Source organism: Nonomuraea sp. B19D2 (genome assembly GCF_040137845.1).
In the GTDB taxonomy this organism is placed as follows: Bacteria; Actinomycetota; Actinomycetes; order Streptosporangiales; family Streptosporangiaceae; genus Nonomuraea.
The window spans coordinates 1-54,103 of sequence record NZ_JBEFAK010000060.1 but is presented as its reverse complement, the minus strand read 5'-3'; the positions used below and the strand labels follow the sequence as shown (position 1 = coordinate 54,103).

General features: G+C 70.8%; 53 protein-coding genes. 31 read left to right on the top strand and 22 right to left on the bottom strand.

Annotation, left to right across the window (positions count from 1 at the left end; all coding sequences use genetic code 11):
- Positions 1 to 164 precede the first annotated feature (164 nt).
- From ABN273_RS52415 to recO, 4 genes are all read right to left on the bottom strand, one after another.
- A complete protein-coding gene (locus ABN273_RS52415; RefSeq protein ID WP_349457230.1) occupies positions 165 to 935 on the bottom strand; it encodes a phosphotransferase in 771 nt (256 codons plus the stop codon).
- 42 nt (positions 936 to 977) lie between these two features.
- On the bottom strand, positions 978 to 2,606 hold the full coding sequence (locus ABN273_RS52410) for an ABC transporter permease (protein ID WP_349457229.1): 1,629 nt from the start codon (positions 2,604 to 2,606) through the stop codon (positions 978 to 980).
- Positions 2,607 to 2,748: 142 nt separating this feature from the next.
- Positions 2,749 to 3,522 carry an isoprenyl transferase gene (locus tag ABN273_RS52405; RefSeq protein ID WP_502911297.1) on the bottom strand — a complete coding sequence of 258 codons (774 nt, stop codon included), beginning with the start codon at positions 3,520 to 3,522 and terminating at the stop codon, positions 2,749 to 2,751.
- Positions 3,519 to 4,253 (bottom strand): DNA repair protein RecO, encoded by a 735-nt coding sequence (gene recO / locus ABN273_RS52400; RefSeq protein ID WP_349457227.1) that lies wholly within the window; start codon positions 4,251 to 4,253, stop codon positions 3,519 to 3,521. Before recO ends, ABN273_RS52405 begins: the two co-directional genes overlap by 4 nt.
- A gap of 140 nt (positions 4,254 to 4,393) precedes the next feature.
- Here recO and ABN273_RS52395 point away from each other — a divergent pair, with 140 nt between their 5' ends.
- The 3 genes from ABN273_RS52395 to ABN273_RS52385 all read left to right on the top strand — a co-directional run bounded on the left by ABN273_RS52395 (position 4,394) and on the right by ABN273_RS52385 (position 8,235).
- Positions 4,394 to 5,917: a CDP-alcohol phosphatidyltransferase family protein gene (locus tag ABN273_RS52395; protein ID WP_349457226.1), complete on the top strand. Its 1,524-nt coding sequence runs from the start codon at positions 4,394 to 4,396 to the stop codon at positions 5,915 to 5,917.
- Positions 5,914 to 6,633, top strand: a complete 720-nt coding sequence (locus ABN273_RS52390) for a DUF5941 domain-containing protein (protein WP_349457225.1) — start codon at positions 5,914 to 5,916, stop codon at positions 6,631 to 6,633. The genes ABN273_RS52395 and ABN273_RS52390 overlap by 4 nt, the downstream gene beginning before the upstream one ends.
- 222 nt (positions 6,634 to 6,855) lie before the next feature.
- Positions 6,856 to 8,235, top strand: a complete 1,380-nt coding sequence (locus ABN273_RS52385; RefSeq protein WP_349457224.1) for a glycoside hydrolase family 16 protein — start codon at positions 6,856 to 6,858, stop codon at positions 8,233 to 8,235.
- 5 nt (positions 8,236 to 8,240) lie between these two features.
- On the opposite strand, the gene ABN273_RS52380 is transcribed toward ABN273_RS52385, so the two are convergent.
- Positions 8,241 to 10,586, bottom strand: coding sequence for a GH1 family beta-glucosidase (locus tag ABN273_RS52380; RefSeq protein ID WP_349457223.1), 2,346 nt, complete (start codon positions 10,584 to 10,586; stop codon positions 8,241 to 8,243).
- Positions 10,587 to 10,678: 92 nt separating this feature from the next.
- Between ABN273_RS52380 and ABN273_RS52375 the strand changes: the two genes are divergently transcribed.
- The 3 genes from ABN273_RS52375 (at position 10,679) to rocD (ending at position 13,302) form a co-directional block, all read left to right on the top strand.
- Entirely contained in the window at positions 10,679 to 11,164 is a 486-nt protein-coding gene (locus ABN273_RS52375; protein ID WP_349457222.1) for an Lrp/AsnC family transcriptional regulator, read from the top strand.
- A 123-nt stretch (positions 11,165 to 11,287) separates the two neighbouring features.
- The gene (gene ddaH, locus ABN273_RS52370) at positions 11,288 to 12,085 is read left to right on the top strand and encodes a dimethylargininase (RefSeq protein WP_349457221.1); all 798 of its coding nucleotides are present in this window, start codon (positions 11,288 to 11,290) and stop codon (positions 12,083 to 12,085) included.
- Between the two features lie 2 nt (positions 12,086 to 12,087).
- Positions 12,088 to 13,302: an ornithine--oxo-acid transaminase gene (gene rocD / locus ABN273_RS52365; RefSeq protein WP_349457220.1), complete on the top strand. Its 1,215-nt coding sequence runs from the start codon at positions 12,088 to 12,090 to the stop codon at positions 13,300 to 13,302.
- A 66-nt stretch (positions 13,303 to 13,368) separates the two neighbouring features.
- On the opposite strand, the gene ABN273_RS52360 is transcribed toward rocD, so the two are convergent.
- The 4 genes from ABN273_RS52360 to ABN273_RS52345 all read right to left on the bottom strand — a co-directional run bounded on the left by ABN273_RS52360 (position 13,369) and on the right by ABN273_RS52345 (position 17,574).
- A complete protein-coding gene (locus tag ABN273_RS52360; RefSeq protein ID WP_349457219.1) occupies positions 13,369 to 14,622 on the bottom strand; it encodes a CU044_5270 family protein in 1,254 nt (417 codons plus the stop codon).
- Positions 14,615 to 15,208, bottom strand: coding sequence for an RNA polymerase sigma factor (locus tag ABN273_RS52355; protein ID WP_349457218.1), 594 nt, complete (start codon positions 15,206 to 15,208; stop codon positions 14,615 to 14,617). Before ABN273_RS52355 ends, ABN273_RS52360 begins: the two co-directional genes overlap by 8 nt.
- An 83-nt stretch (positions 15,209 to 15,291) precedes the next feature.
- Entirely contained in the window at positions 15,292 to 16,002 is a 711-nt protein-coding gene (locus tag ABN273_RS52350; RefSeq protein WP_349457217.1) for a class I SAM-dependent methyltransferase, read from the bottom strand.
- Between the two features lie 21 nt (positions 16,003 to 16,023).
- Positions 16,024 to 17,574 carry an alkaline phosphatase D family protein gene (locus ABN273_RS52345; protein WP_349457216.1) on the bottom strand — a complete coding sequence of 517 codons (1,551 nt, stop codon included), beginning with the start codon at positions 17,572 to 17,574 and terminating at the stop codon, positions 16,024 to 16,026.
- A gap of 218 nt (positions 17,575 to 17,792) precedes the next feature.
- Here ABN273_RS52345 and ABN273_RS52340 point away from each other — a divergent pair, with 218 nt between their 5' ends.
- Positions 17,793 to 19,022, top strand: coding sequence for a Glu/Leu/Phe/Val family dehydrogenase (locus tag ABN273_RS52340; protein WP_349457215.1), 1,230 nt, complete (start codon positions 17,793 to 17,795; stop codon positions 19,020 to 19,022).
- Between the two features lie 105 nt (positions 19,023 to 19,127).
- On the opposite strand, the gene ABN273_RS52335 is transcribed toward ABN273_RS52340, so the two are convergent.
- The gene (locus tag ABN273_RS52335) at positions 19,128 to 20,123 is read right to left on the bottom strand and encodes an MBL fold metallo-hydrolase (RefSeq protein ID WP_349457214.1); all 996 of its coding nucleotides are present in this window, start codon (positions 20,121 to 20,123) and stop codon (positions 19,128 to 19,130) included.
- A 78-nt stretch (positions 20,124 to 20,201) separates the two neighbouring features.
- Between ABN273_RS52335 and ABN273_RS52330 the strand changes: the two genes are divergently transcribed.
- The gene (locus tag ABN273_RS52330) at positions 20,202 to 20,828 is read left to right on the top strand and encodes a TetR/AcrR family transcriptional regulator (RefSeq protein WP_349457213.1); all 627 of its coding nucleotides are present in this window, start codon (positions 20,202 to 20,204) and stop codon (positions 20,826 to 20,828) included.
- Positions 20,829 to 20,862: 34 nt separating this feature from the next.
- Positions 20,863 to 21,345 (top strand): cupin domain-containing protein, encoded by a 483-nt coding sequence (locus tag ABN273_RS52325; RefSeq protein ID WP_349457212.1) that lies wholly within the window; start codon positions 20,863 to 20,865, stop codon positions 21,343 to 21,345.
- A 35-nt stretch (positions 21,346 to 21,380) separates the two neighbouring features.
- On the opposite strand, the gene ABN273_RS52320 is transcribed toward ABN273_RS52325, so the two are convergent.
- Positions 21,381 to 21,827: a MarR family winged helix-turn-helix transcriptional regulator gene (locus ABN273_RS52320; protein ID WP_349457211.1), complete on the bottom strand. Its 447-nt coding sequence runs from the start codon at positions 21,825 to 21,827 to the stop codon at positions 21,381 to 21,383.
- On the opposite strand from ABN273_RS52320, the gene ABN273_RS52315 reads away from it, so the two are divergent.
- Genes ABN273_RS52315 through ABN273_RS52300 form a run of 4 tightly spaced genes read left to right on the top strand, consistent with a single transcriptional unit; the run spans position 21,826 to position 26,256 of the window.
- On the top strand, positions 21,826 to 22,956 hold the full coding sequence (locus ABN273_RS52315; protein WP_349457210.1) for a substrate-binding domain-containing protein: 1,131 nt from the start codon (positions 21,826 to 21,828) through the stop codon (positions 22,954 to 22,956). The genes ABN273_RS52320 and ABN273_RS52315 overlap by 2 nt on opposite strands.
- Before the next feature lie 52 nt (positions 22,957 to 23,008).
- Complete coding sequence (locus ABN273_RS52310; protein WP_349457209.1) at positions 23,009 to 24,376, top strand: APC family permease; 1,368 nt, start codon at positions 23,009 to 23,011, stop codon at positions 24,374 to 24,376.
- A complete protein-coding gene (locus ABN273_RS52305) occupies positions 24,373 to 25,377 on the top strand; it encodes an acetamidase/formamidase family protein (RefSeq protein ID WP_349457208.1) in 1,005 nt (334 codons plus the stop codon). Before ABN273_RS52310 ends, ABN273_RS52305 begins: the two co-directional genes overlap by 4 nt.
- Positions 25,378 to 25,434: 57 nt before the next feature.
- Positions 25,435 to 26,256: a trypsin-like serine peptidase gene (locus tag ABN273_RS52300; RefSeq protein ID WP_349457207.1), complete on the top strand. Its 822-nt coding sequence runs from the start codon at positions 25,435 to 25,437 to the stop codon at positions 26,254 to 26,256.
- Here the strand turns inward: ABN273_RS52300 and ABN273_RS52295 are convergent.
- The 3 genes from ABN273_RS52295 to ABN273_RS52285 are packed head-to-tail and all read right to left on the bottom strand — an operon-like array spanning position 26,240 to position 28,385.
- Positions 26,240 to 27,127: a Gfo/Idh/MocA family protein gene (locus ABN273_RS52295; RefSeq protein ID WP_349457206.1), complete on the bottom strand. Its 888-nt coding sequence runs from the start codon at positions 27,125 to 27,127 to the stop codon at positions 26,240 to 26,242. The two genes, ABN273_RS52300 and ABN273_RS52295, sit on opposite strands and share 17 nt — an antisense overlap.
- Positions 27,124 to 28,035: an NAD-dependent epimerase/dehydratase family protein gene (locus tag ABN273_RS52290; RefSeq protein ID WP_349457205.1), complete on the bottom strand. Its 912-nt coding sequence runs from the start codon at positions 28,033 to 28,035 to the stop codon at positions 27,124 to 27,126. Before ABN273_RS52290 ends, ABN273_RS52295 begins: the two co-directional genes overlap by 4 nt.
- Before the next feature lie 2 nt (positions 28,036 to 28,037).
- Positions 28,038 to 28,385, bottom strand: a complete 348-nt coding sequence (locus ABN273_RS52285) for a YrdB family protein (protein ID WP_349457204.1) — start codon at positions 28,383 to 28,385, stop codon at positions 28,038 to 28,040.
- Between the two features lie 113 nt (positions 28,386 to 28,498).
- Between ABN273_RS52285 and ABN273_RS52280 the strand changes: the two genes are divergently transcribed.
- From ABN273_RS52280 to ABN273_RS52270, 3 genes are read left to right on the top strand one after another with little or no spacing between them, the layout of a single operon-like run.
- A complete protein-coding gene (locus ABN273_RS52280) occupies positions 28,499 to 29,191 on the top strand; it encodes a TetR/AcrR family transcriptional regulator (RefSeq protein ID WP_349457203.1) in 693 nt (230 codons plus the stop codon).
- A 24-nt stretch (positions 29,192 to 29,215) separates the two neighbouring features.
- Positions 29,216 to 29,545, top strand: coding sequence for a PadR family transcriptional regulator (locus ABN273_RS52275; RefSeq protein WP_349457202.1), 330 nt, complete (start codon positions 29,216 to 29,218; stop codon positions 29,543 to 29,545).
- An 8-nt stretch (positions 29,546 to 29,553) separates the two neighbouring features.
- On the top strand, positions 29,554 to 30,423 hold the full coding sequence (locus tag ABN273_RS52270; protein WP_349457201.1) for a hypothetical protein: 870 nt from the start codon (positions 29,554 to 29,556) through the stop codon (positions 30,421 to 30,423).
- Here ABN273_RS52270 and ABN273_RS52265 read toward each other — a convergent pair.
- From ABN273_RS52265 to ABN273_RS52250, 4 genes are all read right to left on the bottom strand, one after another.
- Positions 30,410 to 31,000, bottom strand: a complete 591-nt coding sequence (locus ABN273_RS52265) for a TetR/AcrR family transcriptional regulator (RefSeq protein WP_349457199.1) — start codon at positions 30,998 to 31,000, stop codon at positions 30,410 to 30,412. The two genes, ABN273_RS52270 and ABN273_RS52265, sit on opposite strands and share 14 nt — an antisense overlap.
- A 6-nt stretch (positions 31,001 to 31,006) precedes the next feature.
- A complete protein-coding gene (locus ABN273_RS52260; protein WP_349457198.1) occupies positions 31,007 to 33,349 on the bottom strand; it encodes a PEP/pyruvate-binding domain-containing protein in 2,343 nt (780 codons plus the stop codon).
- A complete protein-coding gene (locus ABN273_RS52255) occupies positions 33,346 to 34,737 on the bottom strand; it encodes an MDR family MFS transporter (protein ID WP_349457197.1) in 1,392 nt (463 codons plus the stop codon). Before ABN273_RS52255 ends, ABN273_RS52260 begins: the two co-directional genes overlap by 4 nt.
- A 133-nt stretch (positions 34,738 to 34,870) precedes the next feature.
- A complete protein-coding gene (locus ABN273_RS52250) occupies positions 34,871 to 36,277 on the bottom strand; it encodes a M20 family metallopeptidase (RefSeq protein WP_349457195.1) in 1,407 nt (468 codons plus the stop codon).
- A 142-nt stretch (positions 36,278 to 36,419) separates the two neighbouring features.
- On the opposite strand from ABN273_RS52250, the gene ABN273_RS52245 reads away from it, so the two are divergent.
- Complete coding sequence (locus ABN273_RS52245; RefSeq protein ID WP_349457194.1) at positions 36,420 to 37,343, top strand: LysR family transcriptional regulator; 924 nt, start codon at positions 36,420 to 36,422, stop codon at positions 37,341 to 37,343.
- Between the two features lie 200 nt (positions 37,344 to 37,543).
- Positions 37,544 to 39,550, top strand: a complete 2,007-nt coding sequence (locus ABN273_RS52240) for a hypothetical protein (RefSeq protein ID WP_349457193.1) — start codon at positions 37,544 to 37,546, stop codon at positions 39,548 to 39,550.
- 31 nt (positions 39,551 to 39,581) lie between these two features.
- On the opposite strand, the gene ABN273_RS52235 is transcribed toward ABN273_RS52240, so the two are convergent.
- Positions 39,582 to 40,142: a TOPRIM nucleotidyl transferase/hydrolase domain-containing protein gene (locus tag ABN273_RS52235; protein ID WP_349457192.1), complete on the bottom strand. Its 561-nt coding sequence runs from the start codon at positions 40,140 to 40,142 to the stop codon at positions 39,582 to 39,584.
- On the opposite strand from ABN273_RS52235, the gene ABN273_RS52230 reads away from it, so the two are divergent.
- Positions 40,128 to 40,445: a hypothetical protein gene (locus ABN273_RS52230; RefSeq protein ID WP_349457191.1), complete on the top strand. Its 318-nt coding sequence runs from the start codon at positions 40,128 to 40,130 to the stop codon at positions 40,443 to 40,445. The two genes, ABN273_RS52235 and ABN273_RS52230, sit on opposite strands and share 15 nt — an antisense overlap.
- Before the next feature lie 212 nt (positions 40,446 to 40,657).
- Here the strand turns inward: ABN273_RS52230 and ABN273_RS52225 are convergent, their stop codons facing one another.
- On the bottom strand, positions 40,658 to 41,131 hold the full coding sequence (locus ABN273_RS52225) for a hypothetical protein (protein ID WP_349457190.1): 474 nt from the start codon (positions 41,129 to 41,131) through the stop codon (positions 40,658 to 40,660).
- A 430-nt stretch (positions 41,132 to 41,561) separates the two neighbouring features.
- Complete coding sequence (gene leuA / locus ABN273_RS52220; protein ID WP_349457189.1) at positions 41,562 to 43,271, bottom strand: 2-isopropylmalate synthase; 1,710 nt, start codon at positions 43,269 to 43,271, stop codon at positions 41,562 to 41,564.
- Positions 43,272 to 43,538: 267 nt separating this feature from the next.
- Here leuA and ABN273_RS52215 point away from each other — a divergent pair, with 267 nt between their 5' ends.
- The 5 genes from ABN273_RS52215 to ABN273_RS52195 all read left to right on the top strand — a co-directional run bounded on the left by ABN273_RS52215 (position 43,539) and on the right by ABN273_RS52195 (position 48,283).
- Positions 43,539 to 43,784: a DUF2630 family protein gene (locus ABN273_RS52215; RefSeq protein WP_349457188.1), complete on the top strand. Its 246-nt coding sequence runs from the start codon at positions 43,539 to 43,541 to the stop codon at positions 43,782 to 43,784.
- 42 nt (positions 43,785 to 43,826) lie between these two features.
- The gene (locus tag ABN273_RS52210) at positions 43,827 to 44,801 is read left to right on the top strand and encodes a GNAT family N-acetyltransferase (RefSeq protein WP_349457187.1); all 975 of its coding nucleotides are present in this window, start codon (positions 43,827 to 43,829) and stop codon (positions 44,799 to 44,801) included.
- A 168-nt stretch (positions 44,802 to 44,969) separates the two neighbouring features.
- Positions 44,970 to 46,283: an MFS transporter gene (locus ABN273_RS52205; protein ID WP_349457186.1), complete on the top strand. Its 1,314-nt coding sequence runs from the start codon at positions 44,970 to 44,972 to the stop codon at positions 46,281 to 46,283.
- A 9-nt stretch (positions 46,284 to 46,292) separates the two neighbouring features.
- Positions 46,293 to 46,958, top strand: a complete 666-nt coding sequence (locus ABN273_RS52200) for a response regulator transcription factor (RefSeq protein ID WP_349457185.1) — start codon at positions 46,293 to 46,295, stop codon at positions 46,956 to 46,958.
- On the top strand, positions 46,955 to 48,283 hold the full coding sequence (locus ABN273_RS52195; RefSeq protein ID WP_349457184.1) for a sensor histidine kinase: 1,329 nt from the start codon (positions 46,955 to 46,957) through the stop codon (positions 48,281 to 48,283). The genes ABN273_RS52200 and ABN273_RS52195 overlap by 4 nt, the downstream gene beginning before the upstream one ends.
- Here ABN273_RS52195 and ABN273_RS52190 read toward each other — a convergent pair.
- Entirely contained in the window at positions 48,274 to 49,179 is a 906-nt protein-coding gene (locus tag ABN273_RS52190; protein WP_349457183.1) for a TAXI family TRAP transporter solute-binding subunit, read from the bottom strand. The two genes, ABN273_RS52195 and ABN273_RS52190, sit on opposite strands and share 10 nt — an antisense overlap.
- Positions 49,180 to 49,205: 26 nt before the next feature.
- On the opposite strand from ABN273_RS52190, the gene ABN273_RS52185 reads away from it, so the two are divergent.
- From ABN273_RS52185 to ABN273_RS52155, 7 genes are all read left to right on the top strand, one after another.
- Positions 49,206 to 49,931: a Mut7-C RNAse domain-containing protein gene (locus tag ABN273_RS52185; RefSeq protein WP_349457181.1), complete on the top strand. Its 726-nt coding sequence runs from the start codon at positions 49,206 to 49,208 to the stop codon at positions 49,929 to 49,931.
- 122 nt (positions 49,932 to 50,053) lie between these two features.
- Positions 50,054 to 50,356 carry an urease subunit gamma gene (locus tag ABN273_RS52180; protein WP_127930875.1) on the top strand — a complete coding sequence of 101 codons (303 nt, stop codon included), beginning with the start codon at positions 50,054 to 50,056 and terminating at the stop codon, positions 50,354 to 50,356.
- On the top strand, positions 50,353 to 50,664 hold the full coding sequence (locus ABN273_RS52175) for an urease subunit beta (protein WP_349457180.1): 312 nt from the start codon (positions 50,353 to 50,355) through the stop codon (positions 50,662 to 50,664). The genes ABN273_RS52180 and ABN273_RS52175 overlap by 4 nt, the downstream gene beginning before the upstream one ends.
- Positions 50,657 to 52,363, top strand: coding sequence for an urease subunit alpha (locus ABN273_RS52170; protein ID WP_349457179.1), 1,707 nt, complete (start codon positions 50,657 to 50,659; stop codon positions 52,361 to 52,363). The genes ABN273_RS52175 and ABN273_RS52170 overlap by 8 nt, the downstream gene beginning before the upstream one ends.
- Positions 52,363 to 53,097, top strand: coding sequence for an urease accessory protein UreF (locus ABN273_RS52165; protein WP_349457178.1), 735 nt, complete (start codon positions 52,363 to 52,365; stop codon positions 53,095 to 53,097). Before ABN273_RS52170 ends, ABN273_RS52165 begins: the two co-directional genes overlap by 1 nt.
- An 18-nt stretch (positions 53,098 to 53,115) precedes the next feature.
- Positions 53,116 to 53,790: an urease accessory protein UreG gene (gene ureG, locus ABN273_RS52160; RefSeq protein ID WP_349457177.1), complete on the top strand. Its 675-nt coding sequence runs from the start codon at positions 53,116 to 53,118 to the stop codon at positions 53,788 to 53,790.
- The coding region (locus ABN273_RS52155; RefSeq protein ID WP_349457176.1) for an urease accessory protein UreD at positions 53,790 to 54,103 on the top strand (314 nt) is incomplete at its 3' end. The genes ureG and ABN273_RS52155, both read left to right, overlap by 1 nt.

The window sequence follows — 54,103 nt, the reverse complement described above, 5'->3', positions numbered from 1 at the left end:
TCGCGGGACAGCTCCTCCAGGCCGGACACCTGAAGATCACATCATCCGAGCCCGATTTGATCAAAGTGACGGACGGTCACGCAACCGCTCGAACTGCTACATCCTGTGCACGACGTGAATGCTTACGAGCCCTACTTGATCAGGAGCTTCCCAGAAGTGCGCCGTCATCCCGGTTCCAACAGGGCCAGCATCCGGTCCGCCTGCGCGGACCGGATCTCCTTGCGGGCGCGCAGCAGCCAGAACAGCGCCATCAGCCGGCGGCACTCCGTGAGCCGGGCGGCCTCCTCGGCGGTCAGCTCGAGCCGCTCCAGCACGGCGGTCATCCCGGCCGGGTCGTTCTCCCAGACCGCGATGTGCTCGGTGACCTCGGCCAGCTCGAACGCCCGGTCGCTGCGGCCGGAGTACTCGAAGTCGATGACCCGGACCTTCGTGCCGTCCCACAGGTAGTTGGCGATGTTCCCGTCGCCGGTGCCGAACACCGGGGTGCCCGGCCGCGCGAGCTGCTCCGCCAAGGCCGGCCGTGCCACCCAGGCCGAGGCGGCGCGGAACGCCTCGGCGATCGCGGGATCGGGCTCGGCCGCCGCGGCCCGCTCGCGGACGAGCCGGAGGAGCTCGACCGGGTGCCCGGCACGCGGCGGCACCCGCTCGAGCACCCGCCGCGGGATCGCCTGCTGGACGCCGGTGACGGCCTCGGCCAGGGCGTCGACGAGCTTGCCGGTGATCTCCCCGCTCACGGTCGCGCCGTCCAGGCGGGACATCACCACGGTCGGCGGATCAGCCGCCAGCTCGGCGGTCACCGGCGCCGGGGCCAGGCCGGGATCGTGTTCGTCGAGCAACCGCAGGGCCCGCCACTCGCGTCCGGGCTCGTCGTACCCCGACGACCGGTACCGCTTGACCACCACGTCGGACCGCACCTCGATGGAATGTCCGCCCATGCGCCCTCCGATCTTGTCGAGAGGCACGACATGCTAGACCACTCAGCCGAAGTCGCGGCGGCGCAGAGCCGCGAGGGCGCCCCCGAGCAGCAGCGCCGTGAGGGCCACCAGCGCGAGGGTGGGGCGCGCGTCGAAGGACGTCCCGATCATCGCGTTCGGGATGTAGTGGAAGGGCTCCAGCGGGATGCCGTCGAACACCCCGTACAGGGGGCCGGCGACCTTGCCGAGCGCGACGGTCAGGAGCCAGACGATCCAGGAGATCGCCGCACTGGCCCGCGGCAGCAGCCCGTACGCGAGCATGCAGACCGCCCCCACGCACCAGGCCGCCGGCACGGTGCTCAGCGCCCCCGCCAGGAAACGGGGCAGGTCGGTGGCGAGGTCGCCCACGAGCAGCGAGTACAGCGTGCCGAACACGAGCCCGGCGACGGCCATCAGCGCCGCCGTGCCGAGCCCCGTCACGACCAGGTGACCGGCCGCCCAGCGCAGGCGGGTCATCGGGGTGGACTGCACGGTCTCGGCGCGGCCCGAGGTCTCCTCCGAACGCAGCCGCAGCGTCATGAGCACCGGGTAGAGCGCGACGGCGTACGAGATGATGAGGATCAGGTACCACGAGTAGGCGGCCGACGTCTTGCCCTCGTCGGAGATGCCGAGGCCGTGCATGATGTTCTCGACCACGATGCTCGGCCGCGAGAGCAGGTCCTTGGTGAGCGGGCTGAGCCCGGCCCCGGCCGCGGCGAAACACGCGACCCCGGCCGCCCACTTCGCCAGCAGGCCGCGGTGCAGCCGCCAGGCCAGGCTGATCGGGCCGCGCAGCTCCGGCGCCGACTCCCGGCCCAGGCGCTCGGGCAGCAGGCCCGCGCCGAGGTCGCGGCGGTCGAGCAGCCGGTACGCGGCCGCGTACAGGATCGTGCCGGCCACGACCGGCACCCCGAGCATCCACCACCGCTCGTCCTGGTACGGCCGCACCAGATGGCTCCAGCCGATCGGGGACAGAGCCTTCAGCCAGTACTGCCCGGTCGCGTCGCCGGCGTAGCGCATCACGTAGGCGGCGCCGAGCACGGACAGGCTGATCGCGGTGGCCGTGCGGGCGCTGCGCGCGAGCTGGGCGGTCACCGCGGCGACGGCCGCGAACACCCAGCCCGCGACCGTGATCGCGGCCAGGTACGCGACGGACCCCGCGACCGGGAACCCGATCCCGACCAGCACGACCGCGGTCAGCACGCCGGCGGCCAGGCTGACCCCGCCCGCGACCAGCAGGGCGGCCGTGAGGGGCGCGTAGCGGCTCACCACGCCCGACCGGACCAGCTCGATCCTGCCCGCGTCCTCCTCCCTGCGGGTGTGCCGGATGATCGACATCACGGCCGCCAACGCGTTCGCCACGTACAGGAACCCGCCGCTGCGCCACGTCGCGAGCACCTCCAGCCGCGGCTCAGGCAGGCCACCGCCGAGCGCCCGCAGGAAGGCGTTCCTGGTGGCGAGCTCGGTGTAGGTGACCTTCAGCTCGTACGTGCCCATGTACCTGTTGACGTAGGACACCATCACCAGGGCCAGGGCCACGATCAGCAGGATCCACCAGGGCGCGATGCCCCGTTCGCGGCGCAGTGCCAGGCGAACGAGGTGGCCGGTGCCCGCGAGGGTGCGCCCCCGGCCGTCTCGGCGTGCGGAAGCCATCGGCTACCAGCTCCTATTCATGGGTACAGCTGACTGTTCCGACAAACAGGAGACTATACCCACGTATAGCTAGGCGGCCAGGCGAATACGCCCGCCGGCTGACGCCGCAGGTGGTGATGTGGCCGGAAGACCCGGGGAGCGGTCAGACCAGGTTGGGGATCGCCCCGCCGTACCGCCTGTCGCGCTTGGCGAAGATCTCGCACGCCTCCCACAGGTCCCGGCGGTCGAAGTCGGGCCACAGCCGGTCGAGGAACACCATCTCGGCGTAGGCCGACTGCCACAGCAGGTAGTTGGAGAAGCGCTGCTCCCCCGACGAGCGCACGAACAGGTCCACCTCGGGGATCTCGGGCTCGTCCAGGTAACGCGCGAACACCTTCTCGTTGACCTTCGACGGCTTGACCCGCCCTGCCGCGATGTCCTCGGCCAGCTTGACCGCCGCGTCGACGATCTCGGCCTGCCCGCCGTAGTTGACGCAGAACTGCAACGTCAGCTTGCGGTTGGCGACCGTCATCTCCTCGGCGGTCTGCAGCTCCGAGATGACGCTCTTCCACAGCCGCCCGGGCCTGCCCGCCCAGCGCACGCGCACGCCCATGGCGTTGAGCTCGTCGCGCCGCCGCCGGATCACGTCCCGGTTGAACCCCATGAGGAAGCGGACCTCGTCGGGCGAGCGCTTCCAGTTCTCCGTGGAGAAGGCGAACGCGCTCAGATAGGGAATGCCCAGCTCGAGCGCGCCCTCGATGACGTCGAACAGCGAGGACTCGCCCGCCTTGTGCCCCTCGATGCGGGGCAGTCCGCGGGCCTTGGCCCAGCGGCCGTTGCCGTCCATGATGATGGCGACGTGCCGGGGCACGAGGTCGCGCGGGATCGGCGGCGGCGTCGCGCCGGACGGATGCGGGGTCGGAGGTCGTACGTTCACACAGGCTCCCTTTCGACGTGTCGGAGAGAGCGTATTCCGTGTTCGAGGTGCCATTGCAGATATGCGGCCACGAGCCCGCTGCACTCGCTGCGATGGCGCGACTCCGAGGCGTCGGCGGTCGCCCAGTCGCCGCGCAGCAGCGCCGTCATGAGCCCGATCGTCTCTCCCGCGGGCACGGCCGCGCCGGCCGGCCGGCACGCCCCGCACACCACTCCCCCGGCGACGATGGCGAACGCCCTGATCGCCGGCGTCCGGCACTTGGCGCACGCGTCGAGCGCGGGGGCGTAGCCGGCCACGGCCAGCGAGCGCAGGAAGTACGCGTCCAGCACCAGCCGGGCCTCGTGGCCGCGGTCGGCGAGCGTGCGCAGCCCGCCCACCAGCAGCAGGAACTGCCGCAGCGCCGGCTCCTTCTCCCCGTGCGTCAGCCGGTCGGCGGTCTCCAGCATCGCGCTGCCCGCGGTGTAGCGGGGATAGTCGGCGGCCAGCACCTCGCCGTAGGGCCTGATGGTCTCCGCCTGCGTGACGACGTCGAGCGTCCGCCCGGTGTGCAGCTGCAGGTCGACGTGGGTGAACGGCTCCAGCCTGGCCCCGAAGCGGGACGTCGTGCGGCGCACGCCCTTCGCCACGGCCCGGATCTTGCCGGTGCGCTTTGCCAGGATGGTGACGATGCGGTCGGCCTCACCGAGCTTCTGTGTGCGTAGAACTACGCCTTCGTCACGGTAGAGACTCACTCGAACATCTTACGGCCGGATCGAAGCCATGTTACGGGCATGCTCTGATGACGCGACTTTACGTCACCATCATTAGACTTTGACGCCTGTCCCCGCATAACCCGTTGTTCAACCCCCCGATACCGCCTCGAAAGGGAGTCATGACCCGCGTGGTCCTGCTGGGCGCCTCGCCCGGCCCCGACACCTCTCCGACCGGCCTGAGGCTGGCCGCGATACCCGGCAATCCCTCCGTGGCCGAGCGACTACGCAGCCAGCTCACTTCCCTGGATCCACGGCTTGCCACGATCGAGTCAGGCGACGTGGCCGCCGCCCTGCGCGCACTGGCCGACGTCGCGGAGTCCGCGACGGAGAACCTCTTCATCATCCCGGAGAACTCAGTCGTACACGACGAGCTGATCTACCAGATCACCAAGGCCAAGCGCGGTGCGCTGGCGCTCGTCGCCAAGGAGCCGCGTCCGGAGGTGACAGAGGAGGAGCAGGAGGACAACGGCCCTGAGGACCACGTCCCGATCGACGAGGCCGACCCCGAGATCGGCCTCGGCCGCCTCGAAGGGCTGCCCGTTCGCTCGCGCGTCGGCAAGTCTCGCGTTGTGTCGGTGGGCACCGCGAGCCATGCCGTGACCAGGCCCAACGCGGTCCTGCTCGGCCCGCTGCACGTGAGCGCGCGCAACGCGCCGGTGCTGGCGCAGACCTGCCGCGAGCTGGCCGCGATGGCCGCCACGTTCGGCGAGGACGACGACCTGGTGCAGCTCATCGTGTTCGGCCTGGTGCGCAACGGCGTGTCGGTCGGCATCAGGGGCCGGCGCGACCTGTTCTACCGCCGCGTCACGACCCAGGAAGAGGTCAACGAGGCCGGCGCCGAGATGGCCGGCATGGACGAGGACCGGGCCAGGCTCAACAACGCGGTCAAGGGCGCCGACGGCTTCTTCACCACGTACTTCGTCTCCACCTACTCCCGCTTCATCGCCCGCTGGGCGGCCAGGCGCGGCCTGACGCCCAACCAGGTGACGCTGATCTCGATCGTGCTGGGTGTGGCGGCCGCCGCCTGCTTCGCCACCGGCGACCGGCCGTGGATGGTGCTGGGCGGCGTGCTGATCTACTTCGCGTTCGTCTTCGACTGCGTGGACGGGCAGGTCGCCCGCTACGCGCGCAAGTTCGGCGTGCTGGGGGCATGGCTGGACGCCACGTTCGACCGGTTCAAGGAGTACGTCGTCTTCGCCGGCCTGGCCGTCGGCTGGGTGGTCTCGGGCAACGGCGAGGAGATCTGGATCCTGGCGCTGGCCGCGCTCGGCCTGCAGTCGACCCGCCACCTGCTCGACTTCTCCTTCGGCGTCGCCAACCGCCGCAAGCCGCCCGCCAAGCTGCCCACGCTGCCGCTTGACGCCCCCGACGACCGCGAGCTGCGCCAGGCGCTCACCCGCCGCAAGGTCGAGCGGAGCCAGGGCCTGCGTGGCCTGCTCAAGATGTGGACCAAGGCCGGCAAGTTCCGCGCCGTCCACTGGGCGCGCAAGATGATCGTGTTCCCCATCGGCGAGCGGTTCGCGGCCATCGCGATCACCGCCGCCCTCTTCGACGCCCGGATCACCTTCCTCACCTTGGTGATCTGGGGCTCCGTCGCCGCCGCCTACACCCTCACCGGACGCCTCATGAGGTCGCTCGTATGATCACCCAACCGCAGGCCATGGCCACCCCCACGCCGGACCCCGACGAGGAGCGCCGCCGCATCCAGACCGCCCGCCTGCTCGCCTACCGTGACGACGGCCCGCTCGCCCACGCCCTCGCCGGCAAGCTCGGCCGGGGCCTGCCGCCCGTGCCCGTCACGCTCGTCGCCCTCCTCCTCGTCGCCGCCTTCGTGGTCACCGGCGTGCTCGAGCCCGGCCCTGTCCTGCTGCTCCCGGTCGTGACCACACTGCTGCTCGTACTGCCGACCGCGCCGCGCGACCACCTGGGCCGCTTCGACTGGCTCACGCCGCCGCTGCTGCGCGCCGCCGAGTTCCTCGCCATGATCGCGATCGGCCTCGCCGCCGACGCGCCCAAGTGGCTGCTTTTCGTGCTGGTTTATGTCGTGGGCTACCACACGTATGACACCGTTTACCGGACGCGGCAGAGCATCTGGCCGCCCGCTTGGGTGTTCCACGCGGGGCTCGGCTGGGAGCTGCGGCTGCTGATCATCGGTGCGGGAGCGGCGCTCGGCGTGCTGACGCCCGTGCTGGCGGTGCTGACGGCGTACCTTTTCGTGTTGTTCGCGGTGGAGAGCGTGACGAGCTGGGTGCGCCTCGACAAGGCCTCCGCCCAGGCCGGCGCCGACGCCGAACAGGACCTCGAGGCCTCCCCAGAAGACCAGCTCGAACAGGCCACCGGCGAGGCGGACAAGGGGTAGGTGGGCCAGGGCCACCCGCCCGTCGCCCAGTTGCCAAGTGGGCCTGCTGACGCCCGCCCCGAGCACGAAGGCTTCCCGGAGAAGCGCTTCGCGCTCGGGGCTTTGGCGTTCTTATCGAGGCGCGGTGGAGAGGCCGTGCCGGTTGACAGCAGGTAAAGGCTGTGTTGACATCGGCTCAGAGAGCGCTCTCTCACACGGCTCCCCACCCCCCATGGAGCAAGGATGACAACAGCCATCCGGCCCCGGCGTCACCTGGCGGCCGTGGCCGTCGTGCTCGTGGCGCTCAGCGGCCTGCTCGTCAAAGTGGCCGTCAGCGCCTCGGCCGCCGTTCCGCCCACCCCGTCGGGCTGGTCGCTGGTCTGGTCGGACGACTTCAACGGCACGGCCGGCACGCTGCCCTCGTCGGCCGACTGGATCATCGACACCGGGCACTCGTACCCCGGCGGCCCCGCCAACTGGGGCACCGGCGAGATCCAGAACTACACCTCCAGCACCTCCAACCTGAGCCTCGACGGCGGCGGCAACCTCCGCATCACGCCGCAGCGCAGCGGTTCGGGCGAGTGGACCTCGGCCCGCGTCGAGACCAGGCGGGCCGACTTCAAGCCCGCCGACGGCCGCGTCCTGCGCATCGAGGGCCGCATCCAGATGCCGAACGTGACGGGCGACGCCGCGCTGGGCTACTGGCCGGCGTTCTGGGCGCTCGGGGCGCCGTACCGGGGGAACTACTGGAACTGGCCGGGGATCGGCGAGTTCGACATCATGGAGAACGTCAACGGCATCAACGCCGTCTGGGGCGTGCTCCACTGCGGCGTCAACCCGGGCGGCCCGTGCAACGAGACCACCGGCCTCGGCGCCAACCGCGCCTGCCCCGGCTCGACGTGCCAGGCGGCGTTCCACACCTACCGCTTCGAGTGGGACCGCAGCGTGAGCCCGAACCAGCTGCGCTGGTACGTGGACGGGCAGCAGTTCCACAGCGTCAGCCAGTCGCAGTTCGACGCGGGGACCTGGACCGACATGACGGGGCACGCGGGCTACTTCCTGCTGCTCAACGTGGCGATGGGCGGGGCGTTCCCCGACGCGCTCGGCGGCCGGACGCCCACGGCGGCGACCGTGCCAGGGCGATCGATGCTGGTGGACTACGTGGCGGTGTGGCAGAGCGGAAGCGGCTCCACCCCTCCTCCCGGGGACGTTGACGCCCGTTCGACGATCCAGGCCGAGCGGTACCAGGCGCAGTCGGGCACCATCGTCGAGACCACCACGGACACGGGCGGCGGGCAGAACGTCGGGGCCATCGCCAACGGCGACTGGCTCCGCTTCGACGGGGTGAACTTCGGGACGGAGGCCGCCCGCCAGTTCAAGGCCAGGGTGGCGTCCGGGGCCGCGGCCGGGGTGAGCGGGCTGGTGCAGGTGCGGCTGGACAGCCCCACCGCCGCTCCCATCGGGGACTTCGCCCTCGCCAACACGGGCGGCTGGCAGAGCTGGCGAACGGTGCCCGCCAACATCTCGGCCGTGACCGGGACGCACACGGTGTATCTGACCTTCAGCAGCGGTCAGCCCGCCGACTTCGTCAACGTCAACTGGTTCACGTTCTCCACCAGCTGAGGCGCTCAGGTGGAGTCCCTCACCACCAGCCGGGTCGGCAGGACGACCGACTCGCTGTGGCGGCCCTCCAGCCGCGACAGCAGCAACCGCGCCAGGGCCAGCGCCTGGTCCGCCAGCGGCGCCCGCACGGTGGTGAGTCCCGGCGTGGTGGCCGAGGCCGCGTCGATGTCGTCGAAGCCCACGACGGCCAGGTCCTCGGGCACCCGCCGCCCCGCCTCCCGCGCGGCCTGCAGCGCCCCGATGGCGAGCTGGTCGGTGGCGGCGAAGATCGCGTCCAGGGCCGGATCGTCGCCGAGCAGCTGCCGGGCGGCCGTCGCGCCGGAGGCGCGCGTGAGGTCCGCCAGGGCCAGCAGCGGCTGCAGGCCCGCACGGTGCAGCGCCGCGCGGTGCCCGGCCAGGCGGTCCTGGACGGTCACCAGGTCCGTGGGGCCGCAGATCATGCCGATGCGGCGGCGGCCGCGGGCGAGGAGGTGCTCCGTGGCGGCCTCCGCCCCGCCGGCGTTGTCCACGTCCACGTACGGCACCAGCGAGGCGACGGCCGGCTTGCCCAGCAGCACGATCGGCACGCCGGTGCGCGAGAGCCGCTCGGCGAGCGTGTCGGCCCGGTCGGGCGGCAGCAGCACGACCCCGTCCACCAGCCGGGCCTCCGCCTGCTGGATGATGCGCCGGTGGCTCTCGGCCGTGTCGGCGAGCATGAGCGTGATCTGCTTGCCCGCGCCCTCCAGCATGCTGGTGACGTACTGCACCACGGCGGCGGTCAGCGAGTCCCCCTGTCTGGGCACGGACAGGACCAGGGCGATCGTGTTCGTGCGCCGGGTGACCAGGCTGCGGGCGGCGGCGTTGGGCACGTAGCCGAGCTCCTTGACGGCCCGCATCACCGTGGTGCGAACGTCCGCGCTCACCGCCGCCTCGCCGTTGACCACGCGCGAGACCGTGGCCCTGGAGACGCCGGCGCGGGCGGCCACGGTCTCGAGGGTGGGCCGCTTGGGGCGGGTCTCGGTGAGGCCGTTGCGGCGGATGACGTCGCGGTACCACAGCGCGCTGTCCTTCAGCAGCCGCCGCTGGGTGGCGAAATCGACGTGCACGAGGCCGAACTTCCGCCGGTAACCATCGGCCCATTCGAGGTTGTCGAGCAGGGTCCAGACGAGATATCCGCGAACGCGCACGCCGTCTGCGACGGCCGACTGCAAGGCACGCAGATGTTCCTCGACGAAACTGATGCGGTCCACGTCGTGAATGCCGTCGCCGGTCATCGTGTCCACGAAGTCGGCGCCGTTCTCGGTGACCATAAGATCGAGCTCCGGGTATTCCCGGGAAAGGCGCCGCAGCAGCAGCGAAAGACAATTGGGCACGATCGGCCAGCCCATCGCGGTGACCGCCGTGGGAATCGTGCAGAACAGCACGCCCGCGCTTCCCGGAAAGGCCGGGTCCGCCGTTTCGCTGGGCTGCGCCTGCACCACCTGCGGGGTGTAGTAATTGACGCCGAGCAGGTCCACGGGCTGGGCGATGGTGTCGAGGTCGCCGTCGCGGATGTGCCCGAGGCCGCCGTGGCGCTCGATGATGGGCAGCAGCTCAGCGGGGTACGACCCGCGCAGCACCGGCTCCAGGAACTGCCGGTTGGCCAGCGCGTCGATCCTGGCCACGGCCTCGGCGTCCTCTTCCGACAACTCCCTGCCGAAGTCGCTCACCTGGGCGGGCGTCATGACGGGCGAGATGTTGAGCACGGTCCCGACCCTCGTGGCCCCGGCCGAGCGCAGCGCCTGCGTGGCCAGGCCGTGCGCGAGCAGCATGTGGTGGGCGCTCCTGAACGCCTCCGCGGCCGACTTCCGGCCCGGCGCGTGCACCCCGGAGCCGTATCCCAGGAAGGCCGCCACCCAGGGCTCGTTCAGCGTGAACCAGGTGTCGACCCGGTCCCCGAGCCGGTCGTGAACCGCCGAGGCGTAATCGGCGAAATGGCGGGCGGTGTCGCGGGACGGCCAGCCGCCGAGCTTTTCCAGCGCCTGCGGCAGGTCCCAGTGATAAAGCGTCGCATAAGGCCTGATGCCCGCCGCGAGCAGCTCGTCGACTAACCGGTCGTAAAAGTCGAGCCCGGCCTCGTTCACCTTTCCGGAGCCCTCGGGGAACACCCGCGGCCAGCTCACCGAGAACCGGTAGGCGGCCATTCCGAGGTCTTTCATCAACCGCACGTCCTCGGGGTAGCGACGGTAATGGTCGCAGGCCTCGGCGCGGTCGGCGGAGAAACCGTCCCAGATGGACGGCCCGCGGCCGTCGGCGGACGTGGCCCCCTCGATCTGAAAGGCGGAGGTCGACACTCCCCACACGAAACCCTCGGGGAAGCTTGTGGTGCTCATTCTGGCGGATACCTTCCGATGACTGTCAGCACGCCCAGTTTCCCGCGCGCCGCTCGTCGCGCGCCAGCCTGGCCAGGCGGTATACAAGGCGCGTGGAACTGGATCGGCTCGATCGTGACATCATCGCGGCGCTCGTCGAGGACGCGCGCGCGACCTACGCGGACATCGGCCACCACGTGGGGCTGAGCGCGTCGGCGGTGAAGCGGCGGGTCGACCGGCTGCGCGACACGGGGGCGATCACCGGGTTCAGCGCGCGGGTGGCGCCGCAGGCGCTCGGCTGGACGACCGAGGCGTACGTGGAGCTGTTCTGCCAGGGCAAGACCAAGCCTTCGGACATCGCGCTGGCCGTGGCCAAGTTCCCCGAGGTGGTGGCGGCGGCCACGATCACCGGCGAGGCGGACGCGCTGCTGCACATCAGGGCCACGGACGTGCGCCACGTGGAGCGGGTGATCGAGCGCATCGCCGCGGAGTCGTTCGTGGTCAGGACCAAGAGCTCCATCGTGCTGTCGCGACTGGTGGACACCCCTCCGGGCGCCGCCGTGCCGGAGCCGCGCAACGGATCGCATCCCATGCGCTGATAGACGCAACAGACCCGCGCCAACACGCAATGCCAGACGCTTGGCCTGCATAAACATGCATTCTTAGGCTGTCTCCGTCCCCTCAATCTGGACATCCATCCATAAACCTCGACGGAGACCTGCATGCCCAAACACTTCCTGATGTGCCGTCCGGACTACTTCACGGTCGAGTACGCGATCAACCCGTGGATGCATCCTGAGGCCGGCGCGGACCGCGACGTGGCGGTCCGGCAGTGGGAGGTCCTCAAGGCGGCGTACGAGGAGCTCGGGCACAAGGTGAGCCTGATCGACCCGATCGAGGGGCTGCCCGACATGGTCTTCGCCGCCAACGGCGCGCTGGTCGTGGACGGCCGCGTCTACGGCGCCAGGTTCGCCCACCCCGAGCGCGGCCCCGAGGGCCCCGCCTACCTGCGGTGGTTCGCCGAGCGCGGCTACCCGGCGCACGAGCCGCGCCACGTCAACGAGGGCGAGGGCGACTTCCTCACGCTCGACGAGGTCATCCTGGCCGGAACGGGCTTCCGCACGGACGTGGTCGCGCACCAGGAGGCGCAGGAGTACCTGGGCCGCCAGGTGATCTCCCTGATGCTGGTGGACCCGCGCTTCTACCACCTCGACACGGCGCTGTTCCCGCTCGACGGCCGCAACGTCGCGTACTACCCGGAGGCCTTCTCCGAGGGCAGCAGGAAGGTGCTGCGCGCGATGTTCCCCGACGCGGTGGTCGCGACCGCCGAGGACGCCGAGGTGCTCGGGCTGAACGCGGTCAGCGACGGCACGAACGTGGTCATCAACGCCGAGGCGTCGAACCTCCAGCTGGAGCTCAAGCGGCGCGGTTACGAGGTCGTCCCGGTCGACCTGTCGGAGCTGCGTAAGGCGGGTGGGGGCCCAAAGTGCTGCACACTGGAGATCAGGGGGGAGAACTGACCATGACCACCAGCGCAGAGCTCATCGAAATGAGCGAGCGCCGTAGCGCGCACAACTATCATCCACTGCCCGTCGTGATCCATGAGGCGCACGGCGCCTGGGTCACCGACGTCGAGGGCAAGCGGTATCTGGACTGCCTGTCCGGCTACTCCTCGCTCAACTTCGGCCACGGCCACCCGAAGATCATCGAGGCCGCCCAGGAGCAGCTCAAGAACCTGACCCTGACCAGCCGAGCCTTCTACCACGACCAGTTCGCGCAGTTCTGCGCCGGTCTCGGCGACCTCACGGGCAAGGACATGATCCTGCCCATGAACACCGGAGCCGAGGCCGTCGAGACCGCCATCAAGGTGGCGCGCAAGTGGGGCTACGAGGTCAAGGGCGTGGAGCCCGACCAGGCGAACATCATCGTGATGGAAGGCAACTTCCACGGCCGCACCACCACGATCGTGAGCTTCTCCACCGACCCGGAGGCACACGACAACTTCGGCCCGTTCACGCCGGGCTTCCGTCTCGTGCCGTACGGCTCCGCAGAGGCGATCAGGCGGGCCGTCGACGCCAACACGGTCGCGGTGCTGGTCGAGCCGATCCAGGGCGAGGCCGGGGTGCTGGTCCCGGCTGACGGGTACCTGGGCGAGATCCGGGAGCTGTGCACCGCCCAGGGCATCCTGATGATCGCCGACGAGGTGCAGTCGGGGCTGGGGCGGACCGGGCAGACGTTCGCCTGCGACTTCGAGGGTGTCGTGCCCGACATCTACGTCCTCGGCAAGGCGCTCGGCGGCGGTGTCGTACCGGTCTCGGCCATCGCCGCGAACCGGGACGTGCTCGGGGTCATCCACCCCGGCCAGCACGGGTCCACGTTCGGCGGCAACCCGCTCGCATGCGCGGTCGGCATCGCGGTCATCGAGCTGCTCAACACCGGCGAGTTCCAGGCCAGGGCCGCCAAGCTGGGCGAGGTCCTGCATGCCCGGCTGCGCGAGCTGGTCGGCAGGGGGGTCGTCGAGGTACGCGGGCGCGGGCTGTGGGCGGGCGTGGACATCGACCCGGAGGTGGCCACGGGGCGGGAGATGTCCAAGGCGCTCATGGCGAGGAGCGTGCTGGCCAAGGACACGCACGGCTCCACCATCCGCCTCGCACCGCCGATCGTCATCTCGGAGGACGACCTGGTGTGGGCGGTGAACCAGCTCTCCGACGCCCTTTACGAGTTCAGCCAGGCCTAGCCGCCGTTCGCGGAGCGCGGCAGGGCCCGGCCACCGTACGTGGCCGGGCCCTCGCCGGAGAGACGGTCAGTTGCCGGGCGGAGGCGTCTCCGCCGGCGTCGCGGTCACCGTCACAGTGGGCTCCGCGGGCGAGGCCGGCTCCTCTGTCGCCTCCAACGTGACCGTCATCGCCGGCGCCGGCTCCGTCACGACGTTCTCGCTCGGCTCCGTCACGGCGTCCTCGCTCGGCGACGGCGACGGTGTGACCGTGCTCGACGGGCTCGGGGTGGCCTGGAGAGTGGCGCTGACGCAGTGGGAGACGTCACCCTCCCGTACCTGCGCCTGCGGCAGCTCATCCACCACCGAGACCTTCAGCTGGGCCGTCAGCGCCAGCACGCTGTCCTTGGGGGCCTGGGCGCGCTGCTCCTCCACGACCGTGTTCCGCTCCCCCATGAACAGGTGCGTGGCCGGGTCGAAGATGGCCTGGACGAGCGTCCCCTGCGGGTCCACCCGCCCGATCGCCACCCCCTTGCGGCCCGCCGCGTCCGCCACCCCCTCGGCCACCTGGACGCCTGGGATCGTCTTGGCCGCCTCGAACAGCGCGTCACGCTGCGCCTTCGGCATGTACGTCTCCCTGACCAGATCCAGCACGTGGTCGAACGCGGCCCGGTCGCCGTCGACGCCCTTGCCGTCGCTCACGTACGCCGCGCTCATCTCGTAGAGCCGCGCCCGCATCCCGTCGGCATCCGTCGGCAGGGTGCTCAGGTAGGCGTAGTCGGTCCGGCGCGGACCCGGGCAGGCGGGCAGCGTGTGCCACTCGGAGCCCTGCCACTTCTTGGCCACCTTCGGCAGCGACTCGCCCGGCCACGGCTGGGGCTCGCGGCCCTCGATCAGCAGCAGGCCGTCCGCGCTCGCGTCCACCGACTGCCAGATCTTCCGGTGCGTCCGGTAGAGGTGACGCGAGTCCCCGCCCTTCATGCCGACCGTGAGCGACCCGTACATCGTGTCGGACTCGATCTGGATGAACTGGCCGGGCCGGGGGTTGAGCTCGTCGGAGTACGACACGGAAGCCGACTGGGTCACCGACGTGGCGGGGTTCGTGCCGCCCGGCCCCTGGTTCGACATGGCCACGGCCACGCCGCCGACCAGGACGATCGTGGCCCCGAACGCGGCCGCGGCCTGCCAGCCGAACCTGGGCAGGCGAAAGCGGCCCCCGCCACGCGCCTCCGCCAGCAGCCGCTCCCGCGCCCTGGCCCTCGCCTTGGCTCCGTACGGCGGCACGCCGGGCCGGCCGTCGGCGAACATGCGGATCTCGTCCTCATCCATGCCGTGCCTATCCATGACGGGGCTCCTCTGCTGCGAAGGGATCGGTGCCGCCGAGCGCCCTGCGCACCTTCGCGCGGAGCCTGTGGAGCCTGGACCTGACGGTGCCGACGGGCACGCCCAGCGCGAGCGCGGCGTCCTCGTACGTCAGATCCCCCCAGGCGACGAGCAGCAGCAGGTCGCGCTCGCCCGCGCTGAGCCTGGTCAGCGCCCTGGCCAACCTGGGCTGGAGCTGCTCGGCGGTCACCCGGTCGGCGCTTCGCTCGTCGAACGTGCCTGGGCGCTCCACGCTCACCTTGGCCATGGCCGCCGTTCGCCGCCGCTCGGCCCTGCGGTGCTGGGCGACGATCTTGGTCGCGATGCCGTACAGCCAGGGCCTGGCGTCCGGCCAGGAGCGGTCGTAGCGCGCCCGCCCGCGGAACGCGACGAGGAACACCTCCCCCGTCACGTCGTCGGCCAGCTCCGCCCCGAGGCGCCGCGCCGCGTACCTGTGGATCTCGTCGGCATGACGGTCGAACAGCGCCGCGAAGCTCTCCGGGTCGCCGAGCGAATGCCCGATCAGGGTCGAGTCATCCAGCGTCTCAGGCGCATCCTGAACACCCACCACTCTGCCGGTCCTCTCTCATGCGGTCACCCTGTTGTTGGCCGCACGCCGGACCCCGGTTCCCACTATTTCCGGCAATCCGCCTACGAAAGCCGCCACACCTCCATGCCCTCGGGCGCCGCGTCCCGGCTGAACCCGGCCGCCTCCAGCTCCGACACCAGCCGTTCCCCTGCGGGCCAGTGGTTCGTGACCACCGCCTCGTCCTCGCTGACCGCCACGCCGCGCTGCCGGATCCGGTAGACGAAGCGCGAGGTCACGCTCTCGCCGCCGACCTCCAGCACCTGCCCCGCGATCTCGTACGTGTGCCTGCCCACCTCGTACGAGCCCATGACCTCCAGGTCACCCGGCACGGGCACGGCCCGTTCGCGCCAGTTGAACACCAGCCGCCCGCCCGGCTCCAGCTGCCTGGCCAGCACCCGCCAGAGCTCGGCCCGCTGCCCGGCCGGGAAGCTCTGCAGCACCGAGATCATCACGATCGCCTCGACCGGCTCGTCCACCTCCACGTCCAGCGCCCCGCACGGCAGGACGGTGACCCGGCGGAGCAGCTCCGGATCCTCCGCCAGCCGGTTGACCAGGACGGAGCGCATGCCCAGCGCCGGCTCGACGGCGTAGATCTCCGCGGGCGTCTCCCTGGCGATCAACCGGGTGATCAGTCCGGTGCCCGCGCCGATCTCGATGACGCTCCGTTCCACGCCCTTCAGCAGCGGCGGCAGCAGTTCGCGGATCAGCGGCACGTGCCCGTCCTCGTGCCACAGGTCGTAGAAGGGCACGGCGAGGGAGTAGTTTTCATCCATGGGGAGGGACGATAACCATTTTCATCTTAGGTGTACAGAGTCGATCGGGGTGACGGAGTCGCCGTCGGACTCGTACCAGACGACCTCGTCGGGGAAGGTCAGCGTGGCCAGCGCGTTCTGGAACCAGGGCCCCTTGGTGACCCGCCAGCTGAACGGCGGCCGCGGGATGCCCGCCAGCCGCGCCAGCAGCCCGCCCACCAGGGTGGCGATCCTGAACTGGGTGAACACGTTGGCCCAGCGCAGCAGGCGGCTGAGCGGGTTGCGGATCGGCGAGCAGACGATCTGGAAGACCGGCGCCGAGCGGGCCTTCGCCAGGTAGGAGTAGTGGACGTCCCCCGAGAGGATCAGCACCGGCTTGCCGAGCCCCATCAGCAGCCTGGCCAGGTCGTCGAACGAGCGCCGGAAGGCCGCCCAGTGCTCCAGGTCGATGGCCTGCCGGAACTTCTCCGACCACCGCCGCACGAGCCCGCCCCACTTGCCGTCGGACAGGGCCTCGTTCCAGTTCTGCACGCCGTGCACGCCCTCGGGGAGCAGGAACGGGATCGACGAGCCGATGACCAGCCGCTCCGCCGGGGCGGCGAGCTGCTCCTCGAGCCAGGCCCACTCCTCCGCGTCGAGCATGCGGCGCCCGCCGGGCGTGAGCTGCCTGGCGCACCTCGTGTCGACCATGATCAGGCGGGCCCGCCCGAGGTCGCGGGCGTAGCTCCAGCGGTTGCTGCTCGGCTCGGCGTCCGCCTTCTCGGCGAACGCGTCGAGGGCCGCCCCGCCGTCGCCGCCCTCCATGAGCACGCGCAGCAGCGGCTCCTCCGCGCGCTCGGCCGGTGACAGGTTGCCGAGGTGCTGGTAGATCCAGTACGCCCCGAGCCCCGCGACCACCCGGCGGTGCCACCAGTGCGTCGCGGCCATCTGCTCGCGCCAGGGCTGCGAGGTGTTCCAGTCGTCGCGTACGTCGTGGTCGTCGAAGATCATCGCGGTCGGCACGGTGGACAGCAGCCAGCGGATCTCCGGGTCCGTCCAGGCCAGCCGGTAGAGCTCGGCGTACTCCTCGAAGTCGGCGATCTCCCCCTGCGGCTCCGTGCTCCTGCGGGCCCTGATGTAGTCGAGCATCTCGGCCGAGGGGCTGTCGGCGTAGACCTGGTCGCCGAGGAGCAGCAGCAGGTCCGGCCACTCCTCGTCACCCGCCACCGCGAGGTGGTCGCCGTACGCGCGCAGCACGTCGGCGCCGTGCGTCAGCACGTGCGCCGCGTCATGCGGCACGCTGGCGCGGCACGAGCCGAACGCCAGCCTGCGCGCCCCGTCGGCGGGCAGCAGCCGGATCCGGCTCGGCGGGCGACCCGCCAGTGGCCATACCGGCTCCCCGTCGAGTCTCACGGAATACGAACCGATATCCTGGGAGAGCTCAACGAGATCCACGATCGCGTAGTGGTGACCGTGCACGGTGAAGGTAGGCGACCGGTAAGTCCTGCCGTCCGCCTCGACGGCGACCGTGCAGGGTTCGGCGGTCTCCACCCAGATCGAGGCGCTGACGGAGTCCACATACCGCAGCATCGGCCCCATCACGAGTGCGGGCATCTCACCCCCGGGATTTTGACGATTCGGCACGTTCACGGGACGCAAGCCTGCCAGAGTGGCACGGTCCACAGCACCTCGATGAGCGGCCCGATTTCCACCAACAACTAGGCAAGGTCAAACGCCCCACCCTAGGATGATCGCGACAATAGCGCCCACAAGTGGAAGGCAATGGCGCTTTCCCTGCAAATAGGGCGCGACTAACAGGAGGACTCGCTTCCATGAGCATCATGGTGCCGTCAAAGACGCCGGCCCTGATCACCCCGGGCCGCCAGGCCCTCGACTCCGCTCTCCACCAGCTCGCCCGGGCCGTCGAGCAGCTCGGGTTCGACGACGAGACCCACACGATGCTGGCCACGCCCCGCCGCTCCATGGCCGTCGCGGTCCCGGTGCGGCGCGAGGACGGCCGCGTGCAGGTGGTCCAGGGGTTCCGGGTCCAGCACAACGTCTCGCGCGGCCCCGCCAAGGGCGGGCTCCGCTTTCATCCCGGCACCGACCTCCACGAGGTCACCGCGCTCGCGATGTGGATGACGTGGAAGTGCGCGCTGGCCGGCATCCCGTACGGCGGCGCCATGGGCGGCGTGGCCGTGGACCCGGCCGGACTGACCGCCCGCGAGCTGGAGCGACTGACCCGCCGCTACGCCGCCGAGATCCTGCCGCTTGCGGGCCCCGAGAAGGAGGTCCCCGTCCCCGACGCCGGGACCGACGAGCGGACCATGGCCTGGATCCGTGACACCTACCGGCTCGACTCCGGCTACTGGGCGCCGGGCGCCAGCATCATGACGCTAGAGGACGCGACCGCGCGGGGCGCGCGGGTCGCCGCGCTGTCCGCGCTCGGCGGCTCCCCCAGGGGGCTGACCGTGGCCGTGCAGGGCTTCGGCAAGGTGGGCGCGCGGATCGCGCACCACCTCGCCGAGGCGGGCGCCAAGGTGGTGGCCGTCTCCGACACCTCCGGCGCGGTCCACGCGGGCGGCGGCCTCGACCTCGACGGCCTGCGCGCCTGGAGCGCCGAGACCGGGGGCGTGTCCGGCTACCGCGACGCCGACGCGCTGGACCGGGACGACCTGCTGGAGCTGGACGTGGACATCCTCGTCCTGGCGGCGCTGGAGGGCGCGATCAGCGAGGCCAACGCGCCCATGGTCCGCGCCCGCCTGATCGTCGAGGCCGCCAACGGCCCCACGACCCCGGAGGCCGACGAGATCCTGGCCGCGAACGGCGCCACGGTCGTGCCCGACATCCTGGCCGGCGCCGGCGGCGTGATCGTCTCGCACCTGGAGTGGGTGCGCAACGCCCAGGCCGGCTCGTGGAGCCAGGCCGAGTTCGACGCCAGGCTCCATGACCGCATGCATGACGCGTTCATCGAGGTGAGGTCGCTCGCCACCGCCCGCGGCCTGACCCTCCGCGAGGCGGCGCACGCCGTCGCCGTGAGCCGGGTCGTCTCCGACCACTAGCCCGGGGGAGGCGATGCGTGCCGTCGCCGTGGACCGCGTCGCCTCCGGCCACCAGCCCTGCGAGGCGATGCGCGGCCTCGCCGCGGGTCGCGTCGCCTCCGGCCGCTAGGCCGCCTCGTAGAGGCGGTAGGTGGCCAGGACGTTGAGCCGGTGGAGGTCCCGGCAAAGGGCGAGCATGCCCTGCCGGGCGAGCTCCTGGGGCACCGGGTAGCGGGCGAGGGCCGCTGACAGGCCGGGGTCGAGCACCTCGGCCCACGGGTCGGTGCAGGCCGCGAACGTCTCCTCCAGGGTCCGGCCCGCCTTCACGCTGGCCAGGACCTCGTCGTGCAGGCGCTCCAGGTAGCCGATGAGGGCCGCCACGGCCGCCGGCCCGTCGCCCATCGGGCCATGGCCGGGGACGATGGTCTCCAGTTCCGGCAGGGCTTCGCACATCCTGCGCAGGGAGCCCAGATAGGGCTCCGGGCCGCCCTGGAGCAGCATGTGGGCCGTGCCCGCATGGCAGAGGAAGTTGCCGGTCCAGGCGGTGCGGGTGTCGGGGACGTACACGACCGTGTCGCCCGGGCCGTTGCCAGGTCCGAAGTGGTGCAGCTGGACCGTGCGGCCGCCGAGGTCGATCTCGGCGTACGAGTCGAAGACGAGGTCGGGGCGGCGCCACGTGGTGACCTCGTCGAGCAGGGCGGCGTCGCCGTACATGTTGGCCGACCTGGTCTCCTTCTCGTACGCCAGGTCGGCCATGTTGTCCCGGTTCGCCCGCGACGAGACCACGACGACCTCGCCGGGGAAGGCGGCATTGCCGAAGCTGTGGTCGCCGTGGTAGGTCGTGTTGACCAGGTAGCGGAGGGGCCGATCGGTGAGGTCGGCGACAAGTCCCTGGATTTTTGCCGAAATTTCGGGAGTTATCCCGGCGTCGACCACCAGCGCCGCGTCCCGCCCGGCCACCACCCCGTTGTTGTCCTTCGGCGGGAGGCTCGCCATCAGCGCGTACACGCCCTCGGCGAACGCGTGCGGCACCAGCTCCAGGCCCACCGGCGACAGGTTCGGCCCGCCGTAACCCGCGGGCCGCTCGGCGATCTCCCGGTCAGGAATCCGTGAAGTGGACATCTTCCGCTCCCTTCTCTTGCGCTTGCCCACTAAACTAATCGATCGATCGATTATTTAGCAAGGTGATTGGATGTCCCCGTGAGCAGCATCACGAGCCGCCGCAGGCCGGGCCGCCCCGCCAAGGCCGAGGCGAGCGACACCAAGGCCGCACTTCTGGACGCCGCGCTGCGCCTGTTCGCGCAGAAGGGGTACGCGGGCACCTCGATCAGGGCGATCGCGAGGGAGGTGGGGCTGAGCGAGAGCGTCCTGTACGCCCACTTCGCCAGCAAGCAGGCGATCTACGACGCCGCCATGGCCCTGGCCGGCCCGCAGGCCGCCAACGTGGCACTCGACGACGCCCCAGAGGATCCGTCGGCCTTCGTCGAGTCGTTCGCCGCCCGGGTGCTGGCCGCGTGGGACACCCCGCAGTCCAGGCAAGTCATGAGCCTGGTCTCACGTGACGGCCTGATCCACGACGACGCACTGAACGAGGGCATCGAGGACGCGCTGGCCCGCCTGGCGGAGGTGTTCGCGGGGTGGCAGTCGGCGGGGCGGATCCGTACGGACCTGGGCGGCCCCGGCGACCTCGCCTACGCCCTCCTGGCCCCGATCGCCCACGCCCGCATTCTGTGGCTGCACGGCGGCGCCACGGACGCGCAGCGCGAACGGGCCCGCGACCGCATCACGGCACACGCCGCCCTGTTCGCGAAGGCACTCAGCCCCTGAACCGGGCACGGCCAATCGCTGCCAGGATGACCTCATGACCTATCCTGAACCGCGTTACCACGGGGACACCGGGGAGCTCAGCGCGACCTACCGCCCGTTCGGCCACGAGCCGGAGCTGACCTACCCCAAGACCGGCAACACCGTCCACTACCTGGCCACCGGCGCCACCACCAACGGCCAGTTCGGGCTCTACCGGTGGGTGATGGGGCCGGAGCCGTCCGGGCCCGGCCCGCACTTCCACAAGTCGATCTCGGAGTCGTTCTACATCCTCGAGGGCAGCGTGCGGATCTACGACGGCACGCGCTGGATCGAGACCGAGCCGGGCGACTGGGTGCATGTGCCGGAGGGCGGCGTGCACGCCTTCCGCAACGAGTCGGGCGCGCCCGCCACCATGCTGCTCCACTTCGCCCCCGGCGCTCCGCGCGAGGGCTATTTCGAAGGGCTGCTCGACCTGGCCGGCAAGAGCGAGGAGGAGAAGGCGGAGTTCTTCATCCGCCACGACACCTACTGGCTTTAGTCACCCATCCGCCGGACGAAGGACGCCGGGCCGGGTCAGCCCCTGAGCTCGGCGTAGTCGAGGGCCTCCACCAGGCCCTCCAGGTCGCCCATGAGCCGCTCCGTGCGCTCGCGCCCGAACGCCACCGCGATCAGCCCGTGGTGCTCGGCGACCGCCCCGTCCACCCGGGCGAGCAGCTCGGCCCCCCGGTCGGAGACGAACACCGCCACCCGCCGCCGGTCGCCCTTCGACGGCCCGCGGTAGACCAGCGCCCGGTCGATCAGCCGGTCGACCGCCTTGGTCAGCGTCGGGTGCGGCATCAGCACCGCCTCGGCCAGCTCGCCCATCGAGTCGCCCCGCCCGTCGGCCAGCGCCCGCATGATGCGCCACTGCTCGACCGTGACGTCCTCGCCGGCCAGCACCGCGGCCAGCCCGCGGTTGACGCTGCGCTCGGCACGGCTGAGGAGGTAGGCGAGCGAGGACCCGAGCCCAGAGGTGGTCATGGAGATCGGTCCTTTCGACGGAGAGCTAGAAGGGAGGATACTCGTCGGCGTGGCGGCGACCGTCGATCCGCTGGAAGCGCGGCTCATACCGTCGGAGTCGATCAGGATCGGCCTGGTCGTGCCCGTGTCGGGAGTGCTCGGCCTGATGGGCCCGTGCGCGATCAACTGCGCCGTGCTGGCCGCCGAGGAGCTCAACGCCCGGGGCGGCGTGCTGGGCAGGCCGGTCGAGCTGGTCCTCGTCGACGGCGGCAGACCCGCACGCCAGGTGGCGGCCGAGGTGGCCGCGCTGGTCGGGTCGAAGACGGTGCAGGCCGTCGCGGGCGCCCACGCGAGCGACGTGCGGGTCGAGATCGTGTCCGCGATCGCCGGGCGGGTCCCGTTCGTGTACGCGCCGCCGTACGAGGGCGGCGGCCACGCGCCGGGCGTCTACTTCCTCGGCGAGACCCCCGGCAGGCAGCTCTCGCCGGGCATCGACTGGCTGGCCGGCACGCGCCGGGCACGCCGCTGGTTCCTGCTGGGCAACGACTACATCTGGCCGCGCCTGGTGCACGCGAGCGCCCGCCGTCGGCTGCACGCCCGCGGCGCGACCGTGGTGGGCGAGAGCTTCGTCAGGTACGGCGAGGCCGCGAGCCGGCTCGACCAGGTGGCCGGCGCCAGGCCGGACGCCATCCTGCTGACGCTGATCGGCAGCGACCTGGTGGCGTTCAACCGGGCGTACGCCGCCGGCGGGCTGGGCGCGGCGCGGCTGTGCGGCGCGCTCGAGGAGCACGGCCTGCTGGGCATCGGCGGCGACGGCACCGGCGAGCTGTACGCGGCCATGGGCTACTTCCGCGACCTGCCCACCGACGCCGGCCTCGACTTCGCCGAGAGGTACGCGGCCAGGTTCGGCCAGGACGCCCCCATGCTCAACGCCCACGGCCACGGCTGCTACGAGGCCGTCGCCATGCTGGCCGCCCTCGCCGCGCGGGCCGGGTCGCTGGCCGTGCCCGCGCTGGACGCGGTCGCCGACGGCACCACGATCACCAGCGCCCGCGGCACGCTCACGCTGCTCGATCGGCAGGTGCGCCGGCCCGTCCACCTGGGCAGGGCCAACGGATTGGACTTCTTTCTAGAGAAATCTTTTCAGTAGAAAGCTTTAGCTCTAAGGTGCGAAGCGCCCCCCACGCAGCTAGGAGCCGTACATGAGCACAATCGAGCAGTTCGGCTACCGTCAGGAGCTCAAGCGTTCGCTGGGCTTCTCCGATCTGATGATCTATGGCCTGATCTTCATGGTGCCGATCGCGCCGTTCGGCATCTTCGGCCACGTCTTCGCGGTGTCCCATGGGATGGTGGCGCTCGCGTACGTCATCGGCCTGGTGGCGATGGCGTTCACGGCGCTGTCGTACGCGCAGATGGCCCGCGCGTTCCCCATGGCCGGCTCGGTCTACACGTACGCGGGCCGGGGCATCGCCGCCCCCGTCGGGTTCATGGCCGGCTGGGCGATCCTGCTCGACTACGTGCTCGTGCCCTCGCTGCTCTATCTCGTGGCCGGCGTGGCCATGAACGGCTCCGTGCCCGCGATCCCGGTCTGGGCGTGGCTGGTCGTGTTCGTCGTGCTCAACACCGTCGTCAACTACCTCGGCATCCAGATGACGGCCAGGATCACCCGGATCATGCTGGTCGCCGAGCTGGCAGTGCTGGCGATCTTCCTGGTGGTCGGCGTCATCGCGCTGGCCCAGGGCAAGGCGCAGACCGGTGCGTTGACGCCGATCTTCGAGTCCTCCGGGTTCACCTGGAGCGTGGTGCTGGCGGGCGCCTCGGTGGCCGTGCTGTCGTTCCTCGGCTTCGACGGCATCTCCACGCTGGCGGAGGAGAGCCGCGAGGACGCCCGCCGGCTCGGTCGTTCGATGGTGGCCGCGCTGGCGCTGGCCGCGGTGCTGTTCGTGGCGCAGACGTGGCTCGCCGCGCTGCTCACCCCCGGCCGCGACACGCTGATCGCGAACGACGACGTGACGGGCACCGCGTTCTACACCACTGCGGAGTTCGCCGGCGGGCACTGGTTGTCGGTGCTGACCGCCGTGGCCACCGCCATCGCGTGGGGCTTCGCCAACTCGCTGGTCGCCCAGGCGGCCACCTCGCGCCTGCTGTTCGCGATGGGCCGCGACCGCCAGCTCCCCGCGTTCCTGGCCAAGGTGGATCCCAAGCACAAGGTGCCGGTCAACGCCACCCTGGTGGTGGCCGCCGTCTCGCTGGTCATCGGCCTCTACATGAGCACCAGGCAGAACGGCATCGGCGAGCTGACCTCGCTGGTCAACTTCGGCGCCATGGTCGCGTTCATGCTGCTGCACATCGCCGTCGTCGTGCACCACGTCTTCCGGCGGCGCAGCGGCAACTGGCTCGCGCACCTGGTCGCGCCGATGATCGGCTTCGTCGTCCTGCTGGCCGTGGTCTTCAACCAGAACGTCTACGCGCAGTGGGCGGGCGGTATCTGGCTGCTCATCGGCCTGATCGTCCTCGGCGCCTCGTACCTCTCCGGCCGCCGGCCCGTACTCCCCTCGGAGGTCAAATGAATGTCGTCTCCTACCGTCCCTCGCCTGAAGAGCTGAGCTACACCTTCGGCGGTCGCCCGGCCGTCGGCAAGGTCCGGCCGGGCACGATCCTGGAGCTGTACACCGAGGACTGCTTCGGCGGGCGCGTCCGGAGCGTGCACGACCTGCCGTCGCAGGTGTGCGAGTTCCCCTACCTGAACCCCGTCACCGGCCCCTTCCACGTCGCGGGCGCCGAGCCGGGCGACACACTGGCCCTGCACTTCATCAAGATCACACCGGCCAGGGACTGGGCGGTGTCCACGACCTTCCCCCACTTCGGCGCGCTGACCGGCACCCACACCACGGCCACGCTGCAGCCGCCGCTGGAGGAGCGGGTCTGGCGGTACGACATCGACCTCGACAAGGGCGTGGCCGTCTACCACGCCCGCAACAGCGACTTCAGCGTGGCCCTGCCGCTCGACCCGATGCACGGCACGGTCGGCGTGGCCCCCGCCGCGAACGAGGCACGCATGACCATCACCCCCGACGCGCACGGCGGCAACATGGACACCCCCGAGCTGCGCGCGGGCGTCACCGTCTACCTGGGGGTCAACGTCGAGGGCGGGATGTTCTCGATCGGCGACGGCCACGGGCTGCAGGGGCACGGCGAGGTCTGCGGCACCGCGGTGGAGTCGGCCATGAACACCGTGGTCGCGGTCGAGCTGATCAGGGGCGTGGCGACGCCGTGGCCGCGCCTGGAGGACGACCTGCACCTGATGTCCACGGGGTCGGCCAGGCCGCTGGAGGACGCGTACCGGATCAGCCAGCACGACCTGGTCACCTGGACCTCGGAGCTGACCGGGCTGGACACGCTGGACGCCTACCAGCTCGTCAGCCAGGCCGGGCAGGCGCCGGTCGGGAACGTGTGCGACACCAACTACACGATGGTCGCGAAACTGCCCAAGGCGTACCTCGGCCGGCCGGTCGCCTACGAGTCGGCGCACGATCGGCTGCGCGCGCTGGGTTTGCAGTACACAAGTTAGGGTAAAGCTTAATCTTGCAGGTCAGAGCACTGATCATCTTCATTCTAAGGTGGGAGGGTGCTCAGGTTGGTGCTGTCTCTGGTCCTGCTCGACCCAACCGCTGTCGCCGAGGTGTCGCAACGCAACGTCCCCGTTCCCCGCATCCTGACCCCCGACGGCGACCGGCTGGGTTACGCGCCGGTCCCGCGCCCCTACGCGGGACCGCGGCGGCTCGCCGGGATGGTGCTCGGCCACGACCCCGTGACGCGGACGAGCGTGCTGTGCGGGGGCGCGGTGATCGGCTCGCGCAGCCGCAGCCTGGTGCTGACCGCGGCGCACTGCCTGTACCAGCACGGGCGGGCGATGCAGCAGCTGGCCTTCCTGCCGGGCTACGACCGGCGGCCGCGCATGGGGATCTGGCCGGCCGTGCGCACGTGGGTGCCGGCCAAGTGGCGCCACGAGCCGTACTCGCCGGATCTGCTGCCGTACGACATCGGCCTGGTCGGCGTGGTGCGCCGCAAGCGCCCGCTGGAGGCCGTGACCGGGCGGGGGCTGCCCCGGCTGGCCACCGGCAGGGGCATGGAGCTGCGCGGGCTGGAGCTGCTCGGCTACCCGGGCGGCAAGGACTATCCGGGCACGCAGATGTACCGGTGCGTGGGCGACGCGGTCGAGGCGCTCTCCGAGGGGCCCGGGCTGATGGTCACGCACAACTGCCACGCCGCCGCCGGGGGCAGCGGCGGGCCCGCGCTGTACGGCGGCGCGGTGGCCGGCGTCGTGTCGTCGTCCAGCCCGCTGAGTGACTCGAAGGGGTACACCGTGCTCACCCGGCTGAGCGAGCCGGCGTTCGAGCGGATGTTCGCCAAGGCCGACAGGTCGATGCAGCTCACGCCGTCCGGCTGACGATCTCCTCGCAGAGCGCGTGCGTGGCCAGGGCGTCGTCGGCGGCGATCCGGCGGCCCTCGCGTACGGCGGCGAGGAACTCCAGGCAGACCTGCTCGATGCCGCGCTGCCTGGCCACCGGCGTCCAGTCGGGGCGGCGGAAGAGCGTCTCGCCGCCCCGGTAGTCGATGACGTCGCCGAGGTTGACCACGCGGCGCTTGGCGCCGTCGCCCATGGCCTCGCAGGACTCCTCGCTCGCCCCGCTGACCCGGTTCATGACGCCGATGGCGGTGAAGCCGTCGCCCGACAACTCCAGGACGACGTGCTCGAGCAGGCCGTCCTGGACGCGGGTCCTGATCGTGGTGCCGGTGACCGGGCCTGGGGCGAGGAATCTGAGGGTGTCCACCACATGGATGAAGTCATCAAATATCGCCCGCCGGGGTGCGTCGGGGTGATTCTCGCGATTCTTCTCCATGAGGAGGAGATGACGAGGATGGGCGGCAAGTCCGACATATCCGGGCGCGTACCGCCGGTTGAAGCCGACCATCAACGACCTCCCCTCGGCCTCGGCCAGCCGTACGAGCTGCTCCGACTCCGCCAGCGTGTAGGCGATCGGCTTGTCGACGTAGACGTGGATCCCGGCCCGGAGCAGCGGCTCGACGAGCTGCGGATGGGCGTCGGTGGCCGCGTGCACGAACGCCGCGTCGACCCCCGACTTGATCACCTCGTCCACGCTGGTGGAGCGCCCGGCGACGCGGTAGGTGTCGCCGAGCCGCTCCAGCCGAGCCTGGTTGCGCGTGCAGAGGTGCAGGTCGAGGGCGGGCTGGGCGGCCAGCACGGGAAGGTACGCCTTCTCCGCGATGTCACCGAGGCCGATCAGGGCTATCTTCACGCGTCGAGCGTAGCCTTGAGCGCCTCGTCGATCGGGGTAGGCGCGACGCCGAACGTGCGCTGGAACGCCGAGGAGTCGAGCACGTACGGCGCGGTGAACTGGTAGCGGATGTGCCTGAGCTCGCCGAGCATGGGCGAGAAGAGCCCGGCCGCCCTGACCAGCGCCCACGGCAGCTGCGCCATCTTGGGCGCGGGCAGGCCGAGCAGCGCGGCCATCCGTTCGGCGAACTGGCGGAAGCTCAACGGGTCGCCGGTGGGCACGTGCCAGGGCCGGCCCCAGGCCCGCTCGTCGCGCCCGGCCACGATCAGCGCTTCGGCCACGTCGGGCAGGTACGTCCAGCTGTGCGGCATGTCGAGGGGATAGGGGACCGAGATGGTCTTGCCCGCCCTGAGCGGCACGAGGAACCGGTCGCCCAGGTAGGACTGGTCGCTGGCGCCCGGACCGAAGTAGTCGGAGCCCCGCACCTCGGTCACCCTGATCCGGCCCGCCTCGTGCGCGGCCAGCGCGTCCCGCCACATCTTCGCCCGCACCTGCGCCTTGGGGTTGGTGGAGGCGAGCGGCAGGTCTTCGGTCATGGGGCCGGTGACGGGCCCGTACGGGTAGAGGTTGCCGAGCATCGCGTACACGGCGCCGCTCGCCTCGGCGGCGGCCAGGAACGACTCGGCCATCGGCGGCCAGTCGGTGAGCCAGCGGTGGTATCGCGGGTTGACACAGTTGTAGAGGACGTCGGCTCCCTTGGCGGCCTCGATCAGCCTGTCCTTGTCGGCGACGTCGGCGGCCACCTTGACGGTCCCTTCGGGGCCGCCGCCCGAGCGGGTCACGACGGTGACGTCCTGCCCCTGCGCGACGAGCTTGCGCGCCAGATGCGTGCCGACCTGGCCGGAGCCCACGACGACGTGCTTACCCATGATCAGACCTGCTTCCAGATGATGCGGAGAACCGCGTTGAGTACGAACAGTGCAAAAAAGACGGCGGCCGGGGTCACCAAACCCGAAGCGTAGAGGGCGGCGGCGCCGCCACCGAAGCAGAGGATCTCCAGTGCGGCGCGGGCCAGGCCGGTGAGGGGGAAGACGGCGTTCGCGCCACCACCCGCGCCGAACAGCGCCCACACGGCGATGAACAGCGCTGGGCCGCCGAGCCCCGCCAGCAACTTGATCATCCACAAGTCGCTCACCGTGAAGCCCCAGTAGCCCACCGAGGCCAGGACACCCAGCTCCAGGAAGAACATCAGGGCAGCGTTTGCGTGCTTGGCGAGCATCCGGTCCTCCGTAGTGTGTCGCCCGGTTACGAGAGCAATGCTCTCTCAAGAGAGCGGCGTTCGTCAAGAGCGGTGCTCTCGTTTTTTGGCACCGCTCTGATAGCCTGCTTGTCATGACAGCCAGCCGTACCGCCAGAGAACGCGTCAGAGCCGAGCTCACCAGGGAGATCACCGACATCGCGCGCCGCCAGCTCGCCACCGAGGGCGCCGGCGGCCTGTCACTGCGGGCCGTCGCACGCGAGATGGGCATGGTCTCCTCGGCCATCTACCGCTACTTCCCGAGCCGCGACGACCTGCTGACCACGCTGATCATCGACGGGTACAACGCGCTCGGCGAGGCCGTGGAGCGCGCCGACGCCGCGTGCCCGCAGGACGACTTCCCGCGCCGGTGGATGACGATCTGCCACGCGGTGCGCGACTGGGCGGTGGCGCACCCGCACGAATACGCGCTGCTCTACGGCTCCCCCGTGCCCGGCTACCAGGCGCCGCAGGACACGGTCGCGGCCCGGGTGCGCGACGTCACCGTCCTGGGCCGGCTCATCTCCGACGCCTGGCGCGCGGGCACGATCCGGCCGCCCGCGGATTCGCCGGCCGAGGAGCTGACATCGGAGGCGGCCGCGCTCAGGGACCTCATGCCCGGAGTGCCCGACAGCGTGCTCTGGCGCGGAGTCTCGGCGTGGACCGCGCTGTACGGATGGGTCAACTTCGAGGTGTTCGGCCAGTTCAACAACACGATCGAGGACCGGCGCGCGGTGTTCGAGCACTCGATGCGGCTGGCGGCCTCGACGATCGGACTTGCTCAGTGAGACTTACTAAGTTTTACTGAATACATGGCACGGAAGAAGCAGGAACTCGGCCGCTTCACGGACGTGGCGCTGCTGGTCCTCATCAGTCTCGCCGAAGGGCAGAAACACGGTTACCGGATGATCAATGACATCGAGGAGTTCTCGGGGACCGCGCTGGAGCCGGGCACGCTCTACGGGGCGCTGATGCGGCTGGAGGAGCGCGGCTGGATCGAAGCGGTCGAGTCGACCGAGCGGCGCAAGCCGTACCGGATCACCGACAGCGGGCGGGACGCGCTGAGCGAGCAGCTCGCCACGCTGCGGCGGATCGAGCAGGCGGGCGCCAGGCGCACGGGAGCCGCTTGGGGGCTCGCATGATGCGGGTCATGGCCGAGGCGATGCTCAGCCTCTACCCGAAGGCATGGCGGGAGCGTTACGGCGAGGAGGTCGCCGATCTGATCGCGTCGCGGCCGGCACGCGTGCGCACGGTGCTCGACCTGATCAAGGGCGCGGCCGACGCCTGGGTCCACCACCGGCACGTCCCGGGGGCCGGGGGTTTGACGGTCCCTCTCGCGGCGGTCCTGGTCTGTGCGGGGGTGGGCCTGGGGCTCCTGTGGAATCCGGGCGTGCGTGACGTGGCGAGTCTGCAGGGCGTGTGGGCCGAGGCCGCGAGCATGGGGCCGATCGCCGGGAAGATGCGGGGCATGGCGCAGACGTGGTTCGCCATGGCGAGCGTCATAGCCGTGCTCTCGGTGGCGCCGCTGCTCCACATCTGTTTCGTCGCGATGCGCCACTCCGTGCACGGGCCGCTCACGCGGATGACCGCGCGACGGGTGATCATGACGGCCGCCCTGCTCGCCGTCCCCGTCGGGCTGGTCGGCCAGATCTTCGTCAGCATGGCCTTCCAGGACGCCGGTTATCCCGTCGGGCCGCTGGGCGAGGCGATGGTGGGCGGCTTCCTCGTGCCGATCATCATGGCGATGGTGCTGGCGCTGCCCATGACGGCGGCGGGCGCGCCGTCGCTCGGTTCCTCCGTGCGCGGCACTGGTCAGCTCCTCGCGTCGGCGGTCATCTGCAACGCGCTCGGTTGGGGGGTCGTCGCGGTCCTGCTGGTGATGGGCCTGGAGAAGGCGTCCTGGTCGTTCGTGGCGCTGGTGGCGCTGAGCGCGCTGGTGAGCGTGTGGATGGGCGCGCTGGTGGCGAGGAGCGCGATCAGGCGCGGCACGACCGTGATCGGCCTGCTCAGCCCCGCGTGAACAGCGGCACCAGCACCTCGTCCACGACCGCGACGATGAGCTCGTCGGGGATGGGCGAGCCCTCGAAGAGGAAGTGGTGGCGCAGCAGCGCGTGACCGGCGTCGAGGCGGCGGGGGGTGACGGCGGCGGGGTCGACCTCGCCGCGCTCGACCGCCCGGCGGACGACCTCCTCCATCAGCTTCCTGGAGGTGCGCGTGGAGTTCTTCCGCAGGGCGGACAGCGGCGAGTTGCCGCGCAGCGCCTCGCCGAGCAGCCCGCGCATCGCCTCGCCCGCCGGGCCCGCCATCGCCTTCGCCGTGAGTCTCAGCATGGCCAGCAGGTCGCCGCGCAGGTTTCCGGTGTCGGGCGCGGACTCGGGGGTGGGCAGCGTGTGGTAGACCGCCTCCATCACCAGCTCGATGCGGGTGGGCCAGCGCCGGTAGAGCGAGGCCTTGCTGGCCCTGGCGCGCTCGGCGACGCGCTCCATGGTCAGCCCGGCGTAGCCGGCCTCGGCCAGCTCGTCGAGCGTCGCCTGGTAGATGGCGGCGTTGAGTGCCTCGCCCCGGCGTCGTGGCTGCTTGCGGTGGTCGGTCACCATGGCATTTTAGGAAGCACGAGTGACGTGCCCCGTGTTTCCGTTGACGGTGACGAGCCGGCCGTCCTCCAGCACGGCGGTGCCCCTGCCGGTGCCCATGACGGCCGGGATGCCGTACTCCCTGGCGACGATCGCGGCGTGCGAGGCGGCCCCGCCGGCGTCGACCACCACGGCCGCCGCCTGCTGGAACAGCGGCGTCCATGACGGGTTCGTGTACGGGCAGACGAGCACGTCGCCGCTCTCCAGCTTGGCGAACTCGGCCGGCTCCCTGATCACCTTCACCGGCCCGGTCGCCACGCCGCCGCTGGCCGGCGATCCGGTGACCAGCGCGTCACCCGTCTCGCGGGCGGGGAAGACCGCGGCGGGGTCGATGAGGCGCACACCGGACAGTTCCTCGCGCTTGGCCGAGCGCGCCCTGACCAGCTCCCGCAACCGTTCCCGGTCCGCGCCCGGCAGCGTGGCCACGTCCGCGATCGACTCCAGCTCCGGCAACCGCAGGTGGAAGACGTCCTCCGGCCGGTCGAGCACGCCTTCGCCGCGCAGGCGGCGGCCCATTTCCAGCAGCGACCTACGCAGGATCGGCTGCGGCATCATGAAGAAGAAGTGGCTGTCCTCGCGGAACGCGATGCCCGCGCGGGCGGCCGCCACCCGCCGTCGCATCCTGGCGCGGCCCCGGGCTTTCAGCAGCGGGTGGCGGAGCAGGCGTTCCATGGCGTCGTCGCCGCCCTTCCGCTCGGGCGGCCGGCCGGCCAGCACCCTGACCAGGTCGATGACGGTCTCAGGAGCGTCCGCCCAGGTGGGTGTGGTGACGAGGATCGGGCTCGCGGTCTCGCGGTGGCCGTACTCGGCCAGGAACGCTCGCAGCGCCTCCTCGAACTCGGCGGGCCTCGGGTCCCGGTCGAGCGCGCCGGTGCGCCTGGCCACCTCGGCCAGCCGTTCCAGCGCCTGGTTGGCGTCGGTGGTGCGGGTACGCGCCCCGTGCAGCAGGTCGCCGAAGAGCTTGCCGCGCCCGAGCAGCTTGACCGCCACCAGCAGCCGCAGCAGCGCCAGCCCCGTGCCGGGCAGGTAGTCCACGCGCAGGTCGGCCACCGGCCGCACCAGGGCCAGCGCCTGCCTGGGCACGCGGACGAGCTCCGGCCACGGCATCCCGCTCGGGTCGCGCGCGGCCAGCTCCTCGACCGCGGCGAGGTAGTCGCGGAAGCGCGGGTCCTCGGTCCACCGGGCCGGGTCGTACCTCCTCGCTTTGGCCAGGAGGCGGAACGGGACAGTGAGTATCCCGGCGGTGGGCCGTGGCGACGGCGGGACGATCTGATAGGCGACGCCGTCCTCCTCGCGCACGAACCCCTCGAACACACCGCGCACGCCGAAGGCGGCGGCCACCCTGCCCATCAGCCCGGCGGGGCCGTACGGGAGCCAGGTCGTCATGTCGATCGGATAGGGGCGTTCCGTGAGGTATTCCAGCAGGATGCTGGAGATGCGGCGCTGGATCGGGTTGAGCTTGCCCACCGGGGGTGGCGGGAGCGCGGTCATGGGGCGGGCCTGCACCAGCTGGACGCGGCCGCCCGCGTAGGCCCACTCGATGTCCTGGGGCCGGCCGAAGTGCGCGGCGACCTCCTTCCCCAGCCTCGCGAGCTCCTTCAGCGCCTCGTCAGGCAGCCGTTCGTCAGCGGTCGCGCCGGTCTCGCGCGTGACGCCGCCGTCCGCCGCGCCCCTGATGACCACCTCGCGGCGGCCGGGCGTGAACTCCGTCCTGTCCGACGAGATCACGTAGTGGTCGGGCGTGACCAGTCCGGACACGACCGCCTCGCCCAGCCCGCTGCTGGCGTCGACGACGAGCTGGGTACGGTCGCCGGTGACCGGGTCCGCGGTGAACATGACGCCCGCCATGTCCGCCTCGACCATGCGCTGCACGACCACCGCGATGCTCACTTCCTCGACGGCCAGCCGGGCTCGGTAGGCGACGGCGCGTTCGCTCCAGAGCGAGCCCCAGCAGCGGCGTACGGCGTCGAGCACGGCCTGCTCGCCCACGACGTTCAGGTACGTGTCCTGCTGGCCGGCGAACGCGGCCCCCGGCAGGTCCTCGGCCGTGGCGCTGGACCGCACGGCCACCGGCCCGCCGCCGAGCTCGGCGTACGCGCCGGCGATGGCCTCGCGCAGTTCGTCCGGCAGCTCGACCTGCTCGAAGTACGCCCGGATGCCGTGCCCCTGGGCGATCAGATCGTAGGCGTGGGTGGTGACGACGAAGCCGTCGGGCACGGGGAAGCCGTTCCTGACGAGCTCGCCCAGGTTGACGCCCTTGCCCCCGGCCACGGCCAGGTCGCCACAGGCGCTGAGTGGTGCGACGAGTTTCACGATCTCTCCTCGGCGTAGGCAGTGGTGCGGAGTGGACGCGCCGGCAGCGCCAGCGCGAGGAAGAAGGCCACGGCGAGCAGCGGCGCCATGGCCGCGAACACCGGCGGCACGGCCGCCGCGAAGTCCTGGCGGACGCTCTCCGGCACGGCGGACGGCTGGGTGGCGGAGATCCCCGACCTCAGGGTGATCAGCGCGCCCACCAGTGCGACCCCGGCCGACGCGCCGATCTGGCGCAGGAAGGTCACCGACGAGGTGGCGGTGCCCAGGTCCGCGTACTCCACGGCGTTCTGCGCGGCCAGCACCATGGTCTGCATGACCAGCCCGACCCCCAGCCCGGTCAGCAGCATGGCGCCCGCCAGCGCCAGGGGGTCGGCTCCCGCCAGGCCGATCAGCCCGAGCCCGGCGGCGGCCACGGCCGTGCCGACCACGGGGTACGGCTTGTACTTGCCGGTGCGCGTGATCAGGCGCCCGGACACGATGGTCGTGGCGAGCACGCCTCCCATGAGCGCCGTCACCAGCAGCCCCGCCTGCGTCGCGCTGGAGTGCAGGGCGATCTGCAGGTAGGCGGGCATGTACGTGACCGTCCCGAACAGCGCGAACCCGATGAGCAGGCTGATCAACACGGGCACGGCGAAGGCGCGGTCGCGGAAGAGCCGCAGCGGCAGGATGGGATCCTTGGCGAAGCGCGTACTGACCAGCCACGCCACCGCCCCCGCCGCCGCCACGGCCAGGAAGGCGGGATGCCTGGTCTGCCCCACCATGACCACCCCGACGACAGCCACGGCCAGCGTGACGATCCCCGCGACATCAAGCGGCGCCCCGCGCTCCTGAGGTTGCCCTTGAGGCCTCGGCAGCCGCAGGGTGACGCTCAACACGACGAGCGCCAGCACGCCCAGCGGCGGGTAGACGGCGAAGATCCACCGCCAGCTCAACTGGTCGATGAAGACCCCACCGAGCAGCGGTCCGCCCACGGCGGCCACGACGTACACGGCCCCGATGAGACCGAGGTAGCGGCCCCGCTCGCGCGGGCTCACGACCTCGCCGATGATCGCCTGCGCCCCGATCATCAGCCCGCCGCCGCCCATGCCCTGCACGGCACGGAAGGCGATGAACTGCGGCATCGACGTGGCCAGCGCGCACAGCACGGCCCCGGTCACGAAGATGACGATGGCGGTCTGCATGGTGGGCTTGCGGCCGTACCGGTCACCGAGCTTGCCGTAGACGGGCATGACGACGGTGGCGGCGACGAGGTAGGCGCTGACGACGGCGGGCATCTGGTCCAGCCCGCCCAGACTGCCTGCCACGGCCGGCAACGCGGGCGCCATGATCGTCTGATCGAGCGCACCCAGCAACATCGCCAGCATCAGGCCGGACAGCACGAAGCCCATGGCACTTCTCCCTAGAGAACGAACCGTTCTCTAGGGAGCATAGAATTCAGCGCGAGGAAACGCAACGTTCACTAATCTCGGTGCTCTACCCCGCGCTCAACGGATGCCTCCGGTGGGGGCGCGGCTGGCGTCGTCAGGCCGGGCGGCGAGCGGGGAGAGGGTGGTCGGCCGGAGGGTTGCCGAGAGCGTGGAACAGCGCGGCGGCCAGCACGATGCCCTCACGGGCGATCGTGCCCAGCAGGTGCTCGTCCGGCGCGTGCTGGAGGCAGCCCGGGTACGAGTGCGGCAGCCACAGTGTCGGCAGGCCGAGGATGTCGGTGAAGACGAAGTTGGGCAGGGAACCGCCGATGTTCGGCAGCACGGCGACGGGCTCGCCGGTCACCTGCTCGAGCGCCCCCTTGGCCCACCGCGTCCACGGGTCGTCGAGTGCCGTACGGCTGGCGGGGAAATGGCGCAGGACGCTGACGCCGACCATCGGGTAGCCGTGGGCGGCGAGATGCTCGGTGATCGCCTGCTCCGCGCCGCTCACATCGGTCCCGGCCACGTACCGCAGCTGCAGGATCGCACGGGCCCGTCCGGGGATCGCGTTGACCGGGTTGTCGATGTCGCCCGACCCCATCGACAGGACCTCCAGCGTGTTCCAGCCGTACAGCCGCTCGGCGGCGGTCAGGCCGGTGTCGCCCCAGCCTTCGTCGGGGACCGGGTCGCCGGGGGTGTTGGCGACCGTGACGCCGACCAGCGCCTCGCGGACCGCGTCCGGGAGCTCCGGCGGCAGCAGCGCGGGCACCTGGACGCGCCCGTGCCCGTCGACGCAGCACGCGATCGCGCCGGCGAGGGTGGTGGCGGGGTTGCGGAGAACGCCGCCCCAGTTGCCGGAGTGATAGCTGTTGGGGCGTAGATCGACCTCGAGCTGGATGTCGACACCTCCGCGTGACCCGAGGAACAGCGTGGGCGTCGCCGCGTCCAGGCGCGGGCCGTCCGAGGCGATCAGGACGTCCGCGCGCAGCGCCTCGCGGTGCGCGGCGGCGAACTCGGCCAGCCCCGGCGAGCCGACCTCCTCACCGGACTCGAACAGGAAGATGAGGTTGAAGCCGAGCCTCCCCTGCCGGGCGAGCAGCAGGCGCAGCGCCGCGAGGTTGATCAGGTGCTGTCCCTTGTTGTCGGCCGATCCGCGGCCGTACCAGCGGTCGCCGTCCGCGGTCAGCGTCCACGGGTCACGGCCGGCGCTCCACCGACCGGCGTGGCCGTCCACCACATCGGCGTGGCCGTAGCAGAGGAGCGTCGGCAGCGAGGGGGACTCGACCCGGGTGCCGACCAGGAACGGACCCCCGCCGGCGTCGGGGTTGGGGTGCTCGGTCACGGAGCAGCCGAGGTCGGTCAGCGCGGGCGCCAGAACCTCGTCGAGGTATGCCTTGACAGCAACACGGCTTTCCGGCTTGGTGCTCTCGGTGGGATAGGAGACCATCGTGGCGAGCTCGGCGAAGAAGGCGCCGGAATCGACGTACGCCTCCGCCTGTTCGATGAGGTCTGCTGGGATCACGAGAGGTTCCTCCGTGGAGTGTGGACGGCGCTCCGGTCAGCAGCGTAGGGCGGTTCACCGGCCGGGGACCATTGCCGTTTGCCGCATCCCGCGTTCTACTATTGGCAAACCTGCACCCGAAGCCTGACCGGAAGGTGGTCCGGTGCAACTCCTGCCAGTGGGCCTCTCGTACTTCCTCGAGGTCGCGCGGACCGGTTCGGTGACCGAGGCGGCCCGTTCGCTGACCGTCGCACCTTCTGCGATCAGCAGGCAGATCACCAAGCTGGAGTCGGGGTGCGGGGTGCCCTTGTTCGTCCGGCATCCGCGCGGGATGACACTGACCGAGGCCGGGTCCCGGCTCCTCGCCCATGTCCGCCGCAGTGAGGCCGAGGCGTCCGCTCTGGTGAACGAGTTGCGGACAGGGCGCGGAGCAGATGCCCGCAATGTCACGGTGGCCTGTTCGGAGGGGTTCGGACGCCGTATCGTCCCGCGGGCGATGGCGGCCTTCCGGCACGACCACCCCGACGTGACGTTCCACCTGGACGTCGTCCCCCGGCAGGAGGCGACCCGACGGGTGATCGAGGGGATCGCCGACGTCGCCGTCACCTATGCGATGGGACCGCAGCACGATGTGCGGGTGGAGTGCGCCGTCGTGATTCCGGTGGTCGCGATCGTCCCGCTCGGGCACCGACTCGCCGGGCGGGGCCAGGTCGGGCTGGCGGAGTTGTGCGAATACCCCCTGGCGCTCGCCTCCACCGGCACCAGCCAGCGTGAGCTCTTCGACATCGGCGCGCAGATCGAGGGACTGACCGTCCGCCCGGTGCTGGTCTGCGACGGGCTCGGGCCGCTGCACGAGTTCGTCCGCTGCGGGGGTGGCATCGCACTCGTAGGAGATCTCGGCGACCTGCATCGCGAGGCGTCGGCCGAAGGGGTCGCCTACGTCCGGCTGGACCATCCTGTGTTCCGCCAGCGGGAAGCTCAGGTACAGACCGCTCTGGGCCGACGGCTGCCCTGGCCGGTGACGGAGTTCACGGGGCTGCTGGTCTCGCTGCTGTGCCCGCCGGATGGGAACGCGGCCGCCGGATAGCCGCGTGCGGCGTCGCCCACGACTCGACATTTCACCGGCGGTGCGGCAGCGGCATCGACGTGGCGGGCGCGCATAGCACGGCCCCGGTCACGAAGATGGCGATGGCGGCCGCGCACAGGGGGGTCGATGGTCCATCATGGAGAGTCATCGGCCCGCGCGGCATCGAGCCTCCAGGGCAGCCGGAACCACCGTGGAGAATCATGCGGACCTTTTTCGAGCCGGACCAGGAAGAGGAGTTTGAGGCGGCCAAGGATCTGCTGATCCGCCGCTGCCTGGACTGGGCCGAGGACCGCGGCCTCGCCGCCGACGGTTTGGTGCTGACGGCGGCCTTGGACTCCCGCCATCGCAGCAGAGACGGACGGCTGGGCTTCTGGGATGCCGCGCAGGTGCGGCGGTTCCTGCTGGAGTGGATCCCCCGGTACGTCGCCGCACCCCGGGAGGACCTCGACGCCGCCCCGGAAACCCTGATCACACTGCTGCGCTACCTCGACGCGACCGGCATCCGCGACCCGCGCGGCGCCACGACGGCCGAGTTGGACAAGGCCGTGGCCGAGGCCGTGAAGGAATATCCGGCGGCGTTGGCGGACCCGTACCGCCTGGGGCTGGCGAAGTTCTGGGCGCAGGTGGCCATCGACAATGGTGTCGACCCGAGCGACCACAAAGCCCTGACGAAGTTCCAGCGCGATGTCGACGCGGGGCGGGTGGCGTACGACGCGGACGTGCTCGACCAGGTGGCGGAGGCACGTTTCCTCGGGTTGGGGCCCGACGAGGAACGGGCGTTCCCTCAGCCGCCCATCGTCCTGCCGCCCGCGCCGGAGATCGCCGCCGCCGCTGCGCGAAGCGAGACCGTACGGAGGCTGGCGGCGCTGGCCGACTGGGCCGGAGCGGAGGGCCGGCCGCTGACCAACGCCGGAAACCTCCGCGTGGCCGACGCCCGCGAGCTGGCCGAGCTCCTCGGCACCGGCGAGCAGGACCTCAAGGTTCGCAGCGCCACGCACATGCCCAAGCTGCATCTCCTCGTCGAATGGGCGAAGGCCGCCCGCCTGGTCCGCGTGAGCAAAGGCCGCCTCCTACGGGTGGCCAAGGCCGCGCCTCTTCTGCGTGACCCGGAACGGCTGTGGTCGCGGGCCTTCGAGGTCTTCTTCGACCTCGGCCCGATGATCGGCGCCTCCGCCTCGGGGTGGGACGTCCAGTCGCTGCTCGCGGAGGTCTTCGACGAGGTGATGGCGGACGTACTGAACAGCGTGTACGGCCTCTCGGACCAGGTCCCCGTGGCCCGCCTCCAGGAGACGGTCTGGCTGGCCTGCAGCGAATACCTGATGCTGGGCGATCGGACGCATGACCTGTGGCGGCGGAAGGTCGACGACGACCTGGTCGCGGCGCTGGAGGTCCTGGCCGAGCTCGGCGCCGTGGAGCTGAGCCACGGCGTCGCCGATTCCCTCTACCTCAGCGACCTGGGCGATGACGACGACGAACAACCCTTGCCGCCCGAAGCGCGGACCCGGCTGCGTGCCATCCTCACCGAGCCGGGCATGCTCGTGAGCCTGACACCGCTCGGCATGCGGGGCGTGCGCGAGCGGATGCTCGCCGAGGGCCGGGACGCACCGCTGGTGGGCGAGCTTGCGGAGGCCGCGCCGGGCGGGTTGCTCGGCGTGCTCGCGGAGCACTACCCGCCGGAGGAGGCCGCGACCGAGCTGGAGGGCTGGCTCGCGGCACACGGCGGGGACGTCGAGCCGTTGCTGGATGCCGTACGGGCCTGCCCGTTCCGCACCCGCGCGTCCGCCATGCTCACCACCCTGGTGGAGGCCCATCCCGACGGCCGGTCGCTCCTCGCGCGCCTGCGCGGGGACCGCGTGCTCGGGCCCATCGCCATCACCCTGCTGCATGACGCCGGAGCCGTGGGACCCGACGACATGTCCGTCTCCGAGCAACTCCTGCTCATGACCGAAGGCCTGCTCAACCTGCTGGAGCTGGCCGGTCCTGAGGAGGTCGTGACGCAGCTCGGCCAGATGGCGGGCAGGGAGGCGCCACAGATCATCGAGGCGGTGACGCAATCCGGTCATCCCGCCACGGTCGGCATGGACGAGCTACGCAGACTGGTGGCCGAGCCACTGCGTACCCGTTCCCACGCGCTCCGTTTCGTGGCGGGACCTCGGCCGGGGGCGCGCGGCCGGCGTTCCGGTCATGGCAAGAAACGCAGGCGCTGACGTCAGGGGCCAAGACACCACCTCGGCTGCCTCAAAGGTGGGCCAGCAGCCTCTCCAGCGGCTGCGGCACGCGATCGAGATCGAGTGCCGCGACGAGCAGGCCGGAGTAGCGGATCTTGCGGCCACCGCCTGATCCCATGAACCGGCGCAGCTGGTCGTGAGTGGTGCCCCCGCGCCATGCGGGTTGCCTCTGGAGCGTACGAAATGAACGCAGCTCGCCCTCGGCATCGACAACGCGCTCAACCGCGGCGGTGCCGAGGGCGCGGATCAGCTCGTCTTCCAGGTCAGCGACGCACACGAAGAATCCGAGTGCCTCCAGATCGCTTCGGCTGAGATCGGATCCAAGGCCGGCGCGCTCGAGGGCCTTCCGGAAGTCGCCTTCCTCCCCGACGTCACAGAGACCGGCCAGCCGGAGATTGCGACCGGGAGGGCCGAACCTGCCGATATACGTCCCGATGTTCGTGGCACCACCCATCGCCACCAGGGAGACGCCTTCGGCCGCCAGGTTCCGGCCACGGCGCTCGGCCAACGCTTCGATCGCCGACTTATCACTGGCTCCCTCGACCAGGACCACGGTTTGCGTGTCGCTCACGAGCCCAGCCTTGCATCGAACCTGGCGAGGTTCATCCCCTTTTACGCGCGGGAAGGCCACCAGCCGCAGATCACGGTCTCCGGCTGCCGCACTGAGGAGGCATGGCGCGGCTCGCCGGGCTTGTTGGCCGAGCAGCCGTATCGAGCGAGCGCCAAATTCCGCTGCGGCGGCAAAGATGGAATGATCGACATTTACCTGTCCCGGATCGCCAAAGGTAGGGATGCGATGAGTGATCTGATCGAGCTCATGCGCATCGCCCAGAAACGCTACGGCCGGCTCTACGGCTGCACTCCCGGCTCCTAGAACCCCAACGGCCCGACCACACCTCCTCGCGGGTGCGCGGTCGAGCGATGGGTATGTCGTCTTATGTGCGGGAGATGAGGCCGTTGCCCATGCCCTCGATCCCCTGGATCTCCCCATCGAGCCGTACGACGGCGCTGATGCGGTCCTTGTCGTCCACCATGGGCTCATGGCAGTGGGCCATGAGGTTGAACGCGAACTCCGCCTACCTTTGCCTACAGCGGCGCAAGCCAAAATTGCACCTTCAGCAGAGTGAAGCTGATGAGGTCCGGCGTGAACTCTTCGTAACCCAGGGACTTGCGATGGATTTGGACCTGCAAGACGTTGTCCCGCCGGCCGAGATCGAACTCGGCACCATGAAACGCGTCACCGGAATGGCCACTTATAGAGAACACTCTTCCCGAGGCCAGGCGTACGCTTCCGGACCAGCTTCGGTCCCACGAGTCGGACGGAGGCCGCGGTCCATCCCAGAACTCGTATTTGATCATACATCTTTCACTTTGAGCCTCGTCGATTGCGACTCCGTTGTCGCCGGTGCCGATCCACCCGCTCGCATCGGTGTTGATTTTATAGAGATCCCACTCGGCCTCGACGTCTGCAATACCGATCAAATATTTCGAGATCTCGCGCCCATCAAGGAGTGCGGCGATAATACCTGCCACGGTTTCCCGACTTTCCTGTGTCGCCAATGCAAGGAATGAGATCTGTCCGGGATTCGGTTGTTCTATTACCGCGCGTGCGGCGCGCGCCGCCGGCGTACATGCCTTCGATTTTGGATGCCTTCAGTCCGCTAAGCCGGAAATTGATACGAACAGAACTGCTCGCAGTCAGTTCCGGCCTGAGGCTTAGGTCAATTCTTGCATACGGCACCCGCGCCCGTGCGACTTTCCTCGTCGATCGGCTCGCATCCGCGACGCTCCAGCCGGCTTTGTCGGTGCTGCCTGAGATCTACTTCGGCCGGTTAGTCCGGGTTGAGCTTACCTGAAGCGAGCAAGCGAGCGCTAAGGCGCCCTTTTTGGCATACATATGCGAATGGCCGAAAACTCTCTTGGCATCAATAACTCGACCGCGCCCCCTCCCGATCAGGAGGGGGCGCGGTCGAGTTATCAGTACGTGGCCTTATGGGCGGGAAGCGCGGTTGACCGCCGAGATGATGGCCTTGAGTGAGGCCGTCGTGGTGTTGGCGTCGACGCCGACGCCCCACAGCACCTGCCCGTCGACCTCACACTCCAGGTAAGAGGCCGCCTTGGCGTCGGTGCCCGCGCTCATCGCGTGCTCCACGTAGTCGAGGACGCGCACCCGGATGCCGACCCCCGCGATGGCGTCGATGAAGGCCGAGATGGGGCCGTTGCCCGTGCCCGCGATCTCGCGGATCTCCCCGTCCAGCCGTACGTCGGCGCCGATGCGGTCCTTGTCGTCCACCGTGGACTCGTGGCGGTGGGCCATGAGGCTGAGGCGGCCCCAGCGGTTGGCGGGGTTGGGGAGGTATTCGTCGCGGAAGATCTCATACATCGCGGCCGGGCTGATCTCGCCGCCCTCGCTGTCGGTGCGGGCCTGCACCACCTTGGAGAACTCGATCTGCAGCCGCCGCGGCAGGTCGAGCTGGTGGTCGGCCTTCATGATGTACGCGACGCCGCCCTTGCCCGACTGGCTGTTGACGCGGATGACCGCCTCGTACGTGCGGCCGATGTCCTTGGGGTCGATCGGGAGGTACGGCACCGCCCAGGTGAACTCGTCCACCGGCACGCCCGCCGCGGCCGCGTCGCGCTCGAGGTGCTCGAAGCCCTTCTTGATGGCGTCCTGGTGGGAGCCGGAGAAGGCGGTGTAGACCAGCTCGCCGCCCCACGGGTGGCGCGGGTGCACGGGCAGCTGGTTGCAGTATTCGGTGATGCGACGGATCTCGTCGATGTCACTGAAGTCGATCTCGGGGTCGATGCCCTGGGAGAACAGGTTCATGCCCAGGGTGACCAGGCAGACGTTGCCGGTGCGCTCGCCGTTGCCGAACAGGCAGCCCTCGATGCGGTCGGCGCCCGCCATGTAGCCCAGCTCGGCGGCGGCCACGGCGCTGCCGCGGTCGTTGTGCGGGTGGAGGGACAGGACGATCGAGTCACGGCGCTTGAGGTGGCGGTGCATCCACTCGATCTGGTCGGCGTAGATGTTGGGGGTGGCCATCTCGACCGTGGCGGGCAGGTTGATGATGACCTTGCGGTCGGGGGTGGGCTGCCACACGTCGTTGACCGCGTCGCACACCTCGACGGCGTATTCGAGCTCGGTGCCGGTGAACGACTCGGGAGAGTACTGGAAGTAGACGTCGACGTCGGTCGCTTCGGCGAGCTTCTTGACCAGCTTGGCACCCTCGACGGCGATCGCGGTGATGCCGTCCTTGTCCAGGCCGAACACGACGCGGCGCTGGAGGGTGGAGGTCGAGTTGTACAGGTGAACGATGGCCTGCTTGGCGCCCTCGATGGCCTCGAAGGTGCGCTCGATCAGCTCCGGCCTGGCCTGGGTCAGCACCTGGATGACCACGTCGTCGGGGATGCGGTCCTCTTCGATGATCTGCCGGATGAAGTCGAAGTCGGTCTGCGAGGCCGCCGGGAAGCCGACCTCGATCTCCTTGTAGCCCATGCGTACGAGCAGCTCGAACATCTGGAGCTTGCGATGGGAGTCCATCGGGTCGATCAGGGCCTGGTTGCCGTCGCGTAGGTCGACCGCGCACCAGCGGGGCGCCTTGGTGATGACCTGGTCGGGCCAGGTGCGGTCGGTCAGGCGTACGGGCTGATAGGGCTCATAGCGATGGATCGGCATAGGGCTGGGCTGCTGAGCGGTCATGTCTGCTGGCTCCTCGTCGGTCGGATGAAAGCGGCCGACGCGCATGACTGGCCCCGCGGCGAGGGAGCCGGCCTAGAGGCCCCCGCCGCGGCAGCTAAGAAGCAGCCCACGCAGCATGCCATGCACGCTACCAGACGTCTCGGGATGCGCCGTCCCGAATCTCAAATCGTGGAACGCAGTTAGTCCGCGATCAGCGTGCGGTGGGTCCAGGCATGAACCCCACGCCAGGGTGGGAGGCCCGACAAGACCAGTAACTAGAGTTGGGGCATGCGGGACGACGAGATTCTCACCAAGATCAGTGCTCTGGTCACCGAGGAGCACGAGCTACGCGACAAGCTCGGCAAGGGCGAGGTGACCACGGACGAGGAACAGGAGCGCATCAAGCAGCTGGAGTTCGCGCTCGACCAGTGCTGGGACCTGCTCAGGCAGCGCCGGGCCAGGCGCAGCGCCGGTGAGGATCCCGACCACGCCGCCGCCCGCCCGGCCAACGAGGTGGACAACTACCGCCAGTAAATTCGCTCGCCCGGCCGTTCGCACGTGCGGTTTGCTGGGCACATGCGCATCCAGCCGATTGACCTCGACCGGCCGGGAAACCTGGTCACAGGCCTGCACGACGCGTACCTGGCGGGCTACGCCGACGTTCCGGGCCCGACGATCTCGCTCGCCCGCTTCCGCCACGAGGTCGCCACGCACACACCGGGCGAACGGGCCGAGCTGTGGGTGGTCGTCGAGGACGGAAAGGTCGTCGGCGGCTACGGGCTGTCGCTGCCCCAGCTCGACAACACCCACATGGGCTGGCTCTTCCCCCTCCTGGTGCGCCCCGAGCGGCGCGGCCGGGGGCTCGGCGCGGCGCTGTTCGAGCACGCGCTGGACCGGTTGCGTGCCCAGGGCAGGACCCTGCTCCTCACGGAGACGCCCACCACCGGCGTGGGCGCCCGCTTCGCGCTCGCCCATGGCATGACGGTCTCCCTGGTGGAGGCCCGCCGCACGCTCGATCTCCGCAAGGCCGACTGGGACGCGCTGGAACGCATGCTTCCCCGCGTCGAGGGCTACCACCTCGAACGCTGGACCGGACCGGCCGCACCCGAGCTGATCCCCGACCTCGCGGCCCTGATGAACGGCATGAACGACGCCCCGCGCGACGTGGACGTCGAGGACGAGGACTTCAACCTCGACCGCATCCGCCACCGCGAGGAGAGCATCCCGCTCCGCGGCCAGACCGCCTACACGATGATCGCCCGCCGCGACTCCGACGGGGCTCCCGCCGGATACACGCGCATCTACCTCGAGGCCGACCGCTCCACCGGCTGGGGCAACCAGGCGGACACGACGGTGCTGGCCGAGCACCGGGGCCACCGCCTGGGCCTGCTGCTCAAGCTCGCCAACCTGCTCTGGCTCCACGAGCACGAGCCCCACCTGGAGCGGATCATCACCTGGAACGCCACCTCCAACGCCCACATGCTCGCCATCAACGAGGCCATGGGCTTCGAGCTCTTCGACGAGTGGAACGAGTGGCGGCTGGCGCTATAGGGAGCTGTAGAGGGCGCTGTAGGCCGCTACAAGGGCGCTGTAGGGCCCTATAGGCCGAAGGTTGCGTGCATGTTAAGCGGACGTTAGATATGGGCCTACAACCCTTGTCCGAACATCCTTCTGCGGAGAGGCTCTGGCCTGCACCTACTCCCCCCAGGAGGTTCCACCATGAGCAAGGCACGCGTGCCCTGGAAAGCAGTGATCGGCGGATCGGTCGGCAATCTGGTCGAGTGGTATGACTGGTTCGTCTACTCCAGCTTCGCCATCTATTTCGCCGCGTCCTTCTTCCCTGAGGGCAATGACACGGCGAAGTTGCTCAACACGGCGGCCATCTTCGCCGTCGGTTTCTTCATGCGCCCGCTCGGCGGCTGGCTGCTCGGCCGGTACGCCGACAGGAAGGGCCGCAAGGCGGCACTGACGCTCACCGTCACGCTCATGTCGGCCAGCGCCCTGCTGATCGCCATCGCGCCGACGTACGAAGCGGTCGGCTACTTCGGCGCCGTGGTGCTGGTTGTGGCCCGCCTCCTGCAGGGCCTTTCGGTCGGCGGCGAGTACGCGGCCAGCGCCACGTACCTCACCGAGGCCACCCCGCGCGGCCGCCGCGGCTTCGCCTCGAGCTTCCAGTACGTCTCCATGACCGCCGGCCAGCTCGTCGGCCTCGGCCTGCAGATCATCCTGCAGAACACGATGTCCAAGGAGGCCCTCAGCTCCTACGGCTGGCGCATCCCGTTCGTGGTCGGCGCCCTGGCCGCCGCGGTCGTGTTCTACCTGCGCCGCAACCTCCTGGAGACCGAGGCGTACGACGAGGAGGAGCGCGACGTCAAGCCGAACAGCCGCGGCACGATCAAGGCGCTGCTCGCCCACAAGAAGGAAGCGCTGCTGGTCATCGCCCTGACGATGGGTGGCACGGTCGCGTACTACACCTACACGACGTACCTCACCAAGTACCTCAGCCTCACCGCCGGTCTGCCCAAGGAGACGGCCACGCTGGTGAGCTTCTGCGCGCTGTTCATCTTCATGTGCCTGCAGCCGCTGGCCGGGGCGTTGTCGGACCGGATCGGGCGCAGGCCGCTGCTGATCACGTTCGGCATCGGGTCGACGCTGGGCACGGTGCCGCTGATGACGGCGCTCGGCGGGGTCCAGGGGTTCGGCGGCGGGCTCGTGCTCTCGTTGTGCGGCCTGATCATCATCACCGGCTACACCTCGATCAACGCCGTGGTGAAGGCCGAGCTCTTCCCGACGAACGTGCGTGCCCTCGGCGTCGCGCTCCCCTACGCCATCGCGAACGCCATGTTCGGCGGCACCGCCGAGTACGTGGCGCTGTGGTTCAAGGACAACAAGATCGAGTCCGGTTTCTTCTGGTACGTCGCCGGCTGCGCCGCCGTGTCGCTCGTCGTCTACCTCACCATGCGCGAGACGAGGGACGCCGCCCTCACACGCGCCGAGCAGGCAACGAAGGATTCGGTCCCGGCGCGCGTCTAACCTGGCCGTATGCGAGTTCTCTTAGTCGAGGACGATGATCGGCTCGCGTCCGCGCTCACCACGGCCCTCGCCCGGCACGGCCACCAGGTCACCCGGGCGGGCCTGGCCGTCGACGCCCTCCGCCTGGCGGGGGGCGTCGACTTCGTGCTGCTCGACCTGGGCCTGCCCGACATGGACGGGCTCGACGTGCTGCGCCGCCTGCGCCGGGTGTCGGCGGTGCCGCTCATCGTGGTCACGGCCCGTACGGAGGAGCGCGAGGTGCTGCGCGGGCTGCGCTCGGGCGCCGACGACTACCTGGTCAAGCCGTTCCGCACCATCGAGCTGATGGCCCGCATGGAGGCGGTGGTGCGCCGCGGCACCCGGCCGCGGCCGGCCCGCGACGACGTGGTGAGCGTCGGCGACGTCCGCATCGACCTGGAGTCCAGGCAGGTCACGGTGGCCGGGGAGCCGGTGACGCTGACCAGGCGCGAGTTCGACGTGCTGGCGCTGCTGGCGCGCGAGCCCGGCGTGGTGCGCGGCAGGGAGGAGATCCTCGACGAGGTCTGGGGCGACCCACTGCTGTCGGCGTCCCGGTCGCTGGACGTGCACGTGGCCAACCTGCGCTCGAAGACCGGCCGTCCCGGCCTGGTGGAGACGCTGCGCGGCACCGGCTACCGGCTGGGCTCGACGGCGTGAACTCCCGCCTGGTGGTCACGTTCACCACGCTGATCGTCTTCCTCATCGCGGGGCTGGCCGTGCCGCTCGGCTTCGCCTACGCCTCCCACCGCACGAACCGCCTCCTCCTCGACCGCCGCGCCGACGCCACGCGCTTCGCCGAGCTGGCCGACCAGGCGGCCAGGGAGGACGACCGTGCCGGGCTGATCGCCGAGATCAACCGCTACGCCGAGCTGTACGGCGCCGCGATACGCGTACGCGACCGCGACGGCTCGATCCTCGCCACCGCGGGCCGGTTCGACGCCGACGACCAGGACGCGACCCGGCTCGCGCTGTCCGGCCGCACCACCGAGGACCTGCCCACGATCAGCCCGTTCGGCCCGGCCACGGTGCTGCTGGCCGAGCCCGCGGGACGGGACGCCCAGCTGTCCGGAGTGGTGCTGCTCGAGGCCCCCACCGGCCGGGCCAGGCTGGACGTGTCGCTGGTGTGGGGCGCGCTGGCGCTCGGCGCGCTGGTGGCCCTGGCGTACTCCGCGCTGGCGGCCAGGCAGCTGGCCCGCTGGATCCTGCGGCCCGTCACCGAGCTCGACCGCACCACGCAGGCCATCGCGCACGGCAGGCTCGACGCCCGTGCGCACCCCGGCGCCGGGCCCTCCGAGCTGCGACGGCTGGAGGAGCGCTTCAACGCGATGGCCGACGCGGTCTCCAGCGCGATGGAGCGGCAGCGGGCGTTCGTGGCGGACGCCTCCCACGAGCTGCGCACCCCGCTCACCGTGCTCGGGCTGCGGCTGGAGAACCTCGAGCCGCATCTGAAGGGCGAGGGCGCGGCCGAGTTCGACGAGGCGATGGCGGAGCTGGACCGGCTGGCGCTGCTGGTTGAGGACCTGCTGGCGCTGGCCAGGGTGGAGGCGGGCGCGGTGGTCGAGGGCAAGGAGATCCCGCTCGCGCCGCGGCTGGGGACCTGGCGGGAGGTGTACGCGGCCAAGGGCGTGCGGCTCGTGGCCGACATCTCCGAAACGGAGGTCGTTCCGGAGGCCGCGGCCAGGATCGCGGACATCGCGCTCGACAACGCCCAGAAGTTCGTGCCCGAGGGCGGCACGGTCACGGTCACCCTGGACGACGGCGTGCTGCGGGTGGCCGACGACGGGCCGGGGCTGAGCGAGGAGGAGCGCGCGGAGGCGCTGGGACGGTTCTGGCGGTCCGGTGCGCACGCGAACGTGCCGGGCAGCGGCCTGGGCCTGGCCATCGCCGCCGAGCTGGCCAGGACGTGCGGGGCGACGCTGGCGCTGCTGCCCGCCGTGCCGCGCGGCCTGGTCGTGGAGCTGCGCCTGAAGGCTCAGCCGTAGGCGTACCGGTAGTAGCGGGCGGCGCCCGGGTGGAGCGGGACGACGCCGGTGCCGATGGCGTAGCGCATGTCCAGCCGCCCGCCCGGCGCCGACGGAGCCTGCAGGCGGTCGCGGGCGCTGAAGAGAGTCTCTGTGATCATGTACGCCAGATCGTCCGGCAGCGTGGTCCGGCACATCAGGTAGCTGGGGGTGCCGACGGTCGGCACCGGCTTCCCGCTGCCGTACACACCGGGGGGCACCAGCGCGTGCTCGTAGAGCGGGCCGAACCGGCGGCGCAGCACCGGCACCAGCGGATCGAGCGGCACGAGCTCGATGTCCCCGAACGAGACCAGGACAGGTGTGGGCACCCCGCCGGACCAGAAGAACGCCTCGATCTCGCCGTCGCGCAAAGCATTGACCGACTCGTCCAGGCCCAGCCTGCTGATCTCGGCGGGCTCGGCCAGCTCGGCCACGGCCAGCACCCGGGTGGCGGTCACCGCCGTGCCCGAGCCCTCCAGCCCGATGGAGACCGCCCGCCCCGCCAGGTCCTTGAGCGCCGCGATGCCGGAGCCTCGGCGCACCACCAGGTGGGCGTAGTTCATGTACACCCTGGCCAGCGCGGACACCGGCTGGCGACGCACCCTGACGGCGTCGTCGGCGCTGTCGGCCAGCGCGAACGCCACGTCGGCCCGCCCGTCGGTCATCATCGTCAGGTTCTGCACACTGGCCGCGGTCTTCATCACCCGCACCATGAGCCCGTCGCGCCGCAGCTCCCCCGCCAGCCCGTCGCCGAGCTGCTCGTAGATCCCGCCGGTCACGCCGGTCGCCAGCCGCAGCTCGGGCCACTTGCCGCCGGAGGCCGAGCATCCGGCGGCCAGCGCGGGGAGCCCGAGGAAGGCGCGGCGGGATATCGACATGAATTCACGTTATCTGGTCCACCAGAATGGACTCTGTGAGCGAACTGGACGCACGCCTGCGCATCGCCTCGGACCTGACGATGTTCCTGCCAGTGAGCCGGCGGCAGGAATGGCAGCAGGTGACGCCGGACGGCACCTCCACGCTGGGCCACCACGTCGAGTCGCTCGGCATCCCGCTGACCGAGGTGGGGCCGATGCTCGTGGACGGCCATGGAGTGCCGCCCTCGTACCAGCTCGTGCCCGGTGACGTGGTGGAGGTGCACCCGATCCCCCGCCCGCAGCCGCTGCCGGGCGAGCCGCGCTTCCTGCTCGACGTGCACCTGGGCACGCTGGCGCGGCGGCTGCGGCTGCTCGGCATCGACGCGGCCTACCACAACGACATGGACGACCCGGCGCTGGTGGTGCAGGCCAACGAGGAGCGCCGGGTGCTGCTCACGCAGGACCGCGGCCTGCTGCGCCGCCGCGCGCTGTGGCTGGGCGCGTACGTGCGCGGCTCCCGCCCCGCCGACCAGCTCCGCGACCTGCTCGAGCGCTTCACCCCGCCGCTGCGCCCGTGGACGCGGTGCACGGCGTGCAACGGCGAGCTGGAGCCGGTCGCCAAGCAGGAGGTGGCGCCGCTGCTGGAGGCTGGCACGGAGCGCAACTACGACGCGTACGGGCGGTGCGGCGAGTGCGGCCAGGTCTACTGGCGCGGCGCGCACAGCGACCACCTGGAGGAGATCGTCAGGTCGGCGCGCGCCTGGTCGGCCTAGCAGCTCCTCGGCGGCGCCCATGCGTACGACATGCCTGCAATATGGCGATTGAGAAGCAGCACGAAACCAACACGACATCCCTCGGCAACAGCCACGAAACCGCCGGTTCCTATGGTCCGGCCATGCGGCTTACCTCACACGAGCAGGAACGGCTGCTCATTCACGTCGCCGCCGGGGTGGCGCGCGAGCGGCAGGCCAGGGGCCTGCGCCTGAACCATCCCGAGGCTACCGCCATCATCGCGTCGTTCCTCATGGAGGGGGCCAGGGACGGGCGCACCGTGGCCGAGCTGATGGAGGCCGGCCGGTCGGTGCTCGGCCGGGCCGACGTCATGGAAGGCGTTCCCGAGATGCTGGAGAGCGTGCAGATCGAGGCGACGTTCCCCGACGGCACGAAGCTGGTCACCGTACACAGGCCGATCCCATGATCCCGGGCGAGTACGTGCACCCCGAGGGCGCTCTCGCGCTCAATCCCGGGCGCGAGCGGGTGACCGTGCGGGTGGTCAACACGGTCGACCGGCCGGTGCAGGTGGGCTCCCACTACCACTTCGCGGCCGCCAACCCGGGGCTGGAGTTCGACAGGCAGGCGGCCTGGGGCAGGCGGCTCGACGTGCCGGCCGGGACGGCGATCAGGTTCGAGCCGGGCGTCGAGCGCGACGTGACGCTGGTGCCGCTGGCCGGCAACCGGGTGGTCCCGGGGCTGCGGCCGGAGTGGGCGGGGCCGCTAGATGGCTGAGATCTCGCGCGCCCGCTACGCGGCACTGTACGGGCCCACGGTCGGCGACCGGATCCGGCTGGCCGACACCGACCTGTTCATCGAGGTCACCGAGGACCTGTCGATCGGGCCCTCAGGACCCGGCGACGAGGCCGTCTTCGGCGGCGGCAAGGTGATCCGCGAATCCATGGGGCAGGCGCGGGCCACCCGGGCGGAGGGCGCGGCCGACCTGGTCATCACCGGCGTGGTGATCCTCGACCACTGGGGCGTGGTCAAGGCCGACGTCGGCATCCGCGACGGCCGCATCCATGCCATCGGCAAGGCCGGGAACCCCGACACGATGGACGGCGTCGATCTGGTCATCGGGCCGTCCACGGAGGTCCTCGCGGGCAACGGCAAGATCCTCACCGCCGGGGCCGTCGACTCGCACGTCCATCTGATCTGTCCGCAGCTCCTCGACGAGGCGATCGGGTCCGGTGTCACCACGATCGTCGGGGGCGGCACCGGACCCGTCGAGGGCACGAAGGCGACGACCGTCACCGGGACCTGGTACCTGGGCCGGATGCTGGAGTCGCTGGACGCGTACCCGCTGAACTTCGCGCTGCTCGGCAAGGGCAACACCGTCTCGTCCGAGGGCCTGATGGAGCAGCTCAGGGCGGGCGCATCGGGCTTCAAGCTGCACGAGGACTGGGGCTCGACGCCGGCCGCCATCGACGCGTGCCTGAGCGTGGCGGACGCGGCCGGGGTGCAGGTGACGCTCCACACGGACACGCTGAACGAGGCGGGGTTCGTGGAGTCGACGCTGAAGGCCATCGGGGACCGGACGATCCACGCCTACCACACCGAGGGGGCCGGTGGCGGGCACGCGCCGGACATCATCCGCGTCGCCGCCTACGCCAACGTCCTGCCCTCCTCCACCAACCCCACGCGGCCGCACACCGTCAACACGCTCGACGAGCACCTCGACATGCTCATGGTGTGCCACCACCTCAACCCGTCGATCCCGGAGGACCTGGCGTTCGCCGAGTCCCGCATCAGGCCCACCACCATGGCCGCCGAGGACGTGCTGCACGATCTGGGGGCGATCTCGATGATCGGCTCGGACTCGCAGGCGATGGGGCGGATCGGGGAGACGATCATCCGTACATGGCAGACGGCGCACGTCATGAAGGGCCGTCGCGGCTCTCTCGGCGGGCCTGCAGATAATCTGCGCGCCCGCCGATATATCGCGAAATATACGATATGTCCGGCTATCGCCCACGGGCTGGACGGCGAGATCGGCTCCGTCGAGCGCGGCAAGCTCGCCGACCTCGTCCTCTGGGACCCGGCGTTCTTCGGGGTCAAGCCGGACCTGGTGCTCAAGGGCGGCGTGGTGGCCTGGGCGCAGATGGGCGACGCCAACGCCTCCATCCCGACGCCCCAGCCGGTGCTGCCCCGCCCCATGTTCGGTGCCTCACCGGTGACCGCCGCCGCCACCTCCCTGCACTTCGTCGCCCCGCTCGCGCTCGACTCCGGCCTCGCCGACGGCCTGTCCGTACGCCGCCGCCTGGCGCCGGTGGCGGACGTACGGCGGCGCGGCAAGTCATCGATGCCGCTCAACGACGCGATGCCCCGGATCGAGGTGGCTCCCGACACGTTCGAGGTACGCATCGACGGCGACCTCGTCGAGCCGGCGCCCGCCGCCAGCCTTCCGATGGCCCAGCGCTACTTCCTCTTCTGATGGCGATGAACCCGGCCCTGCTCCTCCTCGCCGACTCCCGCCTGCCGGCCGGCGGCCACGCCCACTCGGGCGGGGCCGAACGGGCCGTCACGGCGGGCGCGGTGCACGACGTGCCCTCGCTGGCCCGCTTCCTGCGGGGACGACTCCACACGGCGGGCACGGTCGCCGCCGCCCTGACCGCCGCCGCCTGCGCCCAGGCCGCCACCTCGCCGGCCGCCCTGCTCCCGCCCGCCGCGCCCTCAGCCGCCGAGTCGCCGTGGGTGCTGCTCGACGCCGAGGTCGATGCCAGAACCGCCGCACCCGCCCAGCGGGACGCGTCCAGGACGCAGGGCAGGCTCCTGCTGAGGGTCGCCCGCCGGGTGTGGCCGTCGCCGGTGCTGGACGAGCTTGCGCGGGACGTACCGAACCCCCATCATCCGATCGCCCTCGGAGTGGCGGCGCACGCGGCGGGCGCCACGCCGGAGGAGGCGGCCATGGCGGCGGCGTACCACGCGATCAGCGGGCCCGCGACGGCGGCCGTGCGGCTCCTCGGGCTCGATCCGGTGGCCGTGCACGGGCTACTGGCCGACCTCACCCCAGACCTGGCGGCCGTGGCCGCGGAGGCTCACTTCGCCGCCGCGAACGCGCACCCCCACGCTCCCCTCTGGGGGGAGCTGCCCGCGTACTCGTCCCCGGCCCTTGACCTCCTGGCCGAGCAGCATGCGCGGGCCGAGGTCAGGTTGTTCGTCTCATAAGGAAAGGGATCACGACATATGGGCGCCAATCATGATGACCAGCACCACGCCCCCGACGGCCGTGGCCGGGCGCTGCGGCTCGGCGTGGGCGGTCCGGTAGGCAGCGGCAAGACGGCCCTGGTGGCCGCGCTGTGCAGGACGCTGGGCCCGTCGCTGTCCCTGGGCGTGGTGACGAACGACATCTACACCACCGAGGACGCGGACTTCCTGCGCCGGGCGGGCGTGCTCGACCAGGAGCGCATCCTCGCCGTCGAGACCGGCTGCTGCCCCCACACCGCCATCCGCGACGACATCGCCGCGAACCTGGACGCCGTGGAGACCCTGGAGCACCGGTTCGGCCCGCTGGACCTGGTGATCGTGGAGAGCGGCGGTGACAACCTGACGGCCACGTTCAGCCGGGGGCTGGCCGACAGGCAGATCTTCGTGCTGGACGTGTCGGGCGGCGACAAGGTGCCGCGCAAGGGCGGCCCGGGCGTCACGACGGCGGACCTGCTGGTCGTCAACAAGACCGACCTCGCCCCGATGGTGGGCGCCGACCTGGACGTGATGGACCGCGACGCGGCGGCCGTGCGCGGTGACAGGCCGGTGCTGTTCACCTCGATCAGGCAGGACCCCACCGCCGCCACGGTCGCCGGCTGGGTCTCCGAACAGGTGAGCGCCTGGGCCCACACCCACGCGGCCCACGTCTCCTGATGTCCGGCCGTCGCGCGATGCGGGCCGGTGCCGCGGTGGCCACGGCCCTGTCCCCGGATGGCCGGACCCTCATCCACCGCCTGGCCTCGGCGCCCCCGCTGACGCTGCGCCAGACGGGCCCGTACACCGTGCACCTCGTCTCCACGGCGGCGGGCCCGCTCGGCGGCGACCGCCTCCACCTGGACCTCGACGTCGCCCCGCGCACCACCCTGGAGCTGGGCTCGGTCGCCGCCACCCTGGTCCTGCCGGGGGACAGCGAGTCCGAGATGCTGGTCACCGCCCGGGAGGGGGCGGGCGCCAGACTCCGCTTCAC

Excerpts from the sequence above, each read along its gene's own strand:
- ddaH (WP_349457221.1), top strand. The coding sequence starts at position 11,288 with ATGCCCAAACACTTCCTGATGTGCCGTCCGGACTACTTCACGGTCGAG.
- ABN273_RS52185 (WP_349457181.1), top strand. The coding sequence starts at position 49,206 with ATGGACTCTGTGAGCGAACTGGACGCACGCCTGCGCATCGCCTCGGAC.
- ABN273_RS52315 (WP_349457210.1), top strand. The coding sequence starts at position 21,826 with ATGGAGATCGGTCCTTTCGACGGAGAGCTAGAAGGGAGGATACTCGTC.
- ABN273_RS52280 (WP_349457203.1), top strand. The coding sequence starts at position 28,499 with ATGACAGCCAGCCGTACCGCCAGAGAACGCGTCAGAGCCGAGCTCACC.
- ABN273_RS52350 (WP_349457217.1), bottom strand. The coding sequence starts at position 16,002 with ATGGATGAAAACTACTCCCTCGCCGTGCCCTTCTACGACCTGTGGCAC.
- ABN273_RS52255 (WP_349457197.1), bottom strand. The coding sequence starts at position 34,737 with ATGGGCTTCGTGCTGTCCGGCCTGATGCTGGCGATGTTGCTGGGTGCG.
- ABN273_RS52325 (WP_349457212.1), top strand. The coding sequence starts at position 20,863 with ATGACCTATCCTGAACCGCGTTACCACGGGGACACCGGGGAGCTCAGC.
- rocD (WP_349457220.1), top strand. The coding sequence starts at position 12,088 with ATGACCACCAGCGCAGAGCTCATCGAAATGAGCGAGCGCCGTAGCGCG.
- ABN273_RS52360 (WP_349457219.1), bottom strand. The coding sequence starts at position 14,622 with ATGGATAGGCACGGCATGGATGAGGACGAGATCCGCATGTTCGCCGAC.
- ABN273_RS52190 (WP_349457183.1), bottom strand. The coding sequence starts at position 49,179 with ATGTCGATATCCCGCCGCGCCTTCCTCGGGCTCCCCGCGCTGGCCGCC.
- ABN273_RS52265 (WP_349457199.1), bottom strand. The coding sequence starts at position 31,000 with ATGGTGACCGACCACCGCAAGCAGCCACGACGCCGGGGCGAGGCACTC.
- ABN273_RS52340 (WP_349457215.1), top strand. The coding sequence starts at position 17,793 with ATGAGCATCATGGTGCCGTCAAAGACGCCGGCCCTGATCACCCCGGGC.
- ABN273_RS52210 (WP_349457187.1), top strand. The coding sequence starts at position 43,827 with ATGCGCATCCAGCCGATTGACCTCGACCGGCCGGGAAACCTGGTCACA.
- ureG (WP_349457177.1), top strand. The coding sequence starts at position 53,116 with ATGGGCGCCAATCATGATGACCAGCACCACGCCCCCGACGGCCGTGGC.
- ABN273_RS52310 (WP_349457209.1), top strand. The coding sequence starts at position 23,009 with ATGAGCACAATCGAGCAGTTCGGCTACCGTCAGGAGCTCAAGCGTTCG.
- ABN273_RS52275 (WP_349457202.1), top strand. The coding sequence starts at position 29,216 with ATGGCACGGAAGAAGCAGGAACTCGGCCGCTTCACGGACGTGGCGCTG.
- ABN273_RS52390 (WP_349457225.1), top strand. The coding sequence starts at position 5,914 with ATGATCACCCAACCGCAGGCCATGGCCACCCCCACGCCGGACCCCGAC.
- ABN273_RS52320 (WP_349457211.1), bottom strand. The coding sequence starts at position 21,827 with ATGACCACCTCTGGGCTCGGGTCCTCGCTCGCCTACCTCCTCAGCCGT.
- ABN273_RS52385 (WP_349457224.1), top strand. The coding sequence starts at position 6,856 with ATGACAACAGCCATCCGGCCCCGGCGTCACCTGGCGGCCGTGGCCGTC.
- ABN273_RS52205 (WP_349457186.1), top strand. The coding sequence starts at position 44,970 with ATGAGCAAGGCACGCGTGCCCTGGAAAGCAGTGATCGGCGGATCGGTC.
- ABN273_RS52170 (WP_349457179.1), top strand. The coding sequence starts at position 50,657 with ATGGCTGAGATCTCGCGCGCCCGCTACGCGGCACTGTACGGGCCCACG.
- ABN273_RS52305 (WP_349457208.1), top strand. The coding sequence starts at position 24,373 with ATGAATGTCGTCTCCTACCGTCCCTCGCCTGAAGAGCTGAGCTACACC.
- ABN273_RS52410 (WP_349457229.1), bottom strand. The coding sequence starts at position 2,606 with ATGGCTTCCGCACGCCGAGACGGCCGGGGGCGCACCCTCGCGGGCACC.
- ABN273_RS52270 (WP_349457201.1), top strand. The coding sequence starts at position 29,554 with ATGGCCGAGGCGATGCTCAGCCTCTACCCGAAGGCATGGCGGGAGCGT.
- ABN273_RS52415 (WP_349457230.1), bottom strand. The coding sequence starts at position 935 with ATGGGCGGACATTCCATCGAGGTGCGGTCCGACGTGGTGGTCAAGCGG.
- ABN273_RS52290 (WP_349457205.1), bottom strand. The coding sequence starts at position 28,035 with ATGGGTAAGCACGTCGTCGTGGGCTCCGGCCAGGTCGGCACGCATCTG.
- ABN273_RS52240 (WP_349457193.1), top strand. The coding sequence starts at position 37,544 with ATGCGGACCTTTTTCGAGCCGGACCAGGAAGAGGAGTTTGAGGCGGCC.
- ABN273_RS52180 (WP_127930875.1), top strand. The coding sequence starts at position 50,054 with ATGCGGCTTACCTCACACGAGCAGGAACGGCTGCTCATTCACGTCGCC.
- ABN273_RS52175 (WP_349457180.1), top strand. The coding sequence starts at position 50,353 with ATGATCCCGGGCGAGTACGTGCACCCCGAGGGCGCTCTCGCGCTCAAT.
- ABN273_RS52200 (WP_349457185.1), top strand. The coding sequence starts at position 46,293 with ATGCGAGTTCTCTTAGTCGAGGACGATGATCGGCTCGCGTCCGCGCTC.
- ABN273_RS52345 (WP_349457216.1), bottom strand. The coding sequence starts at position 17,574 with ATGCCCGCACTCGTGATGGGGCCGATGCTGCGGTATGTGGACTCCGTC.
- ABN273_RS52285 (WP_349457204.1), bottom strand. The coding sequence starts at position 28,385 with ATGCTCGCCAAGCACGCAAACGCTGCCCTGATGTTCTTCCTGGAGCTG.
- leuA (WP_349457189.1), bottom strand. The coding sequence starts at position 43,271 with ATGACCGCTCAGCAGCCCAGCCCTATGCCGATCCATCGCTATGAGCCC.
- ABN273_RS52335 (WP_349457214.1), bottom strand. The coding sequence starts at position 20,123 with ATGTCCACTTCACGGATTCCTGACCGGGAGATCGCCGAGCGGCCCGCG.
- ABN273_RS52380 (WP_349457223.1), bottom strand. The coding sequence starts at position 10,586 with ATGAGCACCACAAGCTTCCCCGAGGGTTTCGTGTGGGGAGTGTCGACC.
- ABN273_RS52395 (WP_349457226.1), top strand. The coding sequence starts at position 4,394 with ATGACCCGCGTGGTCCTGCTGGGCGCCTCGCCCGGCCCCGACACCTCT.
- ABN273_RS52215 (WP_349457188.1), top strand. The coding sequence starts at position 43,539 with ATGCGGGACGACGAGATTCTCACCAAGATCAGTGCTCTGGTCACCGAG.
- ABN273_RS52165 (WP_349457178.1), top strand. The coding sequence starts at position 52,363 with ATGGCGATGAACCCGGCCCTGCTCCTCCTCGCCGACTCCCGCCTGCCG.